This window comes from Streptomyces sp. NPDC017943 (assembly GCF_044328425.1).
Lineage (GTDB): Bacteria > Actinomycetota > Actinomycetes > Streptomycetales > Streptomycetaceae > Streptomyces > Streptomyces djakartensis_A.
On sequence record NZ_JBIRHH010000017.1, the window covers coordinates 1 to 46166 of the forward strand.

General features: G+C 65.7%; 27 protein-coding genes and 6 pseudogenes. 20 read left to right on the forward strand and 13 right to left on the reverse strand.

The window, feature by feature from the left end:
- Positions 1 to 95: pseudogene (locus ACH4C6_RS33660) on the reverse strand (IS5/IS1182 family transposase); the annotation flags it as partial.
- A gap of 687 nt (positions 96 to 782) precedes the next feature.
- Here ACH4C6_RS33660 and ACH4C6_RS33665 point away from each other — a divergent pair.
- The 4 genes from ACH4C6_RS33665 (at position 783) to ACH4C6_RS33680 (ending at position 7059) form a co-directional block, all read left to right on the forward strand.
- Positions 783 to 1829, forward strand: a complete 1047-nt coding sequence (locus ACH4C6_RS33665; RefSeq protein WP_366900842.1) for a potassium channel family protein — start codon at positions 783 to 785, stop codon at positions 1827 to 1829.
- 1466 nt (positions 1830 to 3295) lie between these two features.
- Complete coding sequence (locus ACH4C6_RS33670; protein WP_398112489.1) at positions 3296 to 4459, forward strand: MFS transporter; 1164 nt, start codon at positions 3296 to 3298, stop codon at positions 4457 to 4459.
- A 108-nt stretch (positions 4460 to 4567) separates the two neighbouring features.
- Positions 4568 to 5488, forward strand: coding sequence for a LysR family transcriptional regulator (locus tag ACH4C6_RS33675; protein WP_398112490.1), 921 nt, complete (start codon positions 4568 to 4570; stop codon positions 5486 to 5488).
- Positions 5489 to 5637: 149 nt separating this feature from the next.
- On the forward strand, positions 5638 to 7059 hold the full coding sequence (locus ACH4C6_RS33680; RefSeq protein ID WP_398112491.1) for an amidohydrolase family protein: 1422 nt from the start codon (positions 5638 to 5640) through the stop codon (positions 7057 to 7059).
- Between the two features lie 495 nt (positions 7060 to 7554).
- Here ACH4C6_RS33680 and ACH4C6_RS33685 read toward each other — a convergent pair whose 3' ends face one another.
- A complete protein-coding gene (locus ACH4C6_RS33685) occupies positions 7555 to 7977 on the reverse strand; it encodes an ATP-binding protein (protein WP_366900522.1) in 423 nt (140 codons plus the stop codon).
- 759 nt (positions 7978 to 8736) lie between these two features.
- Between ACH4C6_RS33685 and ACH4C6_RS33690 the strand changes: the two genes are divergently transcribed.
- Entirely contained in the window at positions 8737 to 9432 is a 696-nt protein-coding gene (locus ACH4C6_RS33690; protein WP_398112492.1) for a hypothetical protein, read from the forward strand.
- Positions 9433 to 9533: 101 nt separating this feature from the next.
- A complete protein-coding gene (locus ACH4C6_RS33695; protein WP_398112493.1) occupies positions 9534 to 12413 on the forward strand; it encodes an AfsR/SARP family transcriptional regulator in 2880 nt (959 codons plus the stop codon).
- A 35-nt stretch (positions 12414 to 12448) separates the two neighbouring features.
- Here ACH4C6_RS33695 and ACH4C6_RS33700 read toward each other — a convergent pair whose 3' ends face one another.
- The 8 genes and pseudogenes from ACH4C6_RS33700 to ACH4C6_RS33735 form a co-directional block, all read right to left on the reverse strand.
- On the reverse strand, positions 12449 to 13615 hold the full coding sequence (locus tag ACH4C6_RS33700) for a DUF418 domain-containing protein (RefSeq protein WP_398112494.1): 1167 nt from the start codon (positions 13613 to 13615) through the stop codon (positions 12449 to 12451).
- The gene (locus ACH4C6_RS33705) at positions 13615 to 14187 is read right to left on the reverse strand and encodes a sigma-70 family RNA polymerase sigma factor (RefSeq protein ID WP_366900518.1); all 573 of its coding nucleotides are present in this window, start codon (positions 14185 to 14187) and stop codon (positions 13615 to 13617) included. Before ACH4C6_RS33705 ends, ACH4C6_RS33700 begins: the two co-directional genes overlap by 1 nt.
- 401 nt (positions 14188 to 14588) lie before the next feature.
- Complete coding sequence (locus tag ACH4C6_RS33710) at positions 14589 to 15401, reverse strand: anti-sigma factor family protein (protein ID WP_398112495.1); 813 nt, start codon at positions 15399 to 15401, stop codon at positions 14589 to 14591.
- 73 nt (positions 15402 to 15474) lie between these two features.
- Positions 15475 to 17112 carry a BTAD domain-containing putative transcriptional regulator gene (locus ACH4C6_RS33715; protein WP_398112496.1) on the reverse strand — a complete coding sequence of 546 codons (1638 nt, stop codon included), beginning with the start codon at positions 17110 to 17112 and terminating at the stop codon, positions 15475 to 15477.
- 104 nt (positions 17113 to 17216) lie between these two features.
- Complete coding sequence (locus ACH4C6_RS33720; protein ID WP_398112497.1) at positions 17217 to 18599, reverse strand: FAD-binding oxidoreductase; 1383 nt, start codon at positions 18597 to 18599, stop codon at positions 17217 to 17219.
- Between the two features lie 470 nt (positions 18600 to 19069).
- Positions 19070 to 19955 (reverse strand): annotated as a pseudogene (locus ACH4C6_RS33725) (DDE-type integrase/transposase/recombinase).
- Between the two features lie 249 nt (positions 19956 to 20204).
- Positions 20205 to 23354, reverse strand: a complete 3150-nt coding sequence (locus ACH4C6_RS33730) for an AfsR/SARP family transcriptional regulator (protein ID WP_398112498.1) — start codon at positions 23352 to 23354, stop codon at positions 20205 to 20207.
- Positions 23355 to 23416: 62 nt separating this feature from the next.
- Complete coding sequence (locus tag ACH4C6_RS33735) at positions 23417 to 24385, reverse strand: hypothetical protein (RefSeq protein ID WP_398112499.1); 969 nt, start codon at positions 24383 to 24385, stop codon at positions 23417 to 23419.
- Positions 24386 to 25254: 869 nt separating this feature from the next.
- On the opposite strand from ACH4C6_RS33735, the gene ACH4C6_RS33740 reads away from it, so the two are divergent.
- From ACH4C6_RS33740 to ACH4C6_RS33795, 12 genes and pseudogenes are all read left to right on the forward strand, one after another.
- Complete coding sequence (locus ACH4C6_RS33740; protein WP_366900512.1) at positions 25255 to 25503, forward strand: hypothetical protein; 249 nt, start codon at positions 25255 to 25257, stop codon at positions 25501 to 25503.
- 23 nt (positions 25504 to 25526) lie between these two features.
- Positions 25527 to 25817 carry a hypothetical protein gene (locus ACH4C6_RS33745; RefSeq protein ID WP_398112500.1) on the forward strand — a complete coding sequence of 97 codons (291 nt, stop codon included), beginning with the start codon at positions 25527 to 25529 and terminating at the stop codon, positions 25815 to 25817.
- A gap of 8 nt (positions 25818 to 25825) precedes the next feature.
- Positions 25826 to 26605 (forward strand): hypothetical protein, encoded by a 780-nt coding sequence (locus ACH4C6_RS33750; RefSeq protein ID WP_398112501.1) that lies wholly within the window; start codon positions 25826 to 25828, stop codon positions 26603 to 26605.
- Position 26606: 1 nt separating this feature from the next.
- Positions 26607 to 27788 carry a hypothetical protein gene (locus tag ACH4C6_RS33755; RefSeq protein WP_398112502.1) on the forward strand — a complete coding sequence of 394 codons (1182 nt, stop codon included), beginning with the start codon at positions 26607 to 26609 and terminating at the stop codon, positions 27786 to 27788.
- A 31-nt stretch (positions 27789 to 27819) separates the two neighbouring features.
- A complete protein-coding gene (locus ACH4C6_RS33760) occupies positions 27820 to 29316 on the forward strand; it encodes an SCO6880 family protein (RefSeq protein WP_398112503.1) in 1497 nt (498 codons plus the stop codon).
- The gene (locus ACH4C6_RS33765; protein ID WP_398112504.1) at positions 29313 to 30815 is read left to right on the forward strand and encodes an ATP/GTP-binding protein; all 1503 of its coding nucleotides are present in this window, start codon (positions 29313 to 29315) and stop codon (positions 30813 to 30815) included. Before ACH4C6_RS33760 ends, ACH4C6_RS33765 begins: the two co-directional genes overlap by 4 nt.
- A 28-nt stretch (positions 30816 to 30843) precedes the next feature.
- The gene (locus tag ACH4C6_RS33770; protein WP_366900506.1) at positions 30844 to 32655 is read left to right on the forward strand and encodes a TraM recognition domain-containing protein; all 1812 of its coding nucleotides are present in this window, start codon (positions 30844 to 30846) and stop codon (positions 32653 to 32655) included.
- Positions 32652 to 33293, forward strand: a complete 642-nt coding sequence (locus tag ACH4C6_RS33775) for a DUF4913 domain-containing protein (RefSeq protein WP_398112505.1) — start codon at positions 32652 to 32654, stop codon at positions 33291 to 33293. The genes ACH4C6_RS33770 and ACH4C6_RS33775 overlap by 4 nt, the downstream gene beginning before the upstream one ends.
- 611 nt (positions 33294 to 33904) lie before the next feature.
- Positions 33905 to 34042 (forward strand): hypothetical protein, encoded by a 138-nt coding sequence (locus ACH4C6_RS33780; protein ID WP_366900504.1) that lies wholly within the window; start codon positions 33905 to 33907, stop codon positions 34040 to 34042.
- 848 nt (positions 34043 to 34890) lie between these two features.
- A pseudogene (locus ACH4C6_RS33785) lies at positions 34891 to 35704 on the forward strand (IS5 family transposase).
- Between the two features lie 62 nt (positions 35705 to 35766).
- Positions 35767 to 36567 (forward strand): annotated as a pseudogene (locus ACH4C6_RS33790) (DUF2397 family protein); the annotation flags it as partial.
- Positions 36564 to 37607, forward strand: a pseudogene (locus ACH4C6_RS33795) (TIGR02678 family protein). The pseudogenes ACH4C6_RS33790 and ACH4C6_RS33795, both read left to right, overlap by 4 nt.
- A gap of 390 nt (positions 37608 to 37997) precedes the next feature.
- On the opposite strand, the gene ACH4C6_RS33800 reads toward ACH4C6_RS33795, so the two are convergent.
- The 3 genes from ACH4C6_RS33800 to ACH4C6_RS33810 all read right to left on the reverse strand — a co-directional run bounded on the left by ACH4C6_RS33800 (position 37998) and on the right by ACH4C6_RS33810 (position 43047).
- The gene (locus ACH4C6_RS33800; RefSeq protein ID WP_366900748.1) at positions 37998 to 39095 is read right to left on the reverse strand and encodes a hypothetical protein; all 1098 of its coding nucleotides are present in this window, start codon (positions 39093 to 39095) and stop codon (positions 37998 to 38000) included.
- Positions 39092 to 39787, reverse strand: a complete 696-nt coding sequence (locus ACH4C6_RS33805; RefSeq protein WP_398112506.1) for a hypothetical protein — start codon at positions 39785 to 39787, stop codon at positions 39092 to 39094. Before ACH4C6_RS33805 ends, ACH4C6_RS33800 begins: the two co-directional genes overlap by 4 nt.
- A gap of 179 nt (positions 39788 to 39966) precedes the next feature.
- Entirely contained in the window at positions 39967 to 43047 is a 3081-nt protein-coding gene (locus ACH4C6_RS33810) for an ATP-binding protein (protein ID WP_398112507.1), read from the reverse strand.
- A 1100-nt stretch (positions 43048 to 44147) separates the two neighbouring features.
- Here ACH4C6_RS33810 and ACH4C6_RS33815 point away from each other — a divergent pair.
- Both ACH4C6_RS33815 and ACH4C6_RS33820 read left to right on the forward strand, forming a co-directional pair.
- Positions 44148 to 44753: a peptidoglycan recognition family protein gene (locus tag ACH4C6_RS33815; RefSeq protein WP_398112508.1), complete on the forward strand. Its 606-nt coding sequence runs from the start codon at positions 44148 to 44150 to the stop codon at positions 44751 to 44753.
- A 338-nt stretch (positions 44754 to 45091) separates the two neighbouring features.
- A pseudogene (locus ACH4C6_RS33820) lies at positions 45092 to 45924 on the forward strand (IS5 family transposase).
- Positions 45925 to 46166: the final 242 nt, after the last annotated feature.

A 46166-nucleotide genomic window follows, 5' to 3' on the forward strand; every position in this document is an offset into this window, starting at 1 on the left:
CGTACCAACGCGACCAACCTGGCGAACTGCGACTCGGTCAGCCCGGAAAACGGCTCGATCCACTTCGGATCATCCGCTGAGATCACCCCACCCATACCCAACCAACGCACCAACCGCCACACCAGTTACGGGACAACCTCTAGGCACGGAAATCCGACCCGTTCAAGCGGAAAGTCACGCAGGCCGAAGATAGCCGATTCACGGCCCAGAGGCCGCCGATCCGGCCCGCGACTGCTGCGGCCCTCGCCGTGGGCAGCCGACTGGGCTGCTGCCGCTGAGGAACCGCGCCGAGCGGCCGGCATACACAAATCGCGTTCGGTAGCGACCGATTGGCTGCCTCATGGTCTTGATTAGGGTCCGACGTGCGCGTCGGACGGCCCCGTCCAGTAAACCGAGTTCGGGGTGAACCTCCTCGCCTTCCGGCGCGTAGCAACAGACGGGTACCAATGAAGCCGCAGCACAGGAATCAGCGGCGGACCGTAAGTCCTTCTCCTCTTTACTCCCCCGGAGGAGGCGGGCGGACACGGTATCCGTTCTTCGCGCTCTGTCGGCGCGAAGTGGTGAGGACTGCGGGCCCGGCTTGCACCGCCGGGCCCGCAGTGTACGAGTCGCGTGCTCACCCGGCAGAGCATGCGGTGCCGATCATCCTCACAAGCACCAGTCGGCTCCCGGCCAGCCGCTTTCCCAGCAGCGGGCTCGGTGGCGGTTCATACCACAAGGAAGTCGAGAACCCAGTGGCACCGCACGCGCGGGAAGGATCGGCAAGCGGCCCCAGAGTGCGTATGCCGGCGCTTGGATCGGTCGGCCGTGCAGCCGTTCTGATCAGGCTGGCTCGGCGCAAACAACGGGCACCGCTGGAACAGGCTCTGCGGCGGCTCTGCGGCGGTCTACTGGTTTTGCTGGGCACCGTCTTGGCCGTGTACGTCGACCGCGACGGATACCACGACAATGCTGACGAGACCGTCGGGCTGCTTGACGCCTTCTACTACGCCACGGTCTCCCTCTCCACGACCGGGTACGGCGACATCGTCCCGCACAGCGACAGCGCCCGACTTGTCAACATCATGCTCATCACTCCCTTGCGCATCCTCTTCCTCATCATTCTGGTCGGCACCACGCTCGAAGCTCTTACCGCGAGAACCCGCGAGGAATGGCGACTGACTCGCTGGAGATCCGCCTTGCGATACCACACCGTTGTCGTCGGCTATGGGACCAAAGGTCGCACCGCTCTACAGGCTCTGCGCGCAACAGGTCTCTCGCCCCAGAACGTGGCCGTCATCGACCCGGACCCGGACGCGGCGGATGTGGCAGCCGCCGATGGCTACGTCGCCGTCGTCGGGGACGCCACCCGAAGCGAAGTGCTGCGGCAGGCCAAGCTCGAGAAGGCGGGGCGGATCATCATCGCCACGCGACGCGATGACACCGCAGCCCTGGTCGCACTCAGCGCGCGTCAGCTCAACCGGACGGCCAAGATCGTGGCCGCGGTTCGGGAGGAGGAGAACGCCGCCTTGTTGCGTCAGTCCGGTGCCGATTCCGTGATCACAAGCGCCAGTGCCGCAGGCCGACTTCTCGGGATGTCATGTCTCAGTCCCGGAGCCGTCGCCGTCATGAACGACCTCAGCCAGCGTGGCAGCGGACTCGATCTCGTTGAGCGGCCAGTCGTCAAGAGCGAAGTGGGGAGAAACGTCGCCGACGTGGACGGCATTGTCCTGTCCGTACTGCGCGGTCACCGCCTCCTGGCCTACGACCTGCCCGAAGCCAGCCCTCTGCAGCTCACGGACCGCCTGATCACCATTGTCCGCGCCAGCCCGGCTGACACAGCCCCGTAGGCATCCGAGAGGGTTCGCTGGACAAGGGAGCCCGCCGTAGCCCCGATGACAGCCGGCCAGGCCAGAGTACTGAGCCCGACTGTCCCGGACCAAGCCTCACGACGTTCTGCGGAAGTCCTGACCGGTCACGCGATTGTCCCCGACGAAAGATCACGGGACCATATCGGCTGCCGAAGCAGCCCACAGCACCCGGCATGGTCGTTGCCCCCTCCCCTGGCGCCGGGCCGGCAGCGCCCAGCCCGACGGAGCGGTAGTCCAAAGGCGCCGGAGACGACAAAGATCACGCAAATAGAGATCTGCTTCTTCAGGAACAAGACTGCACCAACGGTTGCTGACACGGCGCGCTCTCCGGCAGCAGCGGCTCGACGAGCGACTCCAATTCGTCCGGCACAATGCACGGCCTCAGTCGGCGCTTTGCCATGCGCCCATCAGCGAGCGAAGCCGACAGTCGCGTGATCGCCCCGCCTTGCCAGAGCAGCGCTCATCTCACGGTCCACTTAAGCATCCTGACGTGCCCGCAATCACACGCACGAGCTGCTATTGCATTGAACCAGGGGATCGGAAATCACGTACTAGGCAATGTGGGAAGCGATCACCCTGTCGAAAGGCAGGCGATGATCCGACATACCCTGGGGGGCGACTTTTTCTTACCTTGGAGGAACAAAATGTCATGGACCGCATACGATGAAATACTTGCAGTAACAGCCGAGTTCGAACTGGACCGCCGTAGAGGGCAGTCAGATTTTGCGCGCTCCACCGCAGAAGCTGCATTTTGGGACGCCAGAGACGGCGTCAGGATTTTTAACGAGCGCCGAATAGGCATGATGGTGTGGAAGGTCGAAGATCTCGAAAACCTGCTAAATCAACGGCAGAACGCAAGGGAGGCGAAGACCACAGACCACAAAAAGACAATACTCAGCGAGTACCCCTCGTGGGTTTCGGTCGATGACCTCGCGGCGGCAGAGAAGAGGTCACCCCGGTCCATCACGTCGTTTCTTTCGTGGAGGCGAAAGAACAAGAGCTTCGAATCGCCGAACAAAACTTCTGACAATTTCCGTGCCGAGGTCATGGGCCAAAATTCAGACCGTCGCCCTAGGGGGTTCGCGGCCGAAGCCGTGGCCTCGACCGCTCACCCGGCCCCCCGGCGGGACGCTTCGCCCGCCCCTTCGACTGCCATGATCGCCGCGGCCCTCGTGCCTGGTAGCACTGCTCCTCACTCGCGCACTCCCTCGCCCTCCCGCGAGCCGGCAGGCAACTACCTGCAGCCGAAATCTGTCCAGCGAACCGCCCGCAGGTGACGAAGTCGTACAACTTCATCAGTCACGCCAATGCCAGCCATCATAAAGATGCGTTGGACACGGATACATGTACAACCACACCATAAAGACATGACCACTCAAACAATCGGCGCATCAGCGCCTCAGAGGCCTCACACGGTGAGCCAAAAGTCCCGCTCAGGACCTCTTATGGGGCTGTGGGCTGTGACAGCCGCCTTCCTGCTCAACATGGCCTTCTCGTCAGTCCCGACGCCACTCTATGTCCTCTACGCCGAACGAGACGGATTCGACAATCTGACCGTCACATACATCTATGCCGTCTACGCCGTGGGCGTCATCGGAAGCCTTTTTCTGGGAGGTCACATATCCGACTGGGTGGGGCGGCGAACGGTACTCATACCGGCCCTGCTCATCAACGTACTGAGTTCCCTCGTTTTCATTCTCTGGCCCAGCCTCACCGGTTTGATCGTGGCGCGGATCATCTCCGGTGTCTCTGTGGGACTGACAACCGCCACCGCCACCGCATACCTGCTTGAGCTGTACCGTCTTGCCCGGCCAGACAACTCTCTGCAACGTCCTCAAATGATGGCGACCATGGCCAACATCGGCGGCATCGGGTTCGGCCCCCTTGCCGCCGGCTTGCTCGCTCAGTACGCGCCGCAGCCACTCCGCCTTCCCTACGCAGTGTTCGGAAGCGCGCTTGTCGTCGCTGCTGTCTTCGTCTGGCTTTCGCCGGAGACGGTGACGAAGACGCGCCGTCCCTACCGGCCGCAGCGAGTGGCCGCTCCCCGAGGTGTGCGAGGCACGTTCTTCGCCGGCACTGCCGTAGGGATCGGCGCGTTCTCCGTCTTTGGCATGTTCACCTCGCTCGTGCCGGTCTTCCTCGCCGATGTTCTCCAGGAGACGTCCCGTGCGGTGTCTGGGGCGATGGCTTTTGCCGCGTTTGCCACGGGGGCGGGGGTGCAGATCTTCCTGGCCCAGTGGCAGCCGCGGTTGATGCTCCAGCGGAGTCTGCCGATCCTGGCTCTCGGCCTCGCGTGCTTCACCGCGGGCCTTTGGCTGCCCAATCTCATCCTCTTCCTCGTCGGAGGCATGATCACAGGTGCTGGAGCGGCACTTGCCTTCCGAGCCGCAATGGTGCTGGTGTCGGTGTCCGCGCCCCCGCAGTCCCGCGCCGAAGTCCTTGCGGGCTACTTCCTGGGCGGTTACGTCGGCCTGTCTCTTCCGGTGGTGGGCCTCGGGCTTGCCACGCTTCACTGGCCCGCTCGCAGCGCCGTGGTGGTCTTCGAGGCAGCGGCGTTCCTCGCGATGTTCATCGCATCGGGATACCTGCTCCGCCGACGGACCACCTGACGAGTAGGTGAACCCGCCAACGATCGGACCCGTATCCGCCCACGGAAGAATTGGAGAAGCAGGAGCGGTTTCGATCGGAACGCTCCGGTATTGCGACGGAGGTTGCCCATGGAACTGCGCCGACTGGAGCATTTCCTCGCCGTAGCCGAGCAGCGCAACTTCACTCAAGCTGCTCGGCAGATCCATCTGGGCCAGTCCACGCTGTCGCTGTCCGTGAAGGCCCTGGAGCGCGAGCTTGGAGCGGAGCTCTTCGTACGCACCAGAAACGGGGTGACGCTCACTGATGCTGGCATCGCCTTGCTCCCCGAGGCGCGGGCGACCCGGGCCGCCGCCGAGGTCGCCCGGGAGGCCGTGGGCGCAGTTCGCGGAGGCGTCCGTGGAGCGTTGCGGCTCGGCATCATGCAGGCGTACAACGTGTTCGACCTTGCCAAATTCATCGCGCAGTTCCACACCTCCCATCCCGCGGTCGACATCCGCCCCACGCCGGCGCAGGAGGGATCAAAGGCTCTCTTGCGCGATGTCTCCACCGGAGAGCTCGATCTCGCATTCGTGTCCAGCGTGGGAACGCCTCCGGCAGGCGTGCACCTGATGCGCATCACGTCCGTGCCGCTGTTCCTCGCCGTCCCCGAAACTCACTCTCTAGCCGCTCGCACGAGCGTGGCCCTACGGGAATTGGCCAACCATGCCTTCATCGACGCACCAGTGGGCTGGGGCAACCGCGCTCTCACCGATCACGCGTTCGCCCAAGCTGGTGTGGAACGGACCGTGAGCGTCGAGCTGGGCGACGTCCTCACCGTTGTCCAGCTCGTACGCGCAGGACTGGCTCTGGCCTTTGCCCCTCGCATTCCGCACACTGATACCCCCGGCGTGTGCCTCATACCGTGCAGTCCCGCGCTGCTCCTCGACATTCACCTGGCAGTGTCTACCAGGCGAAGGCCCAGTCCCGCCGCGCGCGCTTTCATCTCCACGGTCGAAGCCGGGCTGCGCACGTCGGCGGCGCCCGATCGGCGTCACCACATCCAACCCTGACAGACCGAACGTGAACCTCGGATATAGGGCATCCGTAACGAAAAGAGCGGCACCTCATGGCGTGCATGGGCGCTGCCGACCCCGCAAGCGAGACCGTCGCTCGCAGGGACCAGCCGTTCACCCTCCTCCCAAGACGAGCGGAGATACCCGTGGTCCACGACGCATCCACCTTCGAGCTTGGTCGTCCGCTGCTGCTACGCGGCGGCACTGTCCTTCCCATGGACACCCCCAACCGCATCCTGGAGCACAGCGACGTTCTGGTTCTGGGCAATCGCATCGCCGAAGTCGGACCGGACCTCAAAGCCCCCGACGATGCCCTCATCATCGACGCTTCCAACGGCATCGTGATCCCAGGCCTGATCGACACGCATCGCCACATGTGGCAGACCGCCTTGCGCGGGTACGGAGCCGACTGGACCTTGAGTCAGTACTTCGTGTGGTTCTTCCTTGACCACGGGCACCTGTTCCGGCCGGAGGACATACACGCCAGCACCGTACTCGCGGCTCTCGAAGCCTTGGACGCCGGCGTGACCACCACCGTCGACTGGTCGCATGGTCTGCGGACCCTCGATCATGCTGCCGCAGCCGTGGACGCCCTCACCTCGGTACCCGGCCGCTACGTACTGGCCTATGGCAATCTGCACCAGCAACCTGGCCAATGGGGGGCTGACCCCGCACTGCGCCGCTTTCTGGAAGAGCGGGTGCCGCGCAACGGAATGCTGGATCTGCAGTTCGCCATCGACATCACCGGTGATCCAGCCCTGCCGGAACGCGCGGCCTTCGAGCTGGCCCGCGACCTCGGCGCAGCTGTGACCACACACGCGGGCGTCTGGGGAACCGCGCGAGATGGCTGCATCGACGTGATGGCGGCCGAAGGCTTCATGACCCCCGGCAACATCTACGTCCACGGATCCTCGCTGTCCGACGAGTCCTACCGGCGCATCGCCGATACCGGTGGGTCGCTGTCGATATCGGCAGAAAGCGAACAGCACGCCGGACAGGGGTACCCCCCCACTCACGCCGCCCGTACCTTCGGCCTGCCCGTGTCGCTTTCCATGGACACCAGCGTCTGGTGGAGTGCCGATCTCTTCTCCGCCATGCGCGCCACACTGGGGGCGGATCGCGCCATGGAACACCTGAAGGCGCACGCTCGCGATGAAACTGTCGTGCATACGTCGCTGCGAGCCCATGATGTCCTGGCCTTTGCCACGCAGGGCGGCGCGAGAGCGCTGGGCCGGCAAAGCGACCTCGGGAGCATCGAGGTGGGCAAGAAGGCGGACATCGTCCTCATCAAGAACGACCGCTCCCCGGTCTCCTTCCCCATACTGCACCCGCATGGCCACGTCGTCCTGCAGGCGCAGCGCGGTGATGTGCACACCGTTGTCGTCGACGGGCGGGTGGTCAAGTATCAGCATGAGCTTGTCGGCGCTGACCTGGCGTCTGTCCGCGCGGCCGTAGAGCGCACAGTCGGCCATCTCCGTGAGAGTGTGGGCGAAGCGGAATGGAAGAAGGGCATGGACATGCCTGTCCCGGAGAGCAAGGCCCTGGAGAACAACTTCAAGGCGACCTGATCTGCGGTCCATCGCGGGTGAACCATTCCTCTGTCAACGGCGTAACGCTGAATGGACGACGCCGAACGGCGGGGCCGCCTCACCTCGGCCTGAAGTGCCTCGTCCCGCACCGCTCCCGGAAACTCCGGCGAGCGAAGACCGTGGCCCGGACAGCCTCAGTCCGGGCCACGGTACTCCCGGATGGCGACATCCCCCTCATGCCCGTAACTCCCTTGTGAGCTCCGTCCGGGAGCGGAGCATCTGAGTATCGTGCGCTGCCGCTATGAGAAACGGGGCCCTTCGTCGCCGGTGTGGTGCTGCAACTCAGCACACCGGCGGCGAAGGGCCCCGTTGGTTCCGCATCCTGCCGCGCCCGATGTCCCCCACACGGCCTCTCCGAGCAAATTGCCTGACCGCCCCGCAAGCATGCCCGACTCGCAGGATCCTTCAGTACGAGCAGTCAGTAGGGCGTGGACGACATACACAGCCTGAAGTGCGGGTCGTCGCACGCCCGGTCTACGGCGCTGGGCACGGCAGCGCTGCCCAAACGTAGGGCCGCCCCGACCGATGCCTGGTGAAGCCCCATGCGCGTGCAAGTCCGTCGACAAGAACCAAGCCCCTCCCGGCTTCCGCGTTCGCGTCGGCCGGAACAGGGGCGAGCCCGTCAGCGTCGAGGCCGCCTTCGTCGAAGACACGGATGCAGGCTTCAGCACCCTGCCATCGCAGATGGACCTGTATTCGCCCATTGCCTTCACCCGTGCCATGCTCAACGGCATTGGCCATGATCTCGTGCGCGACCAGCAGAATGTCATCGATGCCGTGCAGGGCACCGTGTCCCGCAAGCCACTTCTCGATGCTGTTGCGCACGAAACTCAACTGCGAGTAATCGGACTCGATGTCGAGAAACAGCTCTTTATCGGATTCGGAAGTGGATCGCACAGTGACCTCCAGAGCGTGCCGTTCGTGACGATCTCCACTCCGATAGTCGCCTGCACCCCTTTCGCATACGTTTCCCCCGTCTGTCGCGGATTCTTTCTTCCACATTTCGTGTACAACCCCGCAGGCCAGAGGCTTGCGGCTGCCGAGCCCTCCCCCGGAAGCACTGGCCACGACAGCTGCGGCACGGGGACGCGCGCCCTGCACGAAGGCGGATCACAGCATCACGACGCCCGGCGCGACGGCAACTGGTGTGGGCCTGATCGAGGAGGTTCTCAAGCCCTCATAATCCGTGAGCGGCCTCATGCACGGCTCGCTGATGCCGGACGATCGCTCGCAGAGAATGAACCAAGTGCCAACCGCAGCCGAGTGCGGTGCAGTGGGCCTCATAGCAGTACACGCCGGGGCACGGTGTCAGCGTCCCGGTCGACGGTGATCGCGGCGCGTGCCGGCAAACGGTGCCATCTGGGTGCAGGGAACGAATGACGACGGATCCCACGCTGCTCCTCGCTTCTCGGTGGGTCGGCGGCTGATCATTTCCGACCGCCATCTCTTCGCAACGCAGCCCAGCCCTGACCGGTTCATCCCTTGCAGCGGATTTACCAACCGGAACGCCCTCGGCACGGAACCTGCCCCGACATCGGACAGAGGTGGGAAAGCTCTTGGACAGGATCTTGGGGTGGACTGAGATCGCGGGGCCTCGACAACCGAGCGGTTCATCCCCCGCGGCCGATCACACCATGGGCAGCGCAGGGAGACAGCATGAATGATCACGAGGCGCTCAGTGCGCCGTCCTCGGACGCATCGGCTCTCGAACAGGCCGGCATCGTCTTTGTCCCCCTGATACGGCGGCGCTATCTGCGAGAGCTAGCCCGATATCGGCTACTTCTGGGAACAGAAGGGCACCTGCCGCCCGACCGTGCAGAAGCCCTGATCCTCTGGTGGGAGACTCTCTCCTCCATCATGGCGAACCACCATCGCGCACTGAGCCAGGTGCTGTGGGAGCTGCTGCACGACAAGGGCCCGGAGTTTGAAGGGCTGGTGGCGGCGATGAACCAACGGCACACGATGCTGCATTCCTCCCGCAGTGAAGCAGGCCGCGCCCTGAAGTCGGCGCTACGGGAGAAGGGGGCGCCGAGCTCCGCTCAGCTTTCGTTTATCAGGTTCCACGAAGAGGTGTCCGCTACGTCGTTCTGGGAGGAGCGGGAGATCGTCTCCCGGGCGTTGCGCTGTCTCAGCTCAGTGGACTGGCAGCGTGTCGAGTCGTACGCCCTGGCATCGCAGGCCGCCGAGGATCGGCTGGGGCATGCCCTTCCATGGCTTCTTGAGGAAATGCCCGGCGAAGAGGCCGACCTCGTCTTCGCAACGTTCCCCCCTCATGTGGCCCGACTGTACGAGACCGCCTGGCTTCCGGCCTACCGCCAGCTCGCTGATACTGCCTGGCCCAGATCAAACTAGCCTGGCCTCCAGCCGGGAATTAGCCTCATTCAGTCTTCCTGCATGCTTCAGGTGCAGGTAGTGCAGTCCGATCTATTTTTCATCAGAGGAGTCAGAGGTCGATGAGTAAGGCCCCGATTCGTTTTACCGTTTTGGGGCCCGTGCGGGCTTGGCAGGACACAGACGAGGTGTATCTCGGTTCCCCGCAACAGCGCGTGGTGCTTGCCGTACTGTTACTTCGCCAGTCGCTGACCGTCTCAGCGGCCGATCTCGTGACCGCGGTATGGGGAGGGGCCCCGCCCCGTTCGGCGGTGAATCAACTTCATGTGTACATCCACCGGCTGCGCCGCGTGCTCGGGCACAGTGCTCGAGATTCTGAACAAGTGATCAGGTCAATCGGCAGCGGCTACCGGGTCGAAACAACCACAGAGACTCTTGACCTTGCGGCATTCGAGAACACGGTCAAAGCCGCCCACGCTCTCGTCTCATCCGATCCGGTGCAGGGCAGGGCTCTGTTCGAGAAGTCCCTGTCCTTGTGGCAGGGCAGTGCCTTGGCGGATCTCCCGGGAAGCTGGGCCGGCGCGCAGCGGGCCCGGCTGGAGGACGTACGCCTCGACGTCCTAGAGCGGTCTTATCGTCTGGCCCTAGAAGCAGGGGACCTGGACATCGCCGCCCGCATCGCCCACACGGTCGGGGAGCATCCCCTGGATGAGAGATTCAGAGAGCTCTTGATGCTCGCCCTGTACCAGTCAGGCCAGCAAGCGGCGGCGCTCGACGCGTACACAGAAGCTCGGGAAATGCTCGCTCGCGAGTTGGAGATCGCTCCCGGGCCGCGACTTAAGCAGCTACACCAGCGGATTTTGCAGGCAGACCAGCGGTTGCTGCCACACGCCTCCCTTACGCCACAAGCAGTCGTGGGTACCACCGCAGCGTGCGAGACTCCTGCTCCGCCTACTCTGAAGCCCCAGGCGCCGGGACAACTGCCCTACCGCCTGCCGGTCTTCTCGGGCCGACAGGCTGAAGTCCGCAGTCTCATCGCTGCGGCGAACAGAGCGCGGACCGGCCGTGGTGCGACAGTCCACTGCATTTCCGGTGGCGCGGGCATGGGCAAAACCACGCTGGCCGTCCACGCGGCGCACAGCCTCGCCCCGCATTACCCCGATGGACAGTTGTTCCTCGACATGCGTGGCTTCGACGCGGTGGAGATGCCCGTCTCGCCCGAACAGGCGTTGCGCACCGTCCTGGAAGCATTCGGAGTAGCAGCGCACCAAGTACCCGCCGATCTCGACGCCCGCTCAGCCCTGCTGCGCAGTGTGCTGGCGCAGAGGCGTGTACTGCTGTTGCTGGACAACGCCCGCGACTTTCGGCACGTCCGTTCGCTTCTACCCGCCTCGCCGGGGTGCCTGGTCATCGTTACATCGCGCAATCACATGGTGGAACTTGTGTCGAACGGAGCCGAGCACTTGCGGTTACAGGCCCTCTCTGTCACCGACGCGCGAGACATGCTGACACGCCGGCTTGGAGCCGAGTGCGTCGAACGTGACCCGGCCGCCACGGACGGGCTCATCGTCCGCAGCGGCCGTCTGCCACTGGCGTTGGCTCTCATCTCCGCGACCGCCGCAGCGCGCTCCGTGGACTCGCTGGCCGACATTGCTGCCGAACTGCAGTCGGTCGCAGATGCCCTCGAGGTGTTGAAGACAGCCGAGGCCGACATCGACCTCCGCTCTGTCTTCTCGTGGTCATACAAGGTCCTCTCCCCCGAGGCCGCACGGTTGTACCGCCTGTCCTCGCTCGTACCTTCGACAGGGTCCTCCGTCACCGTACTGGCTGCCCTCAGCGGGTGCTCAGCCGACGACGTCCGCCCCGCTCTCGAGGAACTCCTGACGGCTCACCTCATGGACGAGTTCGCACCCGGACGGTATGTGTCTCACGATCTGTTGCGGGCCTACGCGGCTGAACTGCTCAGCGTTCACGAGAGTGGCCCGCAGCGTGCTGAGGCGTTTCGCCGAATGCTCGTTCACTGCCTGCACACGGCCTACCGCGCAGCGCGCGTGGTGTGGACAGCCCTTCCGGAATTGGAACTGACAGCAGAAGTATTAGAGGCTCCGGTCGCTGATGTCCTCAGCGGTACCGCGGCGCTTGAGTGGTTCGCCGCCGAGGGTGGACTCCTGGCTCAGCTCGTATGCATAGCCAGCGCGGAACCTGGCTGTGAAACCTTGACGTGGCAGCTTGCCTGGTCCGTCATGGAGTACCTTCAAAAGGAGGGGCGCTGGGACGAGCAGTTGTCCACGCAGAGCGCCGCGCTGGCCGCCGTTTGCCGCGTCGAGGATCAACTGGGGCGGGCGCACGCGTTGCGCGGACTGGCCAGGTCTCGTCTGCAGACCGGTGACTCTGCAGGCGCGCGCCAGTTGTTGAATGGGGCCTTGAGGGATTTCGGGGAGCTGCAGGATCTGACGGGACAAGCGCGCTGTCACGGCAATCTCGCCCTTCTGAGCACACGTGAAGGCGATCATTACCGTGCCCTTCCGCACGCACACGAGGCCGTCCGGCTCTTCGCGGCGGCCGGTGACCGCATAGGGCAGGCGAATGCCCTGAACAACTTGGGTTGGACTCTGGCACAGACGGGGGCGTACGGGGAAGCACTGGATCGGTGCCGCCGGGCTCTGCGACTTCTCGGCGAGACCGACGACCTGGTAGCCAAGGCTGCCACGTGGGACAGCATTGGACACATCCAGCATCGGTTGGGACGTCACGCCGAGGCCTCCTCGTGCTACGACAGGGCACTCAAGCTCGATCGACAGCTGGGAGACAAACCCAATGAGGCCGAGACCCTCACGAGGCTCGGCGAGACCCTCCTCGCCATGAAGGATCGTGCTGGAGCTGCGGATTCCTGGCGCCGTGCGCTGGCCATCTATGAGTCCCTCGACTCGTCGGCCGCGCGGCACGTCACTTCGCTGCTCGCCGGCATCGGGGAGACCGCGGGGGAAACCGCTAGAACGTAGCCCATCTTCTGCTGGGCCGCGTCCCCCGCCTCAGGTCAGCGTCCTTGTATGGCGCGGACGAACGCTTCAGCAGGTCCTTTTCCGCCGTGATACCTGTCGGTGAGCAGGAGCTGCACTGCGAACAGGCCCACGCAGCCGGCAACAAGGACCGGCCCGCCGATCCTTCCGTACAGGCCAAGGCCATAGCCGGTGAAGACGAAGCACAAGACGATGGACTGTCCCAGATAGTGGCTGAGAGTGTTGCGCCCGGCCTTGGCCAGGAGGCCGACGAGCCGCGCGCTCCTGCCGGACCGCAGCAGCATCAGTGCCATGCATGCATAGGTGACGGTCAGTGCCGGTCCGGTGATGACGGCGACCGCTCTGCCCGGCATGCTCCAGGCCACCAGCGAGGGGGTATACGAGACCATCGCGTAGACGACGCTGCCGGGAACTCCAACCGCCGCACTGACAAGGGCCGTTCGGCGCAGCCGAGCCGACTGCCACTCCCGCTCCAGCAGGCCGGTCTTTCCGGCTGCCATGCCCAGCAGGACGCAGGCGAAGACGTGCGGCGAGAAGAACGCGGAGCCGAACACGTATGAGGGGAGGAGACTCAGGTGTGCTGCCAGGGTCTCCGCCGCGCCGGCCTGATATGCGGCGATCAGCTCAGGTGTCGGGTAGGGAGCCTCCTGCACGTGCTGGGCGCTGAGGGCGAACCACACGGCGAGTGCGAGAAAGCAGGTGAAGAACGCAAGCATGGTGCCTGCGCCGACCAGTAAAAGGGTTCGTGCCGCCGCGTTGCGTAGAAGGTGCGCGGCTGCGCCCACGAGCGCATAGGTGGTCAGGATGTCGCCTCCGAAGAGGAAGACCAGGTGGGCCGCTCCCAGTAGAAAGAGGGCGCTGAGTCTGCGGAGGTACCGACTCTCACGCGTTCTGCGGAGTGCTGTCCCTTGCTCCCCCATGGCCAACACCATGCTCACGCCGAAGAGGAAGGCGAGCAGCGGGTAGAACTTGATCTCTGCGAAGAATGCGACCACGACCGCCGCAGCCCAGTCGGCCGTGCCGGTCCGGGAGGGATGAGGAGTCCCGGCGATCATGCGGGCGTTCACCAGCAGGATTCCCAAGAGCGCAGCACCGCGGAGCATGTCGACTGCTTCGACGCGCTGGTGGTCGGAGGCCGTATTGTGCCCAGGGGATGCGGTGGCGGGAGCGGCCGCGTCAGGCATCAGGCGGTGCACCCTCTTCTGATCAGCGCCTCGCGCAAAGACTTGAGGGCCAGATGTGTCCGCGACTTCACTGTGCCCTGGGGTATGCCGAGAACCTTGGCGGCTTGAGCGACCGACATGTCCATGTAGTGGACGTGAAGGATGATCTCTCGGTGCTGCACTGACAGGTCCAGAAGTGCTTCTCGCACGACTTGCTTGGTGAGGTTGCCGTCGGCGTGCTCCGGAATCTGCACGTCGCTGAGCATGGTGTCCGACGTTTCCTGGGGGCGGGCCTGCCGTGCTCTGTGACTGTCGATGACAAGGTTGCGGATCACCGTGATCAGCCACGGGCGCACGCCCTCAGCCTCGGGGTTGAGTATCTCAGCGTGACGCCAGGCACGAAGCACCGCTTCCTGGACTAGGTCCTGTGCCCGGTGGGAGTCACCGCCGAGGAGCCCTGTGGCGATGCGCAGGAGTACGGGGCCGTGCTTCTCGTAGACGGCCCTGATGAAAGCTTCGTCGCGCGTGCTGTCCCGTTCTGCCGGCTGATGACTCTCCGGTCGGGTGCTGCTGGTGTCTGCGGTGCGCCTCATACGCCGTCTTCCCCCGCCACATCCGCACGCAACGAGCACACGGACTATCTGACAATTGGACGAGATCTACCATCGGCGCTGTCACTTACCGATCGCTTAACCGCTGCTTTTCTCTCTGACCCGCGAGGACAGCTTCAGGAAAGGTGAGGAAAGGTAGGGCGACCGAAGGCACCTCGAGGCTGCGGCCGCGCCGGCAGCCACGAGCGGCAAGCGTTCCGAATACTAACGGTGAGGTGATCGGCAGCTGCGGAAAGTAATCGAGGAGGGGTGCGCCTCTGCACGCCCAAAAGCCGCCAGACCGCAGGTGCGGTACCAGCGGCATGCTTGGAGCATCACGGCACAGGTGCGAACGAGGATGCCTGACTGCCGGTTCAGGCGGGGGTGAGCGCCGGGCTGGCGATTCAGGATGCACTCACAGCAGGGACATCGACCAAGTCTTGGCCATCTGCCGTCCGAATGACGTACTTGCTGACGTCCTGGGCGGACATGCTGATCCCTCCGCGGGCCAGCAGGCGCTCCTTGGCAGAACCAGGCAGTCCGTACCCGCCCTCCGGCACCCGCCAGGTGAACGCCGTCTCCTCGACACCCTCACGGGAGACAGCCACTAGAGCGCATCGCTCCGGCCCTCGGACACCGCTGAGGTCCAAAGTCACCTCTGTGCCCCAGCCCGTGGAGCGGGGCTCAATGGCGGCGGCGACGCCTTGCGTTCCCACTGCACGCACCACTGCGTCACCGGACGGCCGGGCAAGCGTGCTTCCCGTCGCCGCGCCGTCATCACCACCCGGGAGCAAGAACGAGGACCCGAAGCCCAGCAGCACGCCTGCGGCTGCTGCCGCCAGCGCCCAACTGCGCTGCGGCCGCGCCCGTAGCGGTCGCGTCGAGATCTTCTCGGGTCGGCCTGTGTTCTGCACACGGCCGGACGGGTTTTCACCTTCAGTCCGGTTCGGCGTGCTGAGCTCCTGTGCCGCTGCGACCTCTGCGGCCGCAGCCCGGACGGCAGCTTCACTGAGCTCAGGAATCTTGCCGTCCCAGTCCCCCAGGATGTCTTCGTCGGGCAGCGACCGCAGGGTTGTCAGCGTGTCCTTAAGCTCGTGCAGTGCCATCGCGCAAGCGGAGCAGTTCCGCACGTGATCGCCGACGCGTTCGACGTCGTCAGCCTCAAGGGCATCCAAGGCGTAGACGGTCAGCTCTGCTTTCTCCTGCTCGCATCTCACTGTGCGGTCTCCTGAAAATGGTGGTTCGTGCCCCCGGCACTCGTCTGTCGTACGAGAGTGCAGGCCTGAAGGTTCATGATGCCTCTGACTGACCGGTATGGGCAGCGTCGAAATCGCGCCGAAAGTACCGGAAGTGGCCAGGGCCGGTCGTCAATGAGGCGCCAGGCGACCAAGTGCTTACATCGTCAACTACTCGTGGCTGGAGAAGTGCGGGGACTGCATCACGTAGCATTTCAGTCAAAGTCAGATCAGGGTGCACCACCGCATACGCCGCGACACGTGCCAGCTGTGCGGGCACACCGTGGCACATGCCGGCAAGCAGAGAAACCGCCTCCGGCTCAGCTGCCGTCCGCCTATGACCGATGCGGTGGCGAAGGAAGGCGCAAGCATCAGCCTGCGTCAGAGGGCGAAGAGGCAAACGCGCCGCCCCTTCCCGCACAGCCAGACTTGCGAGGTCGCCGCGCGCTGTCACGAGAACGACGCAGGAACCGATGCCGGGGAGAAAGGCACGGGCTTCATCAGCGTCCCGGACGTCATCGACGACAAGGATCAAACGACGCGAGGACAGCACGCCACGCAGCTGCGCTGCTCGAGCCTGAACGCCACCGGTCGAAGCGTGGACGCTCACGCCCAAGGCGGACAGCAAGGAGTCCAACGCCCGCATGACCCGGCCCTCGGCACGTGGTGTGACAGAGCCATGCACCTGCGCGAAGAGCTGCCCGTCCGGATATCCGGCGGACAGCCGGTGAGCGAGAGCGGTGACGAATGACGTCTTCCCGATTCCCGGCGGCCCCAGCACCGCGATCACCGGCGTATTGGTGGACGCCGTCCGGACCGAATCTTCGGCTGCGTCGAGCTCGCGCTCCCGCCCGTGAAAGTACGGCTGCACGGCGGGGAGCTGCCGGGGAACAGGGAGGGAGGCAGTCGGCGTCGTCGTGCGAGAACGCACGGACGCGGCAGCCCGGATCCGCTGACGCATGCGGCGCAGAGATGGACCGGGATCAATCCCAAGCTCCGCGGCAAGATACCGCTGCGCCTGCCGGTACGTGTCAAGAGCCTGCCTGTCCAAGCCCGCCTGGTGCTGCGCAAGCATCAACAACTCGCGGAACCGCTCGTCGAGCGGATGCTCGAGAACCAATGTTCTGAGTTCACTCACGTGGTCACCGCTCGTGCCCAGTCGCAGCTCGAGAGAGAGTCGCGCCGCCGTCGCCGTGAGGTACTCGGCCGTGAGTGCCGCGCGGTGACGACCCGCCCACGGACCCGGTACGTCCTCCAGGGCATGGCCCCGCCAGAGCCCCAAGGCAGCACGCATGTCCCGCAGCGCCCGCTCGTACTGGCCCTCAGCCCTTCTTACAGCAGAGAACGAGGCGAGCCGGCGAAAGCTGTCGACATCGACCGGGCAGGAGGGAAGCTCCAGACGGTACTGCCCGCCCACCCTCCGGATGGCCTCGGAGCCGGCGTTGATATTGCGCAGGGTCCTGCGCAGGTGATGGATGTGCGTATGCAGCACAGTGCGCGCCGAAGGCGGCGGGTGCGCACCCCATATGGCATCGATAAGTTCCTCGACCGAGACGAGGGAATCCCTGCGCAGCAGCAGCACTGCGAGAACGGCTCTGCGCTGCGGCTGGGAAATGGTCGTCTCGGTCAAGCCCCGCCAGACCTGCAGTTGTCCGAGCATGGAAAACCGCAGGCCAGGGAAAGTACAGGACATCTTCATACTCCTGCATGTTGCTTGTGCCTGTGCCGGAGTCCTGTGTCCGGCTGCGGTTAACAACGGCTCCCTGGCCCACGGTCCGCTGCACCCGGCTCACCGCGTCACTGCGGATCGACGTTGTGGTTGTTGACCCGGAAAAGGTTCTGAGGGTCGAAGCGACGCTTGGCTTCGCGGAGGTCAGCAAGGGTGTCCACGTCGAAAGTGTCTTCCGCCTGGTCCTCCCGACCGGTGAAGTTCGTGTAGAGCAGACCGGTGGACCATGGGCTCAGCTCGTCCAGGAGCGTGCGCAGAGCCAGTTCTCCGGAGGCGACAATCGGCGGCGGGCCCACAGTCGCGCCCCAGACGATGAACCCGGCCTGGCGCGCGGCAAGCGGGACGGCGTGAGCAGGCATCGCGTTCAGTGCGCCCCCGAGCTGGCGCAGCTCCAAGACGGTGACCGGTCCGCCGGCGGCCGTACGCGCGAAGGCCGCAAGCCGGTCGACGGCCTCATCAGGGAGGGAGGCGAGCAGGGCGCTGCTCTCCTCGTAGGGGGCAGGGTCGACAGGGTCGGCGTGGACTGCGGCGAAGGCACTGTACGGCTGCCTGCTCACAGTGTCCACAAGAGCGGGGCCAAGCGCGCGGAACGGAGCGATCAGTGCTTCCGCCTCAGCGTCCGTGCCGAGGTGAGAGACGCGTACGTGCGCCAGGAACTTCCCGCGGAACGGCTCCGGCAGTTCGGGAAGCGGCGGCAGGTTCAGCAGGGCCACTGAGCAGTTGAACCCCTCCGGCAGCGGCTGGCGGCTGAGTTCGGCAAAGGTCCGCAGCACGTCCTCGGCCGTGTGTCCAGGCAGGTAGATGCCACCTCCGTAGAAGGAGGAGAGCGGGAAGAGGCCGAACTCGATCTCCGTGACGACACCGAAGTTGCTGCGTCCACCGCACAGGACGCGGAACAGTTCCGGCTCCTCATCGCGCGCGACACGACGAACACGGCCGTCGGCCGTGACCACTTCGATGGACACCACATGGTCCACGGCCCAGCCGTGCACCCGCCCGAGGAGTGGGCTCAGGCCGCCGCCCAGCGTGTACCCCACCACACCGACATGGGGAGCCGAACCGTTGAGCGGCGCCAGACCGACCTCCTGCGCGGGACCGACGACGTCCGCCCATCGGGCACCGCCTCCGACCCGCGCCACCGCGCGGTCGGCATCGATCGCGACAGACCGCATGGCACCCACGGTAATCAGGACGAAGCCCTCCTGCGCGGGGAAGGGCTGGTGACCGGTGTTCTTCACGCCGACAGGCAGTTGGTGGGCTGCGGCAAAGGAGACCGCCGCCTGAACATCGCCCGTGTGGGCGGCAGCAACTACAAGCAGCGGCTCGTGAGTGGAACGAAGATTGAAACCCGCAATCTCTCGGGCGTAACCTTCGTCACCGGGCACGTATACACTTCCGGCAACCTCTCGGACGAGATCGGTGATCGCCTGCGCCGGGACGGTGTTCTGCACGTGGCTGAGCATGGTTCAGTGCCTTCCGCTGATGGGGATGGATTCGCTAGGGATGCCGCACGGGCTCCGTGCCGTCGCATCGTTCGCTAAGGTGACTGCGCCGCAACTACTACCTGCTGCATGGTTCGGCGGGTCGGGCTGCGAGAGAGCATGGAAGTCGCAGGCGGTGGTTTGACAGGCGGACGCGTTCCGGGCCCGAGCACGGCCTCAGTGAGGCAGCGCAAGGTGAGCTGCGCGGCGCCGGCGACGAGTGTGCCGGAGTCTGATCACAGTTCCGGCGTTCCCTTGTGAGGACGGCCCGTCAAACAGCACATACGCGACGGTTGCGCGATCGGTTCATTCACTGAGCCCGACCGCCAGCAATCGAATCCGTGTGTTCACCCTTCGCGCTGGTCTGCGGCATTGCCGGTTGATGCGATCTCGCCCCTCTGGGCCGCGTCTTCGCTGCTGGGGCTGATATGCATGCTGCGCTAGTTGTACTGCCCAGGGACGTTGGTCAACCTGGTGACGGGCGGTTTGCCGTTGGTTGCGGTGTGGGGGCGGTGGTGATTGTAGTGATGGAGCCAGGCCCGCAGGGCTTTGCGGCGGACTGATTCGCTGGAGTAGAAGCGTGCCCACCTGTCGGCGAGGGTGCGGCGGAAGCGCTCGACCTTGCCGTTCGTCTGCGGCCGGTAGGGCCGGGTCTTCTTCGGCGTGATGCCGAGTTCGGCGCAGGCCTGGGTCCAGTGCCGGGAGCGGTAGGCCGAGCCGTTGTCGGTCAGGACCCGCTCGACGCTCACCCCGCGGGCGGCGAACCAGCCGACTGCCCGGCTCAGGACACCGACTGCGGTGGTGGCGGTCTCGTCGTCGTGGATTTCGGCGTAGGCGACGCGGGAGTGGTCGTCGACGACGGTGTGGACGAAGGCGGTTCCCAGAAGCGGGCCGCGGTACTTGTTGCGGGGTTTGTCGGGTGTGGCGGCACGGTTTCTGCGGCCCTGGACGCGCCCGACGTAACGCCAGCCTCCGCCGTCGGGGACGTTACTGAGCTTCTTGACGTCGATGTGGAGCATGGCGCCGGGGTGGGGGTGTTCGCAGCGGCGCACCGGTTCGCCGGTGGCGCATACGCTGCTTCCAGCAGGTGCACGATCTTGCGGACCTGTGGCTGAGGGGTCCGGGCCGGGCTTCGGTGAGGCCGGCAGGAGCGGTCGGCCATCGCGGCGGGTCGAATTGGGCGTACCGGTCGGCCCATCGCTTGGCGGTGGGCCAGGACACGTCGTAGCGCTCGGCCGCACGGGCGACCGGCCATCCCTCATCCACGATCAGACGCGCCAGGCGTAGACGTGCACGGGGCGTCAGGGCAGCGTTATCGTGAGACACGAAGGCCTCCTGGTTGGCGGAGCGGTTCCTCGACAGCTCCACTCCACAACCGGAAGCCTTCGCCGTCCTACAGATTCAGACCGTGTCATCACACAAATTCGACCAACCTGGCTGGGCAGTACACCTCGAGGTCAAAACGCCTCGGTCCCGCCGCGAACCGCCCATCCGTCAGGCGTGCGCCGGCAGCATGCCCGGGCTGCCGTGTGGAGCCGTGCCGCGGTAGGCATATGGCCAAGGCGCTCGGCAGAGCTAAGTAAAAGCCGCCGTCACGGACGGGTGACCAACAAGGAGGGTGTCGAGGGGCCGATGGCGCCCGTCCCTGTCGCGGCCAGTGCCCAATTCCAGAAGCTCGGAGATCGCCGTCTTAGCCAGAGGCTCCAGAAGGGCGCTGTGCAGCTCTGTCACCTCGTCCAGCCACCCCACCCTCTCGCGCTGTCGGGATGCGCCACTGCGGGCGCTCACAGAAGCCAATCCCATAGCTGCGACCGCGCGACGTGCTGCGGACGTCGACGGATCATTCCAGACGCTGCGGAACTCCAGCTCGGCCTCTCCATGCCGCCCCTCCATAAGGCCCAGGACCCCTCGCAGGTTGCTCACCGCAGCACCCAGATCGGTCAATCCGAGCTCATCGGCGACCTCGGCCGCCCCATCCAGTCTGTCGGCCGCGGACCTCCTCGCTTGTCCCGCGAGGTCCAAGCACGCCAAGCGCAGAGACGTGTACGCCCACCGGCTGCGGGCGCCCATCGGCTCGTAAAGGGCGAGTGCAGCTTCATACTGTTCCCGCGCCTGATCAGGCGCGTGTGCACGCACGTTGGCGTCGCCGTAGAGGGTGAGCGAGAAAGCGCGCGCGAACGCGTCACCAGCGGCTTCGGATGCGGCCACGGCCAGACTGCTGTGCCGACGGGCACCAACAATGTCGCCGTGCTGAAGACAGTAGGTCGCCCAGTTGGTCTGCAGTACCGCGTGGTCCCAGTGGAATCGAGTGCCTACGATTTTGGACTCTGCGGTTACGAAGAGCTCGCTGATGCCTGGTCTGCCGTTGAGCATGGCATGGAGCGTGTCGTAGCAAGGTCCCAGAACGGCGAGGTCGGGATTGACGGCTCGGTGCCAGAGGGCTTCGTGCCGCTGTAGGTAGCCAGCCGCCTCCTTATGCCGCCCTGCCACATGGTTGAGCCAGGCAAGCCAGGCAAAGGTGTAGAAGAGGGCCCACTCTTCCTGCGGTGTCATGGTGCCGAGCTGACGAGGCGCTGAGTCGTAAGCCTTCAGTGCGCGTTCCAGACGCTCGACGCCTTCTTCCTCCCGACCGCTGATGAACCAGTAGTAGCCCAGTTGCGCCTCGAGGGACAGTGAATGCGCCTGCTGCTCTCGTTCTCTCAGGAGGTCGCTGGCAGCTTTGATGTTGGCATTCTCTTCAGTGAGCCGACGAACCCAGCCCGCTTGGTCGCCACAGGCAACCTGCTGCGTCCCGTGGTCGACGAAGCGGCAGGCCCATGCGGTGAAGCGTGCCTCAGCGGCGCCGTACCACTCCTCCTCTCGCAGGCGCGCCAACGCGTAGGCACGAACCATCTCAAGCATGCGCAAGCGGCTGCCCGCACCATGGGTGACGGAGTGCAGCAGGCTCTTGTCGGCGAGTCGGGAGAGAAGCTGCAGGACAGCCGTCTCTTCTGCCGGCGATTCGGCCAGTCCCGTGCGGCCCGGCTCAGCGGGCGCACAGCCTGCCGGATAGAGCGCCAGCTCCGTCAGTACCCTGCGCTCATCGACTTGGAGGAGGGCGTAGCTCCAGTCCAGTACAGCGCGCAGGGTGCGGTGTCTGTCCGGAGCGGTCCGTTCGCCCCGAGTCAACAAGGTGAATCGATCGTCGAGTCGCTCCGTGATCTGTCGGACGGGAAGCAGCCTGACATGTGCGGCAGCCAGTTCGACAGCCAGCGGCAGGCCGTCCAATCGGCGGCACAGTTCGAGGATCTCAGCTCGGGTTCGCCCATCGGCCCGGAACGAGGGGTCGATCATGCCGGCTCGAGCGCTGAACAATTCGGCAGCCTCTGCCTCGGGCATGGGGTCGAGGGGGTGGACGATCTCTCCAGGCGTCCTCAGCGCTTCCCTGCTAGTGGTGATCACTGTCAGTGAAGGGCATCGGCCCAGGAGCGAGGTGACCACCGGGGCGACGGCATCCAGCACATGCTCGCAGTTGTCGAAGGCCACCACGGTGGGGCGGTGACTGAGCAGGGAGGCGATGCGCTGCAAGTAGTCGTGCGCTTTGTTACCGGAAGGTGCGTGCACGTCGGTCAGACCCACCGCGCCCGCCACGGCGGTCAGAATGCCGGCTCCGTCGGTTGCGGTGAGGTCTACCCACCACACGTCGAACGACGGCTGCATCAGTGAGCAGACCTCCAGGGCCAGCCGGGTCTTGCCCACTCCGCCGGGCCCCACGACTGTGACGAGGCGCTCGCTCTCCAGCGCATTCCTCACTGCTTCCACGTCGATCACACGGCCCACGAAGGGGCCCAGCGGGCGCCGGAGATTGCTGTTGCCTGCAGCACCCTCTGCGCCTGCAGGACGGCGCTCAGAATGTGGGGGACGCGGCGCGGACGACGCCGCACTGTTGGCTGGTGCCGGGGAGGAACCGCGAAGTGGCGAGGAGGTCCCCTGACCCAGTTGGGGATCGGCACGCAGCAGACTCGTTCGCAGGTCGCGCAGGTGCGGTGAGGGAATTGCACCGAGTTCGTCACTCAGCAGGCGTCCGCCCTGTTCGAACACGGCCAGAGCTTCCGCGTCACGGCCGCATTGATGCAGGGCCTGCATGAGGAGGGCCCGCAGCCCCTCGCGCAGCGGATGCTTGGCCAGCAAGACCTGCAGCTCACCGGCCAGTGCTTCCGTGTCGGCGTTCAGCCTCAGTCGTACGGCAGCTACGTCCTCTTGCGCAGCAAGTCTCAGTTCCCGCAGCCGCGCGCGCTCAGCGTCGAAGGCCGGCCCCACAAGATCCTCCAGGGGCTCTCCCTGCCACAGGGAGAGCCCCTGGCGCAAGTGAGCAAGCGCTCGCTCGTCATCGCCGCCCTCGACTGCTTGCCTGCCCTGGCTGACAGCTTCCTCGAAGAGCAGTACATCCACCTCGTCACCGGGACCGAGCGCGAGCCGGTACCCCCCAGGCTGGGACACCAGACGTTCGCTTTCGCCGTGTGCGCCGAAGGCGTTCCTGATCTTGGCGACCTGCACCTGGAGGGCATTGACAGGATGGCGTACGGAGCGATCGGCCCACACGGTATCGATGAGGGTGTCTCTCCGTACGACGTCTCCACGGGCGAGCAGCAACTGGCCCACGACGTGGGTAGAGATGACCCCGGGCAGACCGATGTCACCGCTGTCGCTGCTGAGGCGCAGAGGACCAAGCAACTGAAAGCGCATAGCGTCATTGTGCAAGGCGCCACCGGGAGCGCCGCAGCGGCTCCCCGGCTGCACATCCCCTGTCATCTGCCGTGACTCGTCCGGCTCTGCTGTGAGAAGCGGGCAAAGGCGGTGGAAAGCCGCTCGGCGAAATCCGTGGCCGCCGCAGAGTCCGCCACTTCCTTCCACGCCAGCACGGCTCTGACCAATTCATCGCGAGCAGCATTCGGATCGGCCCCTTCGAGCTTCGCTTCGGCCAGAGCCACCAGGAGGGCCAGAGCCTCCTGGTGCTCTCCGAGCAGGTGGTGTGTATAAGCCCGCATGCCGGCGGTTTCGAGTGTGTAGGGATGCTGTGGGCCGTGCGAGCCGGCGACCTCTGTGTGCAGATGGGCCGCAAGCGCTGCCGCCTCACGGAGGGCTCCGGCGGCGACTGCTTCATTGACCCGGCGGACCTTTCGGGTCAGTACCGCAGGAACCTCGATGACCGCCCTGCCGTCGTCGGTCACGGCAAGCGTCTTTGTAGGCGCGTGGTCCGGCGCTGGGGCGGCCGGCGGTCGAGAGGGTGAGGGGGGCAGGTCAGGCACTCGCACCGCGGGAGGTGCCTTGACGGCCTGTCCATGATCGGGGCCAGGCTCCCGCTGGCGCCCCTCCCCCTCACCCGGGTCGCTCGCGCTCACCCGCACATCCGGGACGGGCGACGACCGCTCCGCCGGGCCACCACGGAAGTCTTGCTGCGGCTCCTGCAGGTTGGTGGGTGCATCGCCGTCAGGCTCTGGCAGATCGTCTTCGGCGCGCATGTGCTGCGAGTGCAGCAGTGTGCTCGAGCCGTCCGGACGCACTTCGATCACCGCGGTGAATTCTTCCTGCCGATTCTCCAGCAGTCCGCGCACGGGCCGGCCCGCTTGCCTCGCCTCATCGTGCAAACGATCGAGCACCGCTTCCGATGTCGTTTGTCCGCCTTCACCCCGGATGCGTGCTCCGTTCACGAATGTGGCGCCGGTACGCAATGTGATGACGAGAAACGAGTCCTCGGGCGCGTTCGGCACGTGCATCTGGGGAGCCAGGTCCTGGTCCTCAGTTCGTTGGGTCGTCCTCCGCATGAGCGGCATCTTCCTCACCTCGCACAGTGGCTGGGGCAATTCTCCGAGCGGCGGTGCCGTCGTGTCAGGGGCGATTCGTCGAACTTCCGGTCTTCATGAACCCGGCAGCAGACGCGCGCGTAAGGGCTGACTGACAGCGGCCACTCACTCAGTGAACGCAGACGGCTGGCAGGCAGTTCAGCTTCGGCCGGCCGCAACATGCGTCAGCCTCTGCTACTCACACGCACACGCACACGGAGAGGAGGACTGGTATGTCGAGTCCCTCGAGGCAGCCGTCAGCCCTCGCAGGGCTGCAAGCATGGGAAAGGGGCCCCGTCACGCCACCACCCCCCGCAGCAGCACCCCGCCCTCCCCAGCGGCCGCCCCTGTCGGCAGGCACCGTCCCGGCGGGGCCACCCGCGCAGAACGGGGTCAGCTGGGTCGGCGCGCACGGCGGTGCCGGAACGACCAGTCTCGCGGCGGCGCTCGGTGGAGCGGATGTGGGCGTCAGGTGGCCCGATATCAAAGGGGGCGAGCCGGGACGGATGGTGATAGTCGCACGGACTCACGCGGCAGGCATCCAGGCCGCGTCGACGGTGCTCGACTCATTGCGATCCGGCGATCACCCGGCGGGACTGCATCTACTGACCGTGGCACTGGTCGCCGATGCTCCCGGCAGGCTGCCTCTGTCTCTGTCTCAGCGCGTGCGTGTGCTCAGTTCGGTGGCAACCGTCCATCGGGTGCCCTGGATCCCGTCGTGGCGGCTCGGCAAGCGAACAGCACAGATGCCGGGGCAGGTACTGGCTCTCGGGCAACTCATCTCCGGCTCAGGAGGCTGACGAATGCTGGCAGCCACATTCAATCCAGGCGCCGAAGCCGATGAGCTGCTGGGCATCCTCGCCTGGTGCGCTTCGGCCGCCGCCGTCGGCGGCGTAATCGTCACCGGCATGCTCATGGCGCTTCAGCTCCGACACGGAATACCGGGTGAACGAGCCGAACACATGCGCTCACTCTTCATCGTCCTGATCTCGTGCATCCTCACCGGATCGGCGGGCCCACTCGTGGCCGCCCTGGGGCCCCTCGGCCTCTGAACAACCAATCGCAAAGGGAAATCATGCTCAACATCAATCTAGCCGCCCCCGCTCCCGGCGGCGGACAAATTCCCAACCCGACACGAAACGCTCCCCCGGCCCTCGCCAACATGGTGGACACCGTGCTCGGTATCGCCGGCTGGGCGGGTACGGCAGCCGGTGTCGCGGGAATTCTCGTCACCGGAGCCATGATGGCCGTCTCATTCAAACGTGGTGAGGGATCCGAGCACATGGGGCGGCTCGGCATGATCCTCGGCGGATGCTGCCTCGTCGCAACCGCAGGGCCCATTGTCACGTTCGTCTTCGCGGGATAGGGCGATTAGTGGCTTCACGTCTCTTGCGGACGCGCCGACGCGACACGGCGCAGACCGATAAGCCGTACTGGCAGCAGCGCGGATGGCGGCTCTCGGCGGGCTTCCTCGCTCTGACCGTTGTCATCGGTGCACTCGCTCTCTCCGTGCGCGGGGTAGGCGGAACGACGTTGGCCAGTGGCGACCTGGGAGAAGCGAAGCCCGTTCTTCGTTCCGCCGTGACTGGCGCCGCGGCGGGTGACGGCGGCGGAAGACGGGACGGCTGCCGTACCGACGATCGCGACGTTCGTCCGCCGTCCGCGGCTCCCTCAGACATAAATTGGCAGCGCATAGCCGGCATGAAGGTGCCGGCCTCCCCCAGCGCGGGACCGTTGCTGGTCAGCGGACCCGTCTGGTGGTGCTTCGCTCGCACGCCGCTGGGTGCGGTGATGGCCGCTCATGTCGTCCAGGCTGCCATCGCCGGGCCTGGCTGGCGTTCAGTTGCGGATCACCAGCTGGTTGACAACAGCGGCCGCGCCTTCCTCGCAGCCCAGATGTCTCGGATGTCCGGGCGTGAGGTGAGTGAGTCCCCCTTGGAGTTCGCGGGATTCAAGGTGCTCGCGTTCGCTTCCTCCAGGGCAAGCGTTGACCTCCTGCTCCGAGGGACATCGCAACGACAGTTGATCAACGTGACGGTGGACCTCGAGTGGAGCGATGGTGACTGGAAGGTCGTGCCGCGAAACAACGGCAGCGTGAGCACCCAGGGCTCGGTCATATCTGATGCGCGCGGATTTGTGATGTGGAAGGTATGACATGGCCACCTGTGATCAACGTCCCGGCAACCCAGGATTCTTCGACTTCCTCGGCGATCCCATCGGCACCATCATCAAGACCATCGCCAATTTCATCCTGGCCGGTGCCATCAGCCTATACGGCGAGATCACAACCAGCATCCCGACTCTTTCGCGGGGCACCGCCGCTGATGAGGTCAGCGCCCAAACACAATGGATCGTCGTCTATACCGCCATTGGCTCTCTCATTGCGGCCGCAGTTCGCATGGCGCTGGAGCGGCGAGGTGACGCAGGAGCTACGGCCCTCAAGGGGTTACTCAGGGTAATATTCGTCGCTGGGGCCGCAACGGCCGTCGTGACGGCGATGGCCAGCCTCGGCGACCGGTACTCCGACTTCCTTTTCGCCGCGGGTGCTCGCGAGCAAGTGGCCAGCATCGCCTGCGGCGACAGCAGTATCGGAGAGGCATTTCTCCTGCTGATCGTCGCACTGCTGCTGCTGTTCGCTGGGATCGTGCACACGATCCTGCTCTATATCCGCCTCGGGGTCATGGTCGTTCTCCTAGGCACCCTCCCCATGGCCGCCGCGTCCTCGATGACGGACTGGGGCAGCGGCTGGTGGCGCAAGCACACCGGATGGATGATCGCGTGGCTGCTGTACAAACCCGCTGCCGCACTCATTCTCTTCAGCGGTTCCGCGATGATCAGTCCAGACGGCAGTGACATCCACGAACGCCTCGCAGGTATCGGCGTCATGCTGCTTTCCGCCGTGGCCCTGCCCGCACTCCTGAAACTGGTGATGCCGGCAACCGCCGCACTGGGCACAGGGAATCCCGTGCGACAGGGAATGTCGGCCATCGCCTCCGGCGCCAAGACCATGGGCAGCGCGGCCCACTCCGCCTACAGCAGAGGGGGCGCGGCCTCGGGCGCCGCAGGCCCCACCGGCGCCAGCAGCAGTGGCGGCACAGGGATGGCGGGTGCCGCAGGAGCAGCCGGCGCGAGCGGTCTCTCAGGGGGCAGCGGTAGCAGCGGCCAGACCGGATCCTCGGCATCCGGGGGCGCCACCGGAGCGACAGGCGCATCCGGGGCCGGCGCAACGCTCGCCAAGGGTGCAGCCGCAGCCACCGTGCAGATCGCTCAGGGCATTGGCCGTGCCGCATCAGGATCCATCGAGGGTGGCAACGGGGATGCCGGCCACAACAGGTGACACCGGACTGTGACACCGGGAAAGGAAAACCATGTCGTCTTCTGCAGCGGGAGCTACTCATCCCACCTACGGCAACTGGCGGCGCCCCAGGAGAGCCGGACTCGGGCCCTTCGGGCTCGTCGGAACCGTAGTGGTCTTTGGCGGCCTCGTAATCACCCTCTTGGTTTCACTGATCTCCCTGGTCGCCACCCTCTTCGTACTCGTTCCACTGGTCTTCTTCCTAGTTCCTCTCATTGTCCGGACTCCTGACGGACGGAACCTCTACCAACTCCTGGCCCTTCGGGTCGGCTGGCTGCGACGCAAGGCGAAAGGTGGACACGTGTACGTATCTGGCCCCCTGTCCAACAGGCCAGGAGGGCGGTTTCGACCACCTGGCCTGCTGAGCAAGGTGGAGATGGCGGAGGGTCGAGACGCATATGGGCGCCCCTTCGGCGTCCTCCACCGCCGCGGCCAGAATCTCTACACCATCGTCTTGGGCTGTGAGCCGGACGGCGGATCGCTGGTCGACCCCGACCAGGTGGACATCTGGGTCGCGTCCTGGGGCGACTGGCTGGCGCGACTCGCGCACGAACCCCAGTTGAAGGGCGCGACCGTGGTGGCAGAAACCGCCCCCGACCCCGGCACACGGCTGGCGCTCGAGGTCCTCCCGCAGATCGACCCGGACGCACCCGCAGTGGCGCGAGCGGTGATGGAAGAGGTCGTCGAGACCTACCCCGCAGCCTCTTCCGAGATGCACACCTACATCACGCTCACCTACCAGATTCCCGGAGCCAATAAGCGCGGCATCGACGACGTGGTGGCTGACCTCGCCATCCGCATACCTGGACTGCTCGCCGGGCTCGTGGGTGCTGGGGGCGGATCCGCCGCACCTCTGTCCGCCGAGCACATCGCCGAGGTCACCCGTGTGGCATTCGACCCGGCCGTGGCACCGGATGTCCTGACCGCGCGCGCGTCGGGAGGCACCGGTCTGGAGTGGGAGGACGCCGGCCCCGCAGCCACAGTGGAGACCGTGAACGCCTACCACCACGACTCGGGCATCTCGCGCACGTGGATGCTGACGCTGGCCCCCCGGGGCACAGTGCGTTCCAGCGTGCTGCGCAGCATGCTGGAACCGACGCCCGGCACGCGCCGCAAGCGCGTCGCCCTGTTCTACCGACCCATCGACCCTGCCACGTCGGCACGCATCGTGGAGTCCGACAGGCGAGCGGCACAGTTCATGGCCTCGTCGGGTCGGGGACCGGTCCAGGCTCGGGCGGTGTCCGAAGTAAACGCCGCAGAGCAGACCGCGGCGGAAGAGGCGTCCGGCGCCGGACTGGTCGAGTTCTCTTTGATGGTCACCATCACTGTAGATTCAGCCGAGCAACTGCCCGACGCGAACGCGACCATGAGGAACCTGCAGGCTGCCGCGCGAGTGTCGATGCGCCCCGCCGATCGCATGCAGGCCGCCGCGTTCACCTGCACTCTCGCGACCGGAATCCTCCCCTGGGAACACGTCATGCTGCCCCGAGAACTGCAGGAAGCGCTGTGAGTCGCAAGCCTTCACAGAAGACACCGCCTTCCGGGACCAGGTACCCCCAGCCGACAGGCCGGGGCTGGCCCGGTCCCGGTGGCGGCCAGGTCGGCTACCTCGACGCCCCGACCATGTGGCGGGCCACCACCGTGCAAGCATGCGGTCTGTGGCCATTCGCGGCCGGCTCCGGCTCCCCCATGACGGGGGTGCCGTTGGGTCAACACTTGTTCACGGGAGCAACCGTGTGCGGCGACCCTCTGTCCTGGTTCACCCGAGCCCGCTACATCTCCAATCCTTCCCTCTTCATGCTCGGTATGCCTGGACTGGGCAAATCCACCCTCATCAACCGCATGCTCATCGGTCTTGCCGCCACCGGCACCGTGCCTCTGGTCCTCGGAGACCTCAAGCCTGACTACGCCGACACCGTGCGCGCCCTGGGGGGCCAGGTCATCGCCATCGGCCGCGGTGTAGGCGGCATCAATGTGCTGGACCCCGGCGCCATGGGCGCGGCCGCGGACCGCATCGGAGGTGAGGCAGGTCAAAGCCTGCGCGCAGAAGCACACGGACGCGTTCTCAACATGGTGGCCGCCCTCGTCACCATCGTGCGCGGCCGCCCCATGGACGATCACGAACAGTCGGTCCTGTCCACCGCCCTGCACCTCCTGCGCGAGCGGACTGGCGGCAAACCAGCCGTTCTGCCCGAACTCCTGGCGCTTCTGGCGGAAGGACCGGACCGACTGCGCGCAGTGACCCTGGACCGCGGCGACACCGAGCGCTACCGGGATGCTGTCGACCCCTTGCACCGGTCGCTGATGGGGCTCCTTGACGGCCCCCTGGGCAGCACCTTCGCTTCCGAGACCTCCACCCGCATCGATCCCGGTGCTCCAGCGGTCTGCATCGACATCTCTCGCATCGGCGAGGCTGACACCCAGTTGACGGCCGCGGCCATGCTGGCCGCCTGGTCCGACGGACTGGGCACGGTCGCCGCCTCCCACGCGCTGGCGGACGCCGGCCTGATGCCCCGGCGCTGGTACTTCACCGTCCTCGACGAACTGTGGCGCCCCCTGCGATCGGCCACCGGCATCGTGGACCGTATCGACGCACTGACCCGCCTGAACCGATCCCTGGGACTCGGCGACGCCAAGATCACGCACACCCTCAAGGACGCGGAAGCTCTCGGCAGCGATGCCGACCGGGCAAAGGCCAGGGGCTTCGTAGAACGAGCCGGCATGGTCGTCTGCGCCGGGCTCCCCCGTTCGGAGATGGAGGAACTGGGCAAGATCGTCGGATTGTCGGAGCGCGAGGTCGATCTGGTCTCGTCCTGGTCGTCACCGCCCGGGTGGGCAACCGCCGGAGAACATGAGGAGCCACCCGGCCGAGGCCGGTTCCTGATCAAGGTAGGAGGACGACCAGGCATCCCGATCCGTGTCGCCATCACCAAGACCGAGCGGGAGTTGCACAACACCAACACGCGTTGGATCAAGACGCCGGACGAGGCAGCGGGAAGGGACAAGTGAGCAGTCCCTGCGATGCGGAGGTGACTCCATGAGCACTCCTCGGAACAAGAGCCTCTACGGAACGAGCGACCTCAAATCGTGGGGCATCGTACTATGCGCGCTCGCGGCCCTCGTCGTTCTCAGCGGCGTCTGGCTCGGCGGAACGACCGGAGCTGTACTCACCACCGGGCGATGGGACCCCCCTCCCTTCGCACTGCCGACGCTGGCGCTCCTTTTCTCGCAAGGCCCCAGTGCGCTATGGCCCTACGCGTCGCCGTTCGCCACCGTCACGGGCATCGTCTGCCTCTTCGCTGCGTTCGCCACGATCCTTGTCGTGATCGTGCAGAAGATCATCGCCTGGCAAGGCCGGGGCAGCGGTCTCGCCGGGCGCCGTGAGATGGCGCCGCTGATGCCCGCGCAAGCCGAGTCCCGGGCCCGCCAGTTGCGCCCGACGCTGAAGGGCGTCCCCGCACTGGACCCTGACGACCGCGGAAATCTCCTCGGCGATCTCGAGCCCAAGGGACCGGAGCTGCGTTCCTCATTCGAGGACGTCGAGCTCGATCTCATGGCTCCGCGTGCAGGCAAGTCAACGGGCATCGCCATCCCAAGGGTGCTTCGTGCCCGTGGTCCGGTCTTGCTGACATCCAACAAATCGGACGTCTACTCCGTCACGCGTGCCGAGCGCGAGACGATCGGCTTGGTGTGGACCTTCGACCCTCAGGGCATCGCCCACGCTCCGCGCGAGATGTGGTGGGACATGCTGGCCGAATGCACCACCATCGAAGGCGCGAGACGACTGGCCGGCCACTTCGTCGCCTCCGTCAACGACGACACCGCCAAGAAGGACTTCTGGATCGCTGCTGCCCAGAACACCCTCACGGCCCTGTTCCTGGCCGCGTCACGAGGCGGACGGCCCGTAAACGACCTGCTCGGCTGGCTCGCTGATCCTGCCGACCGCACCCCCATCGATCTCTTGCGCGACGCCGGTATGGACGCCATGGCGGAACAGCTTCAGGGAACCATCCGGGGCGCCGTGGAAACACGCGACGGTATCTTCGAGACAGCACGCCAGTGTGTGTCCTGCCTCCTCGACCCTGACATCGCGGCGTGGGTCAGTCCCGACCCCCGCCTGCCGCAGTTCGATCCTCACACGCACGTACTTGGCCGTGACACGCTCTATCTACTCTCCAAAGACGGAGGCGGCTCGGCAGCTGGCGTCATCGCAGGACTGGCAGACGCCGTGATGCGCGCAGGCGTGATGGCTGCCGAGCGTATGGGTGGCCGACTCGACCCACCGATGACGGCCGTACTGGACGAGGCCGCGAACGTGTGCCGCATCTCCGACCTGCCCGACCTCTACAGCCACCTGGGGTCACGAGGCATCAACGTGGTGACGCTGTTGCAGAGCTATCGCCAAGGTGCCCGGGTGTGGGGGGACGCCGGCATGGACGCCCTCTGGAGCGCGGCCACCATCAAGCTGCTGGGAGCCGGCCTCGACGACGCGGACTTCGTCGAGAAGATCTCCCGTCTGGTCGGTCAACATGACGTCAAGACACCGAGCGTCTCCCGCGGCAAAGAGGGCTCATCGCGCTCGTACTCCTATCGGCAGGAGAACATCATGCCCGCCGACCGTATCCGCGCGCTGCCCAAGGGAACAGCCCTCTTGCTGGCGACAGGCGTCCGCCCCGCCCTCATCAAGCTGCGCCCATGGTTCAAGGAACCTGACGCCGCACGCATCTCCGCCGCAGCCAAGGCTGAAACAGAGGCGATCACCGCACGCGCGGCGAGCAAGTGGGCCGCCCAGCAGCACCGTTCCGGGCCCGGCGACGGACCCTTCTCTTACTTGGAGCACGGGCTATGAATGATGCAGAGCACGCCGAATCGGACGACGACACAATCGAGGTGGAGCTGCCCGACGTCCCGACGACAACCGAAGCCGAAACCGAAGACAGCACCGGAACCGAAGGCACTCCGGCGAAAGACGACCGAAGGGAAGCAGAGAGTGCCTCACCGGCCCGGGACGGCGACAGCGAGGACCAACCTCCGGCCGACTCGATCAAAGGGCAGAAGAAGAACATCAAGAAGGACTCCGCACCGGAGAAGGACGGAGCACCTGACGAAAAGGACACCGAGAAGAAGACGGACGGTCCTCATTTCATTCTCTACCTCGAGGGCGAGCGGTATGCAGAGGCCCTCGACAAACTGACGCTCTGGGTGCACTACCTCCTCGTTCCCGTCTATGCGCGCGAGACCTCATCTTCATTGCCTTGGTGCCCGCGGTGGTGGGAGCACCAGGAAGCCATCGCCCAGCTCTACGGCCTGTGGATGGCCTGGCAACATCACACTGGTGCGAAGTCGGAGCTGACCGGTCCCGGTATATGGCACCGGGACTTCCTAGGGCCCACCATGCAGTCTCTAAGGGATCCAGCCGGACCCTTTGCCGGCTGCAAGCAAGGTGGGCACCGGCCCAAGAGGGCTCCGTTCCTGGAGCAACGCTGACGGGGACAGAAGATCCGCACCACCTGCTCAAGCGGGGCAAAGCTGCAGCGATGACGTCACCAGCACGGTCGCGGCTGCGCTTGTGTCTGCCTGACATCCCTGGTCGTGATATCCGACGATCGGGATGCTGGGCGGTGCGGTACGACCTCTGACAGGGCGCTTCGCGGGTAATGACGAGAAGAGCTGCCGCCAACGACGTCGGCAGCGGCAGTCTCCTGCTCGAGTAGCTGCAGGTCACATCGGTGGTGCGTGCTGGACCCGCCGGGGGGCGGCGATGCGGCGTGGGGATGAGGCTGTGTGCCCGGTCTGTGGCCGTAGCCGGACGGTCGGGGTTGAACAGTCGGCGGTGTTCCGTTCATCGCGATGCCGCCCCATTCAACGAGCGGCCCGCCCGCCCAGCTCCTTCAGCCTGACGGATGCAGAGGGTGTCTCGCTACCTATCGGTGAGCTGGCCGACAGGAATTCAGGACGGTCTCCCGACCTCGCGGAGCGAGACGATCTGTCACCCGGACGCCACGGCACGGGAGGGTCGAGCACACGCTGAGCTGAATAACGCACTCGATAAACACGGTCACCCGCAAGAAACTCCGCACCGCCTGTTCAAAGAAGTCATGGCATCTGACGAATCGCTTTCCGAGACATCAACAGCGGCCTCGTTTTCGGCCCTGCCCCTGATCACTCAGCCGATCAAAAGGCTGCTGATTTTCGGCGGCAGCTTGGGAATCTTGCGCCTGTTCGAACCACGCTAGCTTCTGATATGCCATCGCGGCAGCGGTTGTCTGCGCAGCGGGATCTCCGTACCCCTGTACTGCTTGGATTCCAATGAGATCCCTCTGATGCCGGTCCGCCTTGCCCTGGCGATCTTCTGCTTCCTCCGGAGGAGTCACCGCACGCCCTGGAGCCAACTGAGCCTGACGAGCCTGCGTCGCGGGACTGCTTTGCAGTGCGTCGCTTTGGTGGGACACAAAAACCCCTCCGGTACATAAATCCACACTTCCTCACCGTTATCTGCGGGGAACTAGCCCCACAGTTCACATCGGGAAATTGCAGATACTGGCAGGTGCTGAACAAGTCGACCCGCTGCTGCCACTGTGCCGGAATAGTACACGCACCACTTGCTGCGATCACTGCAGCTAGACAGGAGGACATGACTTATCAGCCAGGAGAGTCCGATACGACAACACCCGTTTTGCAACGACCTGTCCGATGCCCACCGGGAGGTGAACGTCGACCGCACGGGGACCCCGGCGCTATCGCTTGGTAGAAGGAAGGCGTCTTCGACCCGTTCAGCGGGCTGCTGCGAAGCCTCACTCGTCAAGCCGAAGAGCGCGACGTGGAGCCGACTGCCTGCGTAATCGACGCCCAAAGCGTCGAGCCTCCGGCCGACGTGTGGACAGCGAGATCAGGGCATCGACACCAACAAAAGCATCTCAGGATGAGCGCCAGCCGGGTGTCGACACTCGCGGACAGCTGCTGGCAGTCTTGAGCGAGCGCGGCCAGCGTCTCCGCCAACACTGGCGGCGTCCACGTGCCACGGCGACTGTCGGCGTACACATAAGACCGTGTCCTACATGGTCAGTTGGTCGTTGGTTCGGTTATGGGGAGTGGGCTGTGGGGATGGATCGTGCCGGATGGCTTATGGGAGATTGCCAGGCCACTGTTGCCGTCGGCGCGGGTGCGTCCGCAGGGCGGCGGGGTCGCGAACATAGATGACGGGGCGGTGTTCGCCGCGATCATCTATGTGCTGGTCAGTGGCTGTGCTTGGCGGGCGTTGCCGCCGTGCTTCGGGGCGTCCAAGTCGACCGTGCACCGCCGGTTTCTCATCTGGTCCCGGGCTGGTGTGTGGGGACGACTGCATCAGAAGGTGCTCGAGCTCCTGGATGGCCAGAACCTCGTCGACCTGTCGCGTGCTGTCCTCGACTCGGCTCACGTCCGCGCTAAAAAAGGGGCGAACTTGCAGGTCCGTCGCCCGTGGACCGGGGTAAGCCCGGTTCCAAGATGCACGTCTGTCGGATGCGAACGGACTGCCTCTACGCGTCGGGCTCTCCGCAACCAACACTCACGACAGCGTCGCCCTGAAGCCGATGCTGTCCCATTTCCACATGGGACACGAATCCCACGCGACCGATTCCAAGCCTGTGCGGCTTCACGCGGACAAGGCGTACGACATCCCTCACCTGCGGAGATGGCTTTGGGGCAAGCGCATCGGCGACCGCATCGCCCGCAAAGGCATCGACTCCAGCGAGCGGCTCGGCCGCCGACGCTGGGTCATCGAACGCACCATGTCCCGGCTGACCGGATACCGTCGCCTCAACCACCGCTACGAACGGCACCCCCGTAACTACCTGGCCTTCCTCGGGCTGGCCGCCGCACTCTGCTGCTACAAACGGCTCCTCAACCTGACCATGTAGGACACGGTCTAAAACCTCCCGCGTAGGGATGAAAAAGGGGACGCTTAGCGCAGCCGGGGCGGCGAATTCGCGACTGGGAGGGCCTGCGCGGCTGGTTCAGCAACACCGACGGCCAGGGCAGCCAGGTCGACCAGCTACGCGACGCCACCCTGCGCGCGTTGCAGTCGCTGCTCGCCAACGCCAAGCGCATGCTGCGGTCGGCCACCGGGGAGATGTCCCGGCGCAAGGATCTGCTGCGGCTGGCCCGCTGGTTCGACGAAGCGGCGCCGCGGGACGCACACGACATCGCCGTCGCCGCCTTCGGGCTGTACGGCGCCCGCCATCTGGGCATACCTCCGGCCACCGACGAGGTGGTGCCCGCCTACACAAGCTGGTGGACCGGTCCAGTGGTCGAGGTACCGGTGGCCCTGCGCGAAAGAGGGAGCCGGGCCCAGCGTGGCCGGGCCTCAGCGGTGGAGGACCACTCCGCGCAGAAGCAGCTGCTGAGGGAGGCAGCCCGTCAGCGGGCAGCGGCCAGAGCAGCGGCGGCCGACGAACTGCGCAGTGCGTCCGGCCGGTTCGGCCAGGTACGCCTCACGTCAGCGGCCCTCGGCCTGCTCCTGGAGCTACTGGCCACAGCGCTCGGAAACTCACAGCTCAGCAGGCCCGTCAGCCCGGACGGGGAAAGGACGGCGGGGTCCGACCTCGACTCGGCCAGCAGTGAAGACGCCGAACTGCGTATCCGCCTCGCCGTGCGCCGGTCGGCGGGCACGCGAACGGTGCTCTACTCGGCCGACGGCGACCTGCTGCTGGACGACCTGGAGCTGGACATCGGTCGCACCTCCGCCGCGGTCGGCGGCAAAGCGGAGGCGAGCGTGTCATGACCCTCCCCTCAGCCGCCCGGCTGCTGCTCGCCCACCCGCTGGTCGCGTCGGACGGCCCTCATGCCGACCTCTTCCCGCTGATCCGGAGGCACGCCGACTGGCTGGGTAAACGGTTCCAGCAGCTGCTCGGCTATCGCCTGCTGGTCGACAGCTCCTACGCCCGGCTGTTCAAGGCGGGGCTGGGGGCAGGTTCGGGTCATCGGTTGGAACGCTCCACCGGCACCCCGTTCACCCCACACACGTAGGCCTGCCTCGCGCTGGCCCTGTCCGTGCTGGTGACCGTGCCCGAGCAGATGCTGCTGTCACACCTGGTCGCCGATATCAGGACTGCCGCAGCCGACGCCGGGATTGAGCTGGAGGAAACGGGCCGGGCGGCCGGGAAGCGGACCCTGGTCGCGGCCCTGCGCCAGCTCGTCGACTGGGGCGTGCTCATCGAGACCGAGGGCCATGTGCCCGCGCTTGCGTAGGAGGCGGGCGGAGAAGCCCTGATCACGATAGACCGGGAGCTGGCACGCGTGGTTGCCGCCGGCCCGCTCTCCCAAGCACGGGACGGCGCCCACCTGGTCCGGCGGGCTGCGGACCCGGGCTTCGGCGGACCACGCACCTACGTGCGCCGGATGCTCGTCGAGACACCCGTCGTCCACCTCGACGAGCTGACCGACGCCGAGCGTGACTGGCTCCGCACCCGGCAGCGCCGGGAAGCCCAGGCCTTCTCCGAACTCATTGGTCTGGAGATGGAGATCCGTGCGGAGGGCGTGGCACTGGTGGACCCCGAGGAGGAGCTCACGGATCTGCACCTGCCGGGAACCGGGACCGTCGCACAGGCCGCGCTGCTGCTGGCGGAACGACTCGTGGAACGGCTTCGGCCGCAGGAACCGGGGCATCCGGCGACCGGCGGGATGCTCGTCTTCGGGGTGGCCGTCCCGGACCGCCTGGTGGATGAGGTGCTGGCCGACCTGATCGCCGAGTATGGGCAGCGCAGCAACTGGCAACGCGGCTGGACGCACGGCTACGCGCTTCGGCCGCTGGACTCGGCCTGAGACAGACCCTGGAGGAAATCGGCCCGCCACTCGCCGACCGCGACGATTCGCCGGCGCGTCCATCCGGAACAGGCGCGACACTCGAGCCACGAACCAAACAGCCTTTCCGGGACGCGACGCTCTTCGAAGCCCTTTCTTTCGGTCCTCTCGCTGCGGAGCTGGCTGCGCCACCCGGTCATCCCTGTAGACGAGGCGCTGCCCCCGGCGGGGCGCCGCCACCGGGGAGGGCTGCCGAGCAAGTATCCGCGTCTGCGGAACGTCTGGATGATCGGCGACGTCACACCGCTCCCTCATTGCGGCTCCCGTGCGGCCCTAACCTTCAAGACTGCGTACACGGCACCCTGTTGTGTCGTGGCCCGCCGCGCCCGCAGTGGGACGCACAGACATCCGTCAACGCAGTGGTAGCCCACTCACCGTCTGGTATACCTTCTGGGCCTCCGGCCCAAGCTGAGGGCCGGCGAGCCATATCGGCGCTTCTGGTCCGATAGAGGTGTTACTGATCAGCAGCGGGCGGCCGTCGGCATCCTCTACGAACCACCCACCTCCGGACGAGCCCCCGGTCATCGTGCATCCGACTCTCATCATGCCGGGTTGGTCCGGCGCAAGGGACAACCGTCCCGGCCGAGAGCGGCAGGTGAACATACGCTCGCCGTCGAATGGCGCGGCAGCCGGGTAGCCCCAGATGCCCACAGTGGAGATCTGCTGGATGTCGGGGACGTCGAAACCGACAGTCGCCGCCGCGCCGACCGTCTCTTCGAGTGACCGTTCGCTGTCACCGTCCGCTCGGCTCACACGCAACACAGCGAAGTCGAAGGCCGCACCGTCGCCGCCCGACGAACTGCCGAGCCTAATCCATTGATCTGAAGTGCGGGCGGCATCAGCCCACCACGTGCCGAACGGCGCCACATCGGCACTCACTGATGCGCCCGGATCCCTTTGCTGTGGGGACTGATCTCGGTAAGCCGGTATGAAGACGATGTTCCTGAACCAGCCTCCGCTCCGTCCAGCATGGACGCAATGGCCGGCAGTCCACACAAGATTGGAGGCGCCGGGCCGAGCTGGATCCGTCACAACAGTGGCTGAGCACACCGAGGGGCCTTCCGGTGTGTCGAAGAACAGTCTGCCGACAACGGGAGCGTTGATTCGGTAGGGACGCGGCACCGGCTCGGCGGCCACCGGGACCGGCTCCGGGTCAGTTATGCCTTGTTCCTGACCGATATCGGCTTGCACCGGACGGTCCGTGCTCTTCGACTGCTCCAGGCGGTCGCGGCTCCACAGCCCGGGAACAACCGGGTTCTGAAATGCGTCGTTCTCCCTCTCCCAGGTCTCCTGGTCCCAGTTCCGCCACCCACCCTCCCGCCAGCCGTCAGGCGCCCGACCGGCCGCGCCGACAGAAGACATATCACTGCTCTGGCCGAACACCACGACGGCCGTGAGCAACATGACGCCGAGCGCCACCAGCAATCCAATGAGCTTGCTCCGCGTCATCGTTCCCCCCGATCAGTAGCCGCGGCCTGGGCGGGCCCACCCGAGGGAGTGGCGGCGAACCAGACAGAATCCACTGCGTGACCGCGCGTCTGGCCAGGGGCACTGTCGCCGGTGAAGCGGTAAACGGGCCGCCCGGAGACGGTCAGTTGCGTCAGCCCGTCTGGGCGCCTGAAGGCTCCGATGGTGTCGGTGGCGACCCCGTCCGCGAACACTCTGCCCTGTGGATCGATGACCACCGGAGGCCAGCGGCGGGCACATACGTCAACGCAGGTGGAGGAACCGGCGGACACCACGTCCTGGGTGGTGTAGTACAGCGTGCGTCCGGCTCCGTCCCGCAGCGGACCGCGCTGGGGGTCGTTCGGGTCGGCGCTGATCTGCACCCACCGCCGGGCGGCTTCGGCGTTTGCCTGGCCGGCCGGGGCAAAGTCTCCCGTACCGGGTTGAGCTCCATTCTCACTTGCCGTCCCCGCCAGAAAGGTGCCGTCGAAGTCGATGTCCGAGTTGGGCAGGACGACCGCTGCGGTGGACGCAGACGGTGGACTTGAGGCCTCCTCCGTACAGGAGGTCATGGTGCCGAAGACCGCAGTCATGGCGAGGGCGAGGAGCGTGGGCGTACGGAGTGGGACGTTCACTTTCCGTCCTCGATCGGGGTAGGGGCAGAGCGTGGGTCCCTGCTCGGATTGGCTCGTCATTCGCAGTGGGAGGGGTCGTCGCAACCCTCTCCCCCACACCGGCCGCCTCGTGCACGCGGGCCCTTGTCCGCACCAGCCGGGATACACAAGCCCCGGCCCTGGCCTCTGCTACTACGCTCGCCCAGTACCAGGGGTTCATCTGATCACGGTCCCGGGCGCGAAGCCCCAGGCGAGGGTCGTCAGCTGAGTGCAGCAAGGACTGACACGTGAGGGTCAGGTTCAGTGAACGGCGCGCCGGCGCATGCGCGGTCGAGCATCTGCACCAGCGCACCTTGAGCCAGTGGCTCAAGAACTTGGGTGTGCAGCTCCTGGAGCTGCTCTACAAGATAAGTGTCGGGCTTCTGGCTCGCCGCGACCATTCCGATGCCTGCGACTGCCTTGCGCAGGGGTGTAGCGTCCGGCGCATCCCATACCCGTCGGAACAGGTCACAAGCAGTGCCCATGTCACCTTCCCGCAGGTACAGCAGGGCGTGCAGGTTGCTCGTCGCGGCGAGGAGATCTCCGGCCGTCAGACTCGCCGCCAGGATCTGAGCCTCCTCGAGGATGTGGTGTCCCGTTTGGGCACTCCCCCGGTATAGCTCGTAGTACGCCAACCGCAGCAACACGGATGCTAGTCGCCCACGTGCTCCGATGGTGCGGAAGATGTCCGCAGCCTCGGACCACTGCTCGCGTGCGGCATCGTGATGACCGACGCTTTCGTCGGCATCTCCACATATGACGAGGCAGAAAGCCTGTGAGCATGCGTCTCCCGCCATCTCAGCTGCTTGGCTGGCCTCCTTTCCATGTGCCTGGGCCGCCGCGACGTCACCCGTGTGCAGACTGTAGATCGCCCAAGAGGCGCAGAGGTTGGCGTGGTCCCAGTGGAAGGCGGTGCCGATGACGGCCTCGTGGGCTTGCGCGAAGAGCTGGTCTACGCCCTTCTCCGCACTGAGCATGGCGAAGAGCGCGTCGTAGCAGGGCCCCAGGACCGTGAGGTCGGGGTTTCCCGCTCGGCGCCAATAGCCTCCGTTGAGCGCTCCGTATTTCCGCGCTTGCTGATGTCGGCCGATGACATGGTTAAGCCACGCTAGCCAGGCGACGCAGTAGTAGAATGCCCACTCCTCGATATGTGTGGGCGGTTGCTTTCTTGCGGCCGCGTGCGGCTCATATCTTTCGAGGGCCTGTGCCAGACGTTCAATTCCTTCTTCTTCCCTACCGCTGACAAACCAGAAGTAGCCGAGACGCGCCTCGAGTATGAGCGCATCCACCGGTCTGCACCGCGTATGGAGCAGACGCGCAGCAGCGCGCAGGTTCGCATTCTCTTCGCTGACTTGCTGGATCCAGTGCGCTTGCTCTGCCGACTGCAGTCCGGTGACAGCACTGGCGGTGAAGGACAAGGCCCACGTGATCAGAAGATGCTCTGCATCCTGCAGCATGCCCCCGGTGTCGAGTCGATACTGGGCATACTCCCGCACCGTTTCAAGCATCTGGATGCGCGTTCCACCGTTGTCGTGAGCGATGGTCAGCAGCGATTTCTGCACGAGCTGTGACAGCACATGCAGTACCTCGGTCTCATCCGCGCCCGGAAGCAGCTCCAATCGATCGGCTCCGTCGAGCCGACAGCCGCCGACGAATTCAGACAGATTCCCGAGCAGAGTCCTCTCTTCAACGCCAAGAAGGGCGTAACTCCAGTCCAAGACGGCTCTCAGGGTGCGGTGCCGATGGGGCGCTGTGCGGTCGAAGCCTCGATTGAGGAAGGCGAACCGGTCGTCGAGTTTGGAGACGATCTCCTGGGGAGTGAGCACTTGGACGTACGGCACCGCGAGCTCCACGGCCAACGGTAGGCCCTCGAGTCTGCGAGCCAGCGTCTCCAGGTGACTTCGCATTCCCGCGTCCACACGAAAATCCGGATTGATCATCTGCGCTCGGACGGTGAAGTGAGTCACGGAGTCGTTGACGGGCATGGGGCCGAGTTCGTGCAGCACCTCGCCGGGCAGTGAGAGAGGCTCGCGGCTGGTGACGACGATCGTGAGCTCAGGACACCGAGTAAGCAGGCTCTGGATCAACGGGGCGGCTCCGTCGAGAACGTGCTCACAGTTGTCGAAGATCAACAGCGTCCGCCGTGATGCCAGTGCGGCGGCTATCTGTTGCGCCTGATCGTACGAGGCCGTCCCCGGTAGGGCTCCGGTGACGGTGAGACCCAATGCCACGACGGTGGCGGCTGCCACACCATTGGTGTCCGACGCGGACAGGTCGACCCACCACAGGGCAGCGAAATCAGGGTCGAGTGGATCACACGCTTCCAGTGCCAGCCGAGTCTTTCCCACACCGCCAGGCCCAGTGACGCTGACCAGGCGATCGGTCCTCATCCGCCGGCACAGACTCTCCAGTTCTTCGCGGCGGCCAATGAAAGGTCCCAACGGACGGACGAAGTTACCCTCGCGCGGGGCCAAAGCAGGGCGCGCTTGACTCTTCGGAGTAGCTGAGCGGCGGACTTGGTACCTAGGGGCGGTCTGGGGGACCTCGTGGAACAGGGATACGTCCTGGCGCCGCATGGCGTCTGCGAGAGTCTGCAGTGCGGGAGAAGGATCCACGCCCAGGCGGGTGCTGAGCTGACGACGCCCTTCCTCGAATACCTGGAGCGCCTCCGGTTGCCGCCCAATGCGATACAGGGCCACCATGAAGCGGCGGCGCGCGTCCTCATGCAAGGGATCATCGTTCGTGATCTGGCTCAGCACAGTGACGGTGTCATGTGCACGACCTAGGGCTAGGCAGGCATCCGCCCAGGCGTCCACGGCCGAGAGGCGAAGCTCCCGCAGGCGAGAACGCTCCCCTTGGAAATGGAGTCCGGTAAGACCTTCCAACGGTCTACCTCGCCACAACGACAGCGCGGATGCAAGCGTGCGCTCAGCATCCGCATAGCGTCCCGCATGCAGGTCGGCGCGTCCTTGCCTCAGCTTTTGTTCGAAGACATCGACGTCGATCTCGTCATCCTCGCGCAGAAGCAGACAGTAGCCGCCAGCGCCGCCAGGGATCCGCCCGGCCTCACCGGCCGCCGCGAACGCGGCGCGCAACTTGGTGACCTGTACCTGCAGGGCATTGACCGGATCGTTCGCCGGACGCTGCGCCCAGAGATCGTCGATCAGTACGTCTCGGGGTACAGCAAGACCGCGCCCTAGGAGCAGACGCACTGCGAGCGATCGTCGAAGCTGTCCGGCCAACTGCAGAGAGAGGCCGTCTCCGCTCGTCATCTCCGGTGGGCCCAACAGTCTGAAACGCATGTGCGCATTATCACCGGTGTCACTCACAACCGACCCAATAGCGTCGGATTTGCTCGGTGGTTGCCATGCTCTGTCAGAATGGCCGAGGACGCGGACACGTCATCGAGGATCGTAACGGCCGGACGGACGCCGGAACGTACCGTAGCCCATGCGGGACCGTCCCAGTCGGGCTGGACGACGACACACCGTGCCAGGGCTCCTGCCGCACGTGGCGCTCCACAGACAGGACCCTGCTAAGGGGGCAGCGCCCCAGCGCATCGGCTCCGCTGTCAGGGACAGCCCGCCACAACGCGGTCGGCGACATCCAGCAGGCGCTCCACTGCCGGGGACTGGCGCCCGCGCCGGAACACCCTGATGCGGGCCCATAGATGACGCCCATGTGAAGCAGACGCACACCGATAACCGGCTGCATCGCACAGGCCTGAGCCCAGTGTCCCGTGGACAGGCGCCCGCCAGGCCGTGTTCGGCGTCAGAGACGTGAACCACCGGGGCGTGCAAGTCCGTACCACCCTTCCGTCGGTGTTTCAGTATGAATAACGGAGGCAACTGTGCTGATCCCCCGTAACCACGGTGCTCCTTCACGCCGTGCCCTTTTGGGCGGTGCCGGGGCGCTGGCTGTCCTGCCACTGACAGTCGCCTGCCAGAAGTCCGCTGCCAGGAAGGCGACATCGCTGCCGGAGGATCAACCATCCTCCCCCGAGGTCCGGGCATCGGCGACCAACTCCCCCGCTGCAGGCATCCGCCGGACCGATTTCCCGATCAGGGCCCTGGGCATCACGTGGGCGGGGCCGCAAAGCGGGATCGAAGTGCGTTTTTACAGCAAGAGCGGGACACCCAGTAGGTGGCAGAAAGTCAAGGCAGGCTGCCCCTGCGGGCCGGGAACCGGCAACCCCGCGCGAGCACGTCCGCTGTCTCGCGCTCTGGCACCGGGTAATGGTGGGTACGCATACGAAGTGCAGGCCCCATCGAGCGTCCGGATTCTCAGTGTTGTCGCAATCGACCCAGACTCCTCGCGATCACTGCCCGACGTCGCCCCGTCCATCGATGCCTCACCGAAGGAGTCAAGCGCTCAGGAGGTCTCCTTCCCCCCAGCGGGACTGGTGTCGCGCTCGGACTGGGGGGCGGACGAGTCCAAGCGCTTTGCTGCCGACGGCAAGGAGTCAACTCCCCTCGTCTTCGCGCCAGCGGAGATCCTCACTGTCCATCACACAGTCACCGTGAACGACGACCCAGATCCGGCCGCGACCGTGCGCACCATCTACGAGATGCACACCAAGGGAAACGACTGGGGGGACATCGGCTATCACTTCCTCGTCGACCAGGCCGGGCGGATGTACGAGGGGCGCTACTCCGGCGCGAAGGGTGCCCCTGGGCACAACAGCGTCGGTGAGGTCGTGACCGCCGCTCATACTTTGGACGCCAACACCGGCAACATCGGGATTGCGCTGCTCGGCGACTTCACCGATAGAGAACCTCCCCTGCCCATGAGGCATGCCGTGACGCAGTTGCTGGCGTCGCTTGCGGCCAAGCACGGTCTCAACCCCGTCGGGACGGTCGTGTACCGGGGTGCCGGCCGCTCGGCAGAGAGGTCACTGCCCGCCATCAGTGGACACCGCGACTGGCTCTCCACGGAATGCCCCGGCGCACAGACATACCGGACGCTGCCGAAGCTGCGCGAGGAAGCGGCGAAGCTGATCGTGCCCTAACGAGTCGATGCACTGTAGACGGGGAGACACTGAGCTTGAGCGCGGGCTGATCATGGTCCGAGCCGGGCGACTCGACTCGCAAAGCGATCATCAGCAGCCGACGGATCTCAGGCCTGAAGACAAGAGGCTAGCTGAACACGAGACGAGAGCCGCTCGTTGTGGCCTGGGCATCAGCAGGCCAAGCTGGTATTGACCTGCTGGTTCGACGTCGTCTCGCCCCAACGTGCGGCTGCGGCCCTTGCATCGGCCGCCTGAATCTGGTGGACGGCACTGGTACAACACGCCGGCTGCCGCTAGAGGGTGTCGTCAAATGATCTTCGGTCGGAGATCATGGTCGGGTGAGACGTCGCCATGAACTCTCCGATGCCGAGTGGGCGTTCGTGCAGCCGCTGCTACCCCGGTCCGAGCGAGGCCGCAGGCGGCTGGACGATCGGACGGTCCTCAACGGGATCGTGTCGAAGTTCCGGACCGGTACGGCCTAGCGGGACGTGCCCGAGCGGTACGGTTCCTGGGCCACGCTGCCCACCCGCTTCCGCCGGAGGGCCAAGGATGGCACCTTCGAGCGAATGCTCCGGGCTGCCCAGGCCAGGACCGACGCGGCCGGGGACATCGAGTGGCTGGTGTCGGTCGACTCCACGATCGTCCGGGCCCACCAGCACGCAGCCGGAGCGCGAAAAGAGGGCTCCGGACGCCGGGACTCGGCCGGTCCAGAGGCGGCCTGACCAGCAAGATCCACCTGGCCTGCGACGCTGTGGGCCGACCACTCGCCTTCACTGTCACCGGCGGCAACACCAACGACTGCACCCAGTTCGCCGCCGTGATGCAAGCGATCCGGGTGCCCCGGCTGGGGCAGGGCCGACCCCGGGTGCGACCCGGCCACGTCATCGGCGACAAGGGCTACAGCTCCAAGGCCATACGCACCTGGCTGCGGCAGCGGAACATCCGGCACACCATCCCGGAACAGTCCGACCAGACCCTCAACCGGCTCCGACGCGGCAGCCGTGGCGGACGCCCGCCGGCCTTCGACAAGCAGTTCTACAAGCGGCGCAACGTCGTCGAACGGTGCTTCAACCGCCTCAAGCAATGGCGCCGCATCGCCACCCGCTACGACAAGACCGCCGAGTCCTACCAGGCAGCCGTCACCCTCGCATCGCTGCTGATGTGGGCGTGAGATTTGACGACAACTCCTTGCGGGGCCGGGCGCGCGAGACCGTCCCGGTCCGGCCGGACGCGGATCTTGTCGACGGCCGTCTCGCCAGGTGTAGTCGTTCAGCGTGCTCCCGTGACCCGCGGCCAGCGGTCGGCTCCAGCTCATTAGCCTCGATCTTTCGTGACGGTCTGCCGACGGAGTCGGTGGGCCGTTTCGCTTTCTGTGGCTGGTGCTGGGCAGGCTGAGGGGCCCGTGTGTCGTCT

Excerpts from the sequence above, each read along its gene's own strand:
- ACH4C6_RS33665 (WP_366900842.1), top strand. The coding sequence starts at position 783 with ATGCCGGCGCTTGGATCGGTCGGCCGTGCAGCCGTTCTGATCAGGCTG.
- ACH4C6_RS33670 (WP_398112489.1), top strand. The coding sequence starts at position 3,296 with ATGGGGCTGTGGGCTGTGACAGCCGCCTTCCTGCTCAACATGGCCTTC.
- ACH4C6_RS33675 (WP_398112490.1), top strand. The coding sequence starts at position 4,568 with ATGGAACTGCGCCGACTGGAGCATTTCCTCGCCGTAGCCGAGCAGCGC.
- ACH4C6_RS33690 (WP_398112492.1), top strand. The coding sequence starts at position 8,737 with ATGAATGATCACGAGGCGCTCAGTGCGCCGTCCTCGGACGCATCGGCT.
- ACH4C6_RS33695 (WP_398112493.1), top strand. The coding sequence starts at position 9,534 with ATGAGTAAGGCCCCGATTCGTTTTACCGTTTTGGGGCCCGTGCGGGCT.
- ACH4C6_RS33700 (WP_398112494.1), bottom strand. The coding sequence starts at position 13,615 with ATGCCTGACGCGGCCGCTCCCGCCACCGCATCCCCTGGGCACAATACG.
- ACH4C6_RS33705 (WP_366900518.1), bottom strand. The coding sequence starts at position 14,187 with ATGAGGCGCACCGCAGACACCAGCAGCACCCGACCGGAGAGTCATCAG.
- ACH4C6_RS33715 (WP_398112496.1), bottom strand. The coding sequence starts at position 17,112 with ATGTCCTGTACTTTCCCTGGCCTGCGGTTTTCCATGCTCGGACAACTG.
- ACH4C6_RS33730 (WP_398112498.1), bottom strand. The coding sequence starts at position 23,354 with ATGCGCTTTCAGTTGCTTGGTCCTCTGCGCCTCAGCAGCGACAGCGGT.
- ACH4C6_RS33735 (WP_398112499.1), bottom strand. The coding sequence starts at position 24,385 with ATGCACGTGCCGAACGCGCCCGAGGACTCGTTTCTCGTCATCACATTG.
- ACH4C6_RS33740 (WP_366900512.1), top strand. The coding sequence starts at position 25,255 with ATGCTGGCAGCCACATTCAATCCAGGCGCCGAAGCCGATGAGCTGCTG.
- ACH4C6_RS33745 (WP_398112500.1), top strand. The coding sequence starts at position 25,527 with ATGCTCAACATCAATCTAGCCGCCCCCGCTCCCGGCGGCGGACAAATT.
- ACH4C6_RS33755 (WP_398112502.1), top strand. The coding sequence starts at position 26,607 with ATGGCCACCTGTGATCAACGTCCCGGCAACCCAGGATTCTTCGACTTC.
- ACH4C6_RS33760 (WP_398112503.1), top strand. The coding sequence starts at position 27,820 with ATGTCGTCTTCTGCAGCGGGAGCTACTCATCCCACCTACGGCAACTGG.
- ACH4C6_RS33770 (WP_366900506.1), top strand. The coding sequence starts at position 30,844 with ATGAGCACTCCTCGGAACAAGAGCCTCTACGGAACGAGCGACCTCAAA.
- ACH4C6_RS33775 (WP_398112505.1), top strand. The coding sequence starts at position 32,652 with ATGAATGATGCAGAGCACGCCGAATCGGACGACGACACAATCGAGGTG.
- ACH4C6_RS33780 (WP_366900504.1), top strand. The coding sequence starts at position 33,905 with ATGGCATCTGACGAATCGCTTTCCGAGACATCAACAGCGGCCTCGTTT.
- ACH4C6_RS33800 (WP_366900748.1), bottom strand. The coding sequence starts at position 39,095 with ATGACGCGGAGCAAGCTCATTGGATTGCTGGTGGCGCTCGGCGTCATG.
- ACH4C6_RS33805 (WP_398112506.1), bottom strand. The coding sequence starts at position 39,787 with ATGACGAGCCAATCCGAGCAGGGACCCACGCTCTGCCCCTACCCCGAT.
- ACH4C6_RS33810 (WP_398112507.1), bottom strand. The coding sequence starts at position 43,047 with ATGCGTTTCAGACTGTTGGGCCCACCGGAGATGACGAGCGGAGACGGC.